49 protein-coding genes (2 of these 49 cut by a window edge) are annotated in these 57,671 nt (G+C 63.5%); 27 read left to right on the top strand and 22 right to left on the bottom strand.

All coding sequences use genetic code 11. The annotated features are described in order from the left end of the window. Window positions 1-2,010, top strand: the 3' portion of a protein-coding gene (locus tag EL337_RS07910; protein ID WP_048630447.1) for an MMPL/RND family transporter. 894 nt of this gene lie to the left of the window's left edge; the window shows 2,010 of its 2,904 coding nt (coding positions 895-2,904); the start codon falls outside the window, past its left edge; it ends in the stop codon at window positions 2,008-2,010. Window positions 2,011-2,026: 16 nt separating this feature from the next. Here the strand turns inward: EL337_RS07910 and EL337_RS07905 are convergent, their stop codons facing one another. After that, window positions 2,027-2,680 (bottom strand): DsbA family protein, encoded by a 654-nt coding sequence (locus EL337_RS07905; RefSeq protein ID WP_048630446.1) that lies wholly within the window; start codon window positions 2,678-2,680, stop codon window positions 2,027-2,029. A gap of 263 nt (window positions 2,681-2,943) precedes the next feature. On the opposite strand from EL337_RS07905, the gene EL337_RS07900 reads away from it, so the two are divergent. The 6 genes from EL337_RS07900 (at window position 2,944) to EL337_RS07875 (ending at window position 8,470) form a co-directional block, all read left to right on the top strand. Continuing rightward, window positions 2,944-3,729 (top strand): TetR/AcrR family transcriptional regulator, encoded by a 786-nt coding sequence (locus tag EL337_RS07900; protein WP_048630445.1) that lies wholly within the window; start codon window positions 2,944-2,946, stop codon window positions 3,727-3,729. A gap of 53 nt (window positions 3,730-3,782) precedes the next feature. Continuing rightward, window positions 3,783-4,652: an alpha/beta fold hydrolase gene (locus tag EL337_RS07895; RefSeq protein WP_157866282.1), complete on the top strand. Its 870-nt coding sequence runs from the start codon at window positions 3,783-3,785 to the stop codon at window positions 4,650-4,652. A 177-nt stretch (window positions 4,653-4,829) separates the two neighbouring features. Further along, window positions 4,830-5,681 carry a transketolase gene (locus EL337_RS07890; RefSeq protein ID WP_197724202.1) on the top strand — a complete coding sequence of 284 codons (852 nt, stop codon included), beginning with the start codon at window positions 4,830-4,832 and terminating at the stop codon, window positions 5,679-5,681. Next, window positions 5,678-6,673, top strand: coding sequence for a transketolase family protein (locus tag EL337_RS07885; RefSeq protein WP_048630443.1), 996 nt, complete (start codon window positions 5,678-5,680; stop codon window positions 6,671-6,673). The genes EL337_RS07890 and EL337_RS07885 overlap by 4 nt, the downstream gene beginning before the upstream one ends. Beyond that, a complete protein-coding gene (locus EL337_RS07880) occupies window positions 6,666-7,475 on the top strand; it encodes a meso-2,3-butanediol dehydrogenase (RefSeq protein ID WP_197724201.1) in 810 nt (269 codons plus the stop codon). The genes EL337_RS07885 and EL337_RS07880 overlap by 8 nt, the downstream gene beginning before the upstream one ends. After that, a complete protein-coding gene (locus EL337_RS07875) occupies window positions 7,472-8,470 on the top strand; it encodes an alpha/beta fold hydrolase (RefSeq protein WP_048630442.1) in 999 nt (332 codons plus the stop codon). The genes EL337_RS07880 and EL337_RS07875 overlap by 4 nt, the downstream gene beginning before the upstream one ends. Here the strand turns inward: EL337_RS07875 and EL337_RS07870 are convergent. Genes EL337_RS07870 through EL337_RS07850 form a run of 5 tightly spaced genes read right to left on the bottom strand, consistent with a single transcriptional unit; the run spans window position 8,433 to window position 15,683 of the window. Then, window positions 8,433-8,717, bottom strand: a complete 285-nt coding sequence (locus EL337_RS07870) for a hypothetical protein (protein ID WP_048630441.1) — start codon at window positions 8,715-8,717, stop codon at window positions 8,433-8,435. The genes EL337_RS07875 and EL337_RS07870 overlap by 38 nt on opposite strands. Window positions 8,718-8,742: 25 nt before the next feature. Beyond that, window positions 8,743-10,239 (bottom strand): NAD-dependent succinate-semialdehyde dehydrogenase, encoded by a 1,497-nt coding sequence (locus EL337_RS07865; protein WP_048630440.1) that lies wholly within the window; start codon window positions 10,237-10,239, stop codon window positions 8,743-8,745. Then, complete coding sequence (locus EL337_RS07860) at window positions 10,236-13,163, bottom strand: FAD-binding and (Fe-S)-binding domain-containing protein (RefSeq protein ID WP_232786690.1); 2,928 nt, start codon at window positions 13,161-13,163, stop codon at window positions 10,236-10,238. The genes EL337_RS07865 and EL337_RS07860 overlap by 4 nt, the downstream gene beginning before the upstream one ends. A 28-nt stretch (window positions 13,164-13,191) precedes the next feature. Further along, window positions 13,192-14,511, bottom strand: coding sequence for an aspartate aminotransferase family protein (locus tag EL337_RS07855; RefSeq protein ID WP_197724261.1), 1,320 nt, complete (start codon window positions 14,509-14,511; stop codon window positions 13,192-13,194). 38 nt (window positions 14,512-14,549) lie between these two features. Beyond that, window positions 14,550-15,683: a phosphotransferase gene (locus EL337_RS07850; RefSeq protein WP_083442935.1), complete on the bottom strand. Its 1,134-nt coding sequence runs from the start codon at window positions 15,681-15,683 to the stop codon at window positions 14,550-14,552. 226 nt (window positions 15,684-15,909) lie between these two features. Here EL337_RS07850 and EL337_RS07845 point away from each other — a divergent pair, with 226 nt between their 5' ends. From EL337_RS07845 to EL337_RS07790, 12 genes are all read left to right on the top strand, one after another. Further along, window positions 15,910-16,587, top strand: a complete 678-nt coding sequence (locus tag EL337_RS07845) for a GntR family transcriptional regulator (protein ID WP_048630438.1) — start codon at window positions 15,910-15,912, stop codon at window positions 16,585-16,587. Between the two features lie 289 nt (window positions 16,588-16,876). Beyond that, window positions 16,877-18,310, top strand: coding sequence for a gamma-aminobutyraldehyde dehydrogenase (locus EL337_RS07840; protein ID WP_083442934.1), 1,434 nt, complete (start codon window positions 16,877-16,879; stop codon window positions 18,308-18,310). A gap of 38 nt (window positions 18,311-18,348) precedes the next feature. After that, window positions 18,349-18,693, top strand: coding sequence for a RedY/HapK family protein (locus EL337_RS07835; protein WP_126316529.1), 345 nt, complete (start codon window positions 18,349-18,351; stop codon window positions 18,691-18,693). Continuing rightward, window positions 18,690-20,423: a phytoene desaturase family protein gene (locus tag EL337_RS07830; RefSeq protein WP_048630436.1), complete on the top strand. Its 1,734-nt coding sequence runs from the start codon at window positions 18,690-18,692 to the stop codon at window positions 20,421-20,423. The genes EL337_RS07835 and EL337_RS07830 overlap by 4 nt, the downstream gene beginning before the upstream one ends. A gap of 19 nt (window positions 20,424-20,442) precedes the next feature. Then, a complete protein-coding gene (locus tag EL337_RS07825; RefSeq protein WP_048630435.1) occupies window positions 20,443-21,927 on the top strand; it encodes an APC family permease in 1,485 nt (494 codons plus the stop codon). A gap of 243 nt (window positions 21,928-22,170) precedes the next feature. Beyond that, a complete protein-coding gene (locus EL337_RS07820; protein WP_220096915.1) occupies window positions 22,171-23,628 on the top strand; it encodes a sugar ABC transporter ATP-binding protein in 1,458 nt (485 codons plus the stop codon). A 59-nt stretch (window positions 23,629-23,687) separates the two neighbouring features. Then, window positions 23,688-24,590, top strand: coding sequence for an ABC transporter permease (locus EL337_RS07815; protein WP_157866280.1), 903 nt, complete (start codon window positions 23,688-23,690; stop codon window positions 24,588-24,590). Beyond that, on the top strand, window positions 24,587-25,630 hold the full coding sequence (locus EL337_RS07810; RefSeq protein WP_048630432.1) for an ABC transporter permease: 1,044 nt from the start codon (window positions 24,587-24,589) through the stop codon (window positions 25,628-25,630). Before EL337_RS07815 ends, EL337_RS07810 begins: the two co-directional genes overlap by 4 nt. Window positions 25,631-25,641: 11 nt before the next feature. Continuing rightward, window positions 25,642-26,652 carry a sugar ABC transporter substrate-binding protein gene (locus EL337_RS07805; RefSeq protein ID WP_157866278.1) on the top strand — a complete coding sequence of 337 codons (1,011 nt, stop codon included), beginning with the start codon at window positions 25,642-25,644 and terminating at the stop codon, window positions 26,650-26,652. A gap of 34 nt (window positions 26,653-26,686) precedes the next feature. Continuing rightward, a complete protein-coding gene (locus tag EL337_RS07800) occupies window positions 26,687-27,082 on the top strand; it encodes a N,N-dimethylformamidase alpha subunit family protein (protein ID WP_126316527.1) in 396 nt (131 codons plus the stop codon). After that, a complete protein-coding gene (locus EL337_RS07795; RefSeq protein WP_048630429.1) occupies window positions 27,079-29,379 on the top strand; it encodes a N,N-dimethylformamidase beta subunit family domain-containing protein in 2,301 nt (766 codons plus the stop codon). Before EL337_RS07800 ends, EL337_RS07795 begins: the two co-directional genes overlap by 4 nt. A 1,433-nt stretch (window positions 29,380-30,812) precedes the next feature. Beyond that, window positions 30,813-31,184 (top strand): hypothetical protein, encoded by a 372-nt coding sequence (locus EL337_RS07790; RefSeq protein WP_048630428.1) that lies wholly within the window; start codon window positions 30,813-30,815, stop codon window positions 31,182-31,184. Window positions 31,185-32,136: 952 nt separating this feature from the next. On the opposite strand, the gene EL337_RS07785 is transcribed toward EL337_RS07790, so the two are convergent. From EL337_RS07785 to EL337_RS07710, 16 genes are all read right to left on the bottom strand, one after another. After that, complete coding sequence (locus EL337_RS07785) at window positions 32,137-32,730, bottom strand: malonic semialdehyde reductase (protein ID WP_048630427.1); 594 nt, start codon at window positions 32,728-32,730, stop codon at window positions 32,137-32,139. A 159-nt stretch (window positions 32,731-32,889) separates the two neighbouring features. Continuing rightward, the gene (locus EL337_RS07780) at window positions 32,890-34,521 is read right to left on the bottom strand and encodes a fatty acid--CoA ligase (RefSeq protein WP_048630884.1); all 1,632 of its coding nucleotides are present in this window, start codon (window positions 34,519-34,521) and stop codon (window positions 32,890-32,892) included. Between the two features lie 118 nt (window positions 34,522-34,639). Further along, window positions 34,640-34,861, bottom strand: a complete 222-nt coding sequence (locus EL337_RS07775) for a tautomerase family protein (RefSeq protein ID WP_048630426.1) — start codon at window positions 34,859-34,861, stop codon at window positions 34,640-34,642. Further along, window positions 34,861-35,727 carry a dioxygenase family protein gene (locus EL337_RS07770; protein WP_048630425.1) on the bottom strand — a complete coding sequence of 289 codons (867 nt, stop codon included), beginning with the start codon at window positions 35,725-35,727 and terminating at the stop codon, window positions 34,861-34,863. Before EL337_RS07770 ends, EL337_RS07775 begins: the two co-directional genes overlap by 1 nt. A gap of 26 nt (window positions 35,728-35,753) precedes the next feature. Beyond that, complete coding sequence (locus EL337_RS07765) at window positions 35,754-36,452, bottom strand: 3-oxoacid CoA-transferase subunit B (protein WP_048630424.1); 699 nt, start codon at window positions 36,450-36,452, stop codon at window positions 35,754-35,756. Further along, complete coding sequence (locus EL337_RS07760; protein ID WP_048630423.1) at window positions 36,449-37,228, bottom strand: CoA transferase subunit A; 780 nt, start codon at window positions 37,226-37,228, stop codon at window positions 36,449-36,451. The genes EL337_RS07765 and EL337_RS07760 overlap by 4 nt, the downstream gene beginning before the upstream one ends. Further along, the gene (locus EL337_RS07755) at window positions 37,221-38,003 is read right to left on the bottom strand and encodes a citryl-CoA lyase (protein ID WP_048630422.1); all 783 of its coding nucleotides are present in this window, start codon (window positions 38,001-38,003) and stop codon (window positions 37,221-37,223) included. The genes EL337_RS07760 and EL337_RS07755 overlap by 8 nt, the downstream gene beginning before the upstream one ends. A 434-nt stretch (window positions 38,004-38,437) precedes the next feature. After that, window positions 38,438-39,565: a maleylacetate reductase gene (locus EL337_RS07750; protein ID WP_232786689.1), complete on the bottom strand. Its 1,128-nt coding sequence runs from the start codon at window positions 39,563-39,565 to the stop codon at window positions 38,438-38,440. A gap of 108 nt (window positions 39,566-39,673) precedes the next feature. Next, window positions 39,674-40,549, bottom strand: a complete 876-nt coding sequence (locus tag EL337_RS07745; RefSeq protein WP_126316525.1) for an alpha/beta fold hydrolase — start codon at window positions 40,547-40,549, stop codon at window positions 39,674-39,676. Then, the gene (locus tag EL337_RS07740) at window positions 40,477-41,751 is read right to left on the bottom strand and encodes an LLM class flavin-dependent oxidoreductase (protein WP_048630420.1); all 1,275 of its coding nucleotides are present in this window, start codon (window positions 41,749-41,751) and stop codon (window positions 40,477-40,479) included. The genes EL337_RS07745 and EL337_RS07740 overlap by 73 nt, the downstream gene beginning before the upstream one ends. A 40-nt stretch (window positions 41,752-41,791) precedes the next feature. After that, window positions 41,792-42,337: a flavin reductase family protein gene (locus EL337_RS07735; protein WP_083442931.1), complete on the bottom strand. Its 546-nt coding sequence runs from the start codon at window positions 42,335-42,337 to the stop codon at window positions 41,792-41,794. 157 nt (window positions 42,338-42,494) lie between these two features. Then, window positions 42,495-43,559, bottom strand: coding sequence for a PucR family transcriptional regulator (locus tag EL337_RS07730; protein ID WP_157866276.1), 1,065 nt, complete (start codon window positions 43,557-43,559; stop codon window positions 42,495-42,497). A 316-nt stretch (window positions 43,560-43,875) separates the two neighbouring features. Continuing rightward, window positions 43,876-45,039, bottom strand: a complete 1,164-nt coding sequence (locus tag EL337_RS07725; RefSeq protein ID WP_048630882.1) for an acyl-CoA dehydrogenase — start codon at window positions 45,037-45,039, stop codon at window positions 43,876-43,878. A gap of 345 nt (window positions 45,040-45,384) precedes the next feature. Continuing rightward, entirely contained in the window at window positions 45,385-45,981 is a 597-nt protein-coding gene (locus tag EL337_RS07720) for a hypothetical protein (RefSeq protein ID WP_126316523.1), read from the bottom strand. Between the two features lie 190 nt (window positions 45,982-46,171). After that, complete coding sequence (locus EL337_RS07715) at window positions 46,172-47,419, bottom strand: bifunctional 3,4-dihydroxy-2-butanone-4-phosphate synthase/GTP cyclohydrolase II (RefSeq protein WP_048630416.1); 1,248 nt, start codon at window positions 47,417-47,419, stop codon at window positions 46,172-46,174. Window positions 47,420-48,050: 631 nt separating this feature from the next. After that, window positions 48,051-48,758 (bottom strand): GntR family transcriptional regulator, encoded by a 708-nt coding sequence (locus EL337_RS07710; RefSeq protein ID WP_170216912.1) that lies wholly within the window; start codon window positions 48,756-48,758, stop codon window positions 48,051-48,053. Between the two features lie 397 nt (window positions 48,759-49,155). Here EL337_RS07710 and EL337_RS07705 point away from each other — a divergent pair, with 397 nt between their 5' ends. The 8 genes from EL337_RS07705 to EL337_RS07670 all read left to right on the top strand — a co-directional run. Beyond that, entirely contained in the window at window positions 49,156-50,226 is a 1,071-nt protein-coding gene (locus EL337_RS07705) for an LLM class flavin-dependent oxidoreductase (protein ID WP_048630415.1), read from the top strand. After that, the gene (locus tag EL337_RS07700) at window positions 50,223-51,128 is read left to right on the top strand and encodes an alpha/beta hydrolase (protein ID WP_083442928.1); all 906 of its coding nucleotides are present in this window, start codon (window positions 50,223-50,225) and stop codon (window positions 51,126-51,128) included. Before EL337_RS07705 ends, EL337_RS07700 begins: the two co-directional genes overlap by 4 nt. Before the next feature lie 721 nt (window positions 51,129-51,849). Continuing rightward, window positions 51,850-52,422, top strand: coding sequence for a VOC family protein (locus tag EL337_RS07695; RefSeq protein WP_048630413.1), 573 nt, complete (start codon window positions 51,850-51,852; stop codon window positions 52,420-52,422). 190 nt (window positions 52,423-52,612) lie between these two features. Then, on the top strand, window positions 52,613-53,137 hold the full coding sequence (locus EL337_RS07690; protein ID WP_048630412.1) for a flavin reductase family protein: 525 nt from the start codon (window positions 52,613-52,615) through the stop codon (window positions 53,135-53,137). A gap of 30 nt (window positions 53,138-53,167) precedes the next feature. Further along, window positions 53,168-54,049 carry a fumarylacetoacetate hydrolase family protein gene (locus tag EL337_RS07685; protein ID WP_048630411.1) on the top strand — a complete coding sequence of 294 codons (882 nt, stop codon included), beginning with the start codon at window positions 53,168-53,170 and terminating at the stop codon, window positions 54,047-54,049. A 210-nt stretch (window positions 54,050-54,259) separates the two neighbouring features. After that, complete coding sequence (locus EL337_RS07680; protein ID WP_232786688.1) at window positions 54,260-55,249, top strand: acyl-CoA dehydrogenase family protein; 990 nt, start codon at window positions 54,260-54,262, stop codon at window positions 55,247-55,249. Between the two features lie 131 nt (window positions 55,250-55,380). Continuing rightward, window positions 55,381-57,288, top strand: coding sequence for an acyl-CoA synthetase (locus tag EL337_RS07675; protein WP_048630409.1), 1,908 nt, complete (start codon window positions 55,381-55,383; stop codon window positions 57,286-57,288). Between the two features lie 338 nt (window positions 57,289-57,626). Further along, window positions 57,627-57,671, top strand: the start of a protein-coding gene (locus EL337_RS07670) for a TetR/AcrR family transcriptional regulator (RefSeq protein ID WP_157866274.1). 606 nt of this gene lie beyond the right edge of the window; only the first 45 of its 651 coding nucleotides appear in the window; its start codon is at window positions 57,627-57,629; the stop codon falls past the right edge of the window.

Below are 57,671 nucleotides of genomic sequence, written 5' to 3'. Positions count from 1 at the left end.
GTGATCGTCGGCTCGGGCCTGACGATTGTCGGCGCTGTCGCCTGCCTCTACTTCACCCGGCTACCGTACTTCCAAACCCTGGGCGTGCCAGCCGCACTCGGCGTGCTGGTGACGCTGGTCGCGGCCCTGACCCTGGGGCCCGCGGTGGTCGTGATCGCCAGCCGGTTCGGACTGCTGGAACCCAAACGCCGAAAGCGCGCCACGGGGTGGCGCCGCGTCGGCACATCGATCGTTCGGTGGCCCGGACCCATTCTCGTCGTGTCGCTGGCCATCGCAGCCATTGGCGTCGTCGCGCTGCCGGGAGCGAAAATCAGCTACGACGGCCGGCCCTACCTTCCGGATACCGCGCCGTCCAACGTCGGCTACACGGCCGCGGCGCGGCATTTCTCCGAGGCCCGCCTCAACCCGGAACTGCTGATGATCGAATCCGATCACGACATGCGCAATCCGTCGGACATGCTGATCCTCGAACGCGTCGCCAAGGCCGTGCTGCACACGCCCGGCATCGCGCTGGTGCAATCGATCACCCGGCCGCTGGGCACCCCGATCACCCACAGCTCCATACCGTTTCAGATCAGCGCCCAGAGTGCCGGCCAGATCATGAACCTGAGCTACCAGGAGGACAGGGCCCGCGACATCCTGAGCCAGGTCGACCAGACCAGCAGGTCCATCGACATTCTGGAGCAGCAACTCAGGCTGCAGCAGGCCAGCGCCGCGGCCACCGACGAGCAGGTCCAGGCGTTCCACGAGACCGTCGCCACCATCAACGAGGTACGCGACAACCTGGCCAACTTCGACGACTTCTTCCGGCCGCTGCGCAACTACTTCTACTGGGAACCGCACTGCTACGACATCCCGTCGTGCGCTGCGCTGCGATCGGTGTTCGACTCACTCGACGGCATCTCCCAGCTCAGTGATCAGTTCGGCAAGATCACGGCCAGCCTTGACAAGCTCAATGCCCTCCAGCCGCAACTGGTCTCACTGATACCGCCGCAGATCGACGTGCAGAAAGCCAACAGGGAACTGCTGCAATCGAACTACGCCACCACCGGCGGCACCAACGCGCAGAGCCAGGAAGCGCTGGAGAACGCCACCGCACTGGGCAAGGCGTTCGACGACGCGAAGAACGACGATTCGTTCTATCTGCCACCGGAGGCGTTCGACAACGCCGACTTCAAGCGCGGCCTCAAGCTGTTCATGTCGCCGGACGGCAAAGCCGCTCGCATGACGATCACTCACGAGGGCAATCCCGCGACGCCGGAGGGCATCTCGCATATCAACGCCCTGCGGGACTCGGCGTTCGACGCGATCAAGGCGACACCGCTGTCCGATGCGAAGATCTACGTTGCGGGCACGGCGTCGACGTACAAGGACATTCAGGAGGGTTCGACCTACGACCTGATGATCGCCGCGCTGGCGGCCATCGCCCTGATCCTGCTGATCATGATCTTCATCACCCGCAGCTTCGTCGCGGCGGTGGTGATCGTGGGGACCGTCGTGCTGTCGCTGGGAGCATCGCTGGGCCTGTCGGTCCTCGTGTGGCAGTACATCTTCGGCATCGAGCTGTACTGGATCGTGCCCGCGCTGGCGATCATCCTGCTGCTGGCGGTGGGTGCCGACTACAACCTGCTGCTGATATCCCGGTTCAAGGAGGAGATCGGTGCGGGCCTGAACACCGGCATCATCCGCGCCATGGGGGGCACCGGTGCGGTGGTCACCGCGGCCGGGTTGGTGTTCGCCGCCACCATGGCGTCGTTCGTGTTCAGCGACCTGGTGGTCCTCGGGCAGATCGGTACGACGATCGCCATGGGCCTGGTGTTCGACACGCTGATCGTGCGGTCGTTCATGACGCCGTCGATCGCGGCTCTGCTGGGACGCTGGTTCTGGTGGCCGCTACTCGTTCGCCCTCGCCCGGCCAGTGGGATGTTGCAGCCCTATGGCCAACGAGCGGCGGTGCGGCGACTGCTGGAACCCGAACCCGCGTCGACCGACGGGCCCGAACCGGCCTGACCGGGCACGTGCTCGGCTACTCGGCGAGAGCCTTGTCGATCGCGGTGCCGAGGTCGGCGTAGGTCTGGATCTGAACTTCTTCCCCATTGATGAAGAACGTCGGCGTGCCTTGGACGCCGAGTGCAGTGCCGTCTGCGACATCCTCTTGGATGCGGTCGAGTGTCGCCGGGGAGTCGTACGCCTGGTCCCAGGCAGCCATATCCAGACCAAGTTCGGTTGCGAAGGCCCGGAATACGTCGTCGGCAGGTACCTGCTTCTCTCCCCATTGATCCTGCGTTTCGAACATCATCTTGTACATCGGCTCGAACTGACCCTGTTGAGCTGCCGCCTCCACTGCGCGAGCAGCCCTTTCCCCGTTGAAGTGCCCAGGCATCGGGAAGTAACGAGCAACGAAGCTGACTCGCTGGCCGTACTGAGCGCGGAGCTGCTCGACGGCCGGGTACGCCGCGCGACAGCCCTCGCACTCGAAGTCGAGGAACTCGACGAACGTCACGTCACCATCCGGCGCGGAGTTCAGACGATGACTGTTCTCACGGACCACCTGCGGGCCACCCTCTGCCGCCGAGGTTGCCGCAGATCGACCGTCCCTGGCCGAAAAGTACACACCAGCACCAATCGCGACCGTGATGGCGAGAAAAGCGGTCAGCAGAATTCGCGTCACAGGGTTCATGGTGCGGTCCTTTCGCTCCCTTGAACTTCATCGCAGAGGAACAATCTACGTAGTATCTACGTAGATTGTTCTACCACGGCCGTAACGATCCACGCCCCAGCGTCAGCCGTTACGTGCCCGGCTGGGTGCGCCGTGCACACGACCGGGCGATCGCCAACCGAGCGCCGGGGCTTTCGATATCGTTGCCGCCCCCCGGTGACACCGAACCCGGGCCATCGGGTACTCGATGACGCACACAGACTGGCTTCGGCATACTCGTCACTGTGACGGGTGCGCGAACCGGGGTGTGCGAATGGTGCGGGGAGCGGTTCGAGGCGAGGAGCGGGCGCGGTCCGGTCGGCCGCTACTGCCGACCGTCGCACCGGCAGCGGGCCTGGGAAGCGCGCCGCGCGTCCCGTTGGCCCACCGCCACCTCGCCGTCCGACGCCGAACACGCCAGAGCGCTCGATGAGGCGAATTCCTCAGCGCCACAGGGCAAGCGCAAGGTCACCCCACGACGCCCGTCGGGTCGCGAGGCCATCGTCGGCTCGCTGGTTTCCGCGGCCACCGATGAATTCGCGGCTGTCGGGTTCCGCGGCGCGTCGATCCGTTCGATCGCGCGGCGCGCCAACGTCAACCACGGCATGATCAGCCGGTACTTCGGGTCGAAGGGTCAGCTGCTGCACGCTGCGTTGAGTGCGCTGGCCGAGGAGAACGCCACGCACCTGCGAGCCAACGATGATTTTGACGCCTACCTGTCGAGGCGGTCGTTCCAGTTGGAGACGCAGATCGTCGGGCGGCTGATCCTCGAAGGCGTCGAGCCGACGCTGCTGCCGACGTCGCTGCCGGTGTACGACTTGCTGGGCCCGGCCATCGCCGGTCGGCACGGGCTCTCGGCCGAGGAGGGCCGGATCGCCGTGGCCGCCCGCAGCGCCCTCACGCTGGGTTGGGCGCTGTTCGGCGTGTGGATCGCCTCTGCCTCGGGGCTGTCGCCTGACGGGCAGCAGCGGCTGCAGGCGAGCATCGGCGAGCACATCCGCCGCCTCGGCGTCGAGACCGGTGGGTGTTGACGCCATCTGACTACACCCGGTTGTATCCACTGGTGATGATGCGCGGAGGCCCCATGGGGACCACGGTGACGAGGACGTCGATCGATGCGGCGGGACTGACGTTCGAGGCCTTGGCCTCCGGAACGGACGGCGAGCCGGTGATCCTGCTGCACGGCATGCCAGAGACCTCGGCGATGTGGATACCGGCCATGGATCTGCTTGCCCGCCAGGGCTATCGGTGCCTCGCCTTCGATCAGCGGGGCTACAGCCCCGGCGCTCGGCCCGACGACGTCGCCGCCTACGACCACCGGCACCTGGGGCAGGACGTCCTCGACGTCGCCGACGCGGCGGGATTCGACCGCTTCCACCTGATCGGGCACGACTGGGGGGCGGCGGCGGGCTGGTGCGCGGTCGACCTCGACGATGGGGAGCGGATCGCCTCCTACGTCAGCCTGTCCATCCCGCACTATCGCGGCTTCGCCGAGGCCACGCGCGACGATCCGGCGGTGCAGGCCTACCGGGACTTCCTCGGTGCCGTGCAGGCCCCGGGTCAGATCGTCGAATCATTCTGGTCGGCAGACGCATTCGCCCGGCTGCGCGACGTGTGGACCGCGCACGACGAGGAACTCGTCGAGCAGTACCTCGCCGTCCTCGGGCAGGACGGTGCGCTGACCGCTGCGCTCAACTGGTACCGCGCGACGAACGGGCACATGACCGTGCTCGACGGTACGTCGCTGGAGTTCGCGCCGGTTTCCCTGCCGACGATGCTCATCTGGGGCAACCGCGACCCCTACGTCAGTCGAATGGCCGTCGACGTCGGTCATGGATACGTCGTAGGCCCGCACGAGTTCGTCGAGCTGGACGCCGGGCACTGGCTCCTCCAGGAGGAGCCCGAGCTGGTCGGGGTGCTGCTACAACGACACCTGAGCCGGCATCCCCTGTGATTGAGGTGGCGTAACCCGTCACAGTGACGAGTACGCTGGCCGACTCCATTGAAGTCCTCGCCAAGATATGCTGAATCATATTGTCGGGCGACTTATTACGGAGACAGCTAGCTCCAGAGCGTCACCCATCGCCACACGTTGTTGACGTCCACCGACTGCAACCGGTTGTATGCACTCATGGTGGAACAGACGATCCTCGCGGCGCATCCCATGCGCGACGCCGCCGACCTTCGGGCCGTCGCGCGCCGGCTGCGACTCCACGCGCTGTGTGCCGCCCGCGGCAAGGGCGAGGCCTACATCGGTCAGGCGCTGCAATCGGCGGAATTGTTCGCGGTGCTGTACTTCCGGGAACTGAACTGGTCTCCCGGAACGCAGAACGACGAAGCGCGGGACCGCCTACTGCTGTCGGTCGGGCACTACGGACTGGCGCACTACGCCGCGATGGCCGAACACGGGCTGCTCACGGTGGACGAACTGCGCACCTACGGCGCCGACGGCAGCGCGCTCACGCTCGGCGCCGAGCCCGGTGACGTACCCGGGATGGAGTTCGCCGGAGGATCACTGGGCCAAGGACTCGGCGTCGCAGGTGGACTCGCGTGGGGGCTCCGGTACCGCGGCAATTCGGCGAGGGTGTTCGACTACATGTCTGACGGGGAGACGCAGGAGGGGTCGACGTGGGAGGCCGCGATGTTCGCCGGCGCCCGCGGGCTGTCCAACCTCACCGCCATTGTCGACGTCAACCGCACCCAGGCCGACGGCGACCTCGTCCTCGAAGTCGAACCGCTCGCCGACAAGTTCCGAGCCTTCGGCTGGTGGGCCCACGACGTCGATGGCAACGACGTCGACGCGCTCCTCGATGCCTTCGCCGCCGCCGATCGGGATGCGGGTGCACGACCCCGCGCGCTGATCGCACACACCCGCCTCGCGCAGGGTGCACCCAGCCTGCAGAACCGGCCCAACGCCCACTTCGTCCGCATGAGCGCCGACGAATGGGTAACGGCGCAACGTGAGATCGAGGAGGGTCTGTGAACCAGCACACCGGTGCGGCCGCCGCGATGGGGCTGCGGAGCAAGGCCGGACCGTGGGGTCAGGCCCTGCTGGACGCCGCCGCCGAGCGCGACGACATCGTCGCTGTGTCCGCAGACCTGAAGAAGTACACCGACCTGACGGCCTTCGCCAAGTGTTACCCGGACCGCTACGTCGAGGTGGGGATGGCCGAACAGAATCTGGTGATGACCGCCGCCGGCTTGGCGCGCGCCGGATTGACGGTCGTCGCAACGACGTTCGCGGCCTTCCTGGCCCGCCGCGCGCTCGACTTCGCGATCATGCAGATCGCGCTACCCCGGGCCAATGTCAAGCTCATCGGCGCCACCCCGGGCATCTCGGCGACGTTCGGGCCGTCGCACACCGCCATCGACGACCTCGCGGTCTGGCGGGCCGTGCCGAACATGATCGTCATCGACCCCGCCGATCCGGCCGAAGCGGCGGAGGCACTCACGGTGGCCCTGGACTACGACGGGCCGGTCTATCTTCGGCAACCGTTCAATCGGGCGTCCGCGAAACGCATCGTGGAGATGCCGCCGTTCGAGCTGGGCAGGGCGGCCCTCCTGCGGGACGGTGCCGACGTCGGCATCATCGCCAGCGGCGACCGCGTCGGCGAAGCGCTCATCGCCGCTGATGTCCTGGCCACATCGGGCGTTCATGCGGCCGTGCTGCGGGCGAGCACCCTGAAGCCCTTCGACGGTGACGCGGTCGCCGACCTGGCCGCCCGCACCGGCCGGCTGGTCACGGCGGAGAACCACTCGGTCATCGGCGGCCTGTTCTCGGCGGTCGCCGAGGCCTTGGCGCGCCGCGGGGTTACTGTCCCGGTGAGGCCCGTTGGCGTGCCGGACGTGTTCCCGCCCTTCGGATCTCCGGACTATACCGCCGACCTTCTGGGCATGAGCAGCCGTCACATCGTCGAGGCCGCACTCGTCGTGACGGGCGTCGCGGGACAACCGAAGGAGGTAGCCCGTGGATGAGATCCGACACCGAGGCAAGGTGGCCGTCGTGACCGGTGGCGGTCACGGCATCGGCGCCGCCACCGTGCGAAGGTTCCTCGCCGAGGGGGCGGCGGTGCTCGCGTGCGACGTGAACCCCAAGGGACTGACCCGGCTCGCCGACGAGTTCGGTGACGCCCGGCTCGCCACCCGCGTCACCGACGTCTCCGACGAGCAGCAGGTCACCGCCATGATCGAGCACGCGGTGGAGCGGTTCGGCCAGCTCGACGTCCTGGTCAACAACGCCGGTGCCATCACCATGGGTACCGTCGTGGACGTCGAGCCCGTCGACTGGCGCCGCATCATGGCGGTCGACCTCGACTCCGTCTACTACGGCTCCCGCGCCGCCATCCCCCACCTGGCCGCCACCCGCGGCAACATCGTCAATACCGCGTCGATCTCTGGCCTCGCCGGGAACTACGGTCTGGTCGCCTACTGCACGGCCAAGGGAGCGGTGGTCAACCTGACCCGCAACATGGCAATCGACCACGCGCGCCAGGGTATTCGCGTCAACGCGGTATGTCCCGGACCGGTGAACAGCCACCCCGGCGGGATGATGGACCATCCGAACATGAAGCCGGTGTACGAACGGAACATCCCGATGGGCCGGGTGGGGATGCCCGACGAGATCGCCAGCGTCATTGCCTTCCTCGCATCGGACGACGCCAGCTTCATCACCGGCGCCAACCTCGTCGCCGACGGTGGGCTCACCGCGCACACCGGTGAACCCAACTTCCAGGAGCTCTACGCCGACGAGTTCCACGCCCGGAAGAAGCCGCAATGACGTTGAGCGAGAACCAGTTCGACCACGCCGACCTGACCGTCAACGGCATCCGCCTGCACACGGTCTCGGCCGGCGAAGGCCCGCTGGTCGTCTTCTGCCATGGCTTCCCCGAGTCGTGGTACTCGTGGCGCCATCAGCTGCCCGCGGTGGCAGCGGCCGGCTTCCGGGCGGTGGCCCTCGACATGCGTGGCTACGGCCGCAGCGACGCGCCCGCCGACGTCGCTGCCTACTCCCTGTCGCACCTGGTGGCCGACGTGGTGGGCGTCGTTACGGCGGTCGGCGCGACGGATGCCGTCGTCGTCGGCCACGACTGGGGAGCGCCGGTGGCATGGTACTGCGCGCTGATGCGACCCGACATCTTCCGGGCCGTCGCCGCCCTCAGCGTCCCGTACCAGGCGCCGACGGGATGTCTACCCGAGGGGCTGACGGTCAGTGACCTGATGCGCGCCAAGGCATCCGACGCCGACTACTACCGGCTGTACTTCCAGGAACCCGACGTCGCGGACGCCGAGATCAACGCCGATCTCGAGTCCTTCCTACGCGGCTTCCTCTACAGCATCAGCGGAGACGTCGTCACCGACGGCGTGCGCGAGTCCGGCTGGGACGGACACTTCCCGCGCGGCGAGACCTTCATCGAACAGCTGCCGGCCCCCGCCACCCTGCCCGGCTGGATCACCGAGGACGACATCCGGATCTGGGTCGCCGAACTCGCCCGCAACGGCATCCGCGGTGGCCTCAACTGGTACCGCAACCTCGACGCGACGCCTGCCATCCTCGCGCCGTTCCTCGGCTCGGCGATCCGACAACCCGCCCTCTACCTCGCCGGTGAACACGACCTCATCGGTGGCAACACGGCGAAGGCTCTGGACCGGATGCACGCCGAGGTGCCGGGTCTGCGGGACGTGCGGATCTACCCCGGAGCGGGACACTGGCTACCGCAGGAACGGCCGGACGAGGTCAACGCGGCACTGCTGGACTTCCTGCGCTCGCTGTAGCGCGCTCGACACCGCTGCAAACCGCGGCATCGAACCACGGATGCAGTTGTTCTCGGCACGCGCCAACACCTTCGACGATGAGAATTTCCGCGCCGCGTCGCGAGGTGGACTTCCCCGACTCGCGACGTCCGTCTACCCCGATGAACACGAAGTCCGTCCGGCGACGGTTGACGGTCAGCGCGGTCAGCACCTCTGCGTACGTCGCCTCCTTCCAGTCGGCGACCGTCGGCTCGTCTCCGGAATTCATGCACGTGAGGTCATCGCGCCGGTCGTCAGTGACCCTTGCGTCGAGGCACCGCGAGGTATTTGTACTCCAGGAACTCATCGATACCGACTTTCCCGCCTTCACGCCCGAGGCCGGACTGCTTCACCCCACCGAAAGGCGCTGCCGGGTTGGACACCACCCCGGTATTTACACCCACCATGCCGACTTCGAGACGCTCACTCAGGTCGAATGCTCGGTCGATGTCCTGGGTGAAGAGATAGCCCACCAAACCCCAGTCGGTGTCGTTGGCGAGCGTGATCACCTCATCTTCGTCGTCGAACGGGATGACCGGTGCCACCGGTCCGAAAACCTCGGTGGTCATCAGTTCGGAGTCGCCGGACACGTCTGCAAGGACGGTCGGCGGATAGAAGTATCCGGGCCCGTCCGGTAGTCGGCCGCCCGTGAGCGCGGTTGCGCCACGCTGCAACGCATCGTCAACGAGCCGTTGCACTTTCGCGCGGCCGGCGGCGTCGATCAGCGGTCCCACCTCGGTTTCGTCGTCCAGTCCGTTGCCCACCTTCAGCGCTGCCATCCGTGCCGCGAGCCGTTGGGAGAACGCAGCAGCAATGTCGCGGTGAACGTACATCCGGTTCGCTGCCGTGCATGCCTCACCCATGTTGCGCATCTTGGCTGCCATGGCACCGTCGACGGCGGTGTCGAGATCGGCGTCGGCGCACACTATGAACGGTGCGTTCCCGCCCAGTTCCATGGAGGAACGCATCACCGTCTCGGCCGCTTGTCGCAGGAGGACCTTGCCTACTCCGGTGGAGCCGGTGAAACTCACTTTGCGGGCTTTGCCGCTCGCCATCCAGCGCTCCACCACGGCTGCCGCATCAGTGGTGTTCACGACATTCAGAACACCCTCGGGGAGTCCACTTTCCTGCAGGATCACGGCCAGGGCCAACGAGGTCAGCGGGGTTTGAGGTGCAGGCTTGAGAACCATGGTGCACCCGGCGGCTACCGCTGGCGCGATCTTGCGGGTCCCCATGGCCAAGGGAAAATTCCACGGAGTGATGAGGACGCAGGGTCCGACCGGTTCGCGGGTCACGATGATTCGGTTCGCCCCATCTCCGGTGGTCGTGTGATCACCGGATATGCGGACGGCTTCCTCGGAGAACCACCGGAGGAACTCAGCAGCGTAGGCCACTTCACCTCTGGCCTCGGCGAGCGGTTTACCCATCTCCGACGTCATCACCTCTGCCAGCCAATCCTGCCGGGCCATCACCAAATCGTAGGCGCGGCGCAAGATCTCACTCCGCTGCCGCGGTGCAGTGCGCGCCCAGGATGGTTGCGCGGCCACCGCAGCCGCCAGCGCGGCGTCCCCGTCGGCAGGGCTGGCGTCGGCGACGGCGGCGAGCACTTCACCCGTAGCGGGATTCTCGACCTCGAAGACCTTGCCGCCGACGGCTTCACGCCAGCGCCCCCCGATCAACAGCCCGGTGGGAATCGACGCGATCCCGGTGCGGAGGGCGGTCGGGCAGGGACTGGTCGTCGGTGCGGTCATTCGAGTAGCTCCTGTGCGATACGGGGGTCAAGGATCTGCGCCAGATGTGAGGAAGCATTCGGCGCGGGGTTGTCAGTGAGTTGCCGGGCCTGCATGTGGCAGCTGAACCCGTCGGTGAGCACGACGGCGTCCGGGTCAGCCCGCAAGGCCGGCGCGAGGGCCTGCTCGGCGACGGCCATGCTGACGTCAAAGTGTTGGCGCTCAAAGCCGAAGTTGCCGGCCACACCGCAGCACCCGGTCGCCTCGCGGACGTTCGCGATTCCGGCCGCCTCCAGCGCACGCCGCTGCGTTGCAGCACCAAACACGGCGTACTCGTGACAGTGGGTCTGCACGGTGACAGAGGACGGCAGCGTCGCGCGTGGTGTCCAGCCGCGGTCGCATTGTGCACTGACCTGTTCGGCGAAGCTTCGGACGCGTCGTGCCACCCGCTGCGCGGCAGCCGTGTCGACGAGTTCGGGCAGGTCTTTGCGCAGAGCTGCTGCACAACTCGGCTCGGTGACGATGATGGGACGCTCCGAACCGTCATCGAGAGCAGCAGCAGTGTGGACCAGACGTTTTCGCGCCTGTCGGAGTTGACCGGTGGAGATCCAGGTCAATCCGCAACAGATATCGGTGCGGACGTCCGCACGATGTCCGGAGTCCTCGACGACCCGAAGGGCGGCCCCGGCGACCTCAGGCCGGAACCCCTTGGTGAAGGAGTCCACGACGAGCACCACATCGCGCTGCCCCGTCTGGTTGGACGTCAACTCGCGGCCGAGCTGACGCTTGGAAGCGAAGCGCGGAAGTGTCCGTTCGGTGGTCAGACCACCAAGACGCAGACCGACCGGACGCAGCGGAGTTGCCAGGACACCGTTGACGAGCGGCGCCACCCGCGACGTGACTGCCAACCAGCGAGGCAACCAGCCCAGCGAGTAATGCGCCATTGGGCGGATCCGTCCGCGGTAGTGGTGATCGAAGAATTCGGCCTTGTATGTCGCCATGTCCACACCCGTCGGGCAGTCCGAGGAGCAGGCCTTGCACGAGAGGCATAAATCCAGTGCCTCACGCACATCCTCAGAAGCCCAGCCCTGCTCCACGCTGGTTGCGCCGCGAATCATGTCCTGAAGCACACGGGCGCGTGCGCGAGTGGAGTCCTTCTCATCGCCGGTGGCGCGATAACTGGGGCACATCACCCCACTGCCATGGGATCGGCACCGCCCCACGCCGATACAGCGCTGAACGGCTTCGGCGAACGCTCCGGTCCCGCTCCCGTTCGCATCGTGCAGAACAAACGTCGTCTGCCACGGCAGCGGTGGAATGTCGGCCAGGGCCAGCTGCTCGGTGACCGGCGCCGGATCGACGATCACGCCAGGGTTCAGAATGTTCGTGGGGTCGAAGAGATGCTTGAACTTGGCAAAGGCTTCCATCATGGTCGGGGAATACATTTCGGGCAGAAGATAGGAGCGAGCCCTGCCGTCCCCGTGTTCTCCGGACAGTGTTCCGCCGTGCTTGACGACCAGGCGTGCGGCCGCGGTGAGGAAGGCCGACATCACCTTACGTCCCTCGGAGGTTTTCTGGTCGAACGTGATGCGGATGTGCATGCACCCGGCCCCGAAGTGGCCATACATGACACCGATGAGGTGAAACCGCTCAAGCAGCAGCCGAAAGTCGGCAAGGTAGTCGGCGAGATCCTCTGGAGCGACCGCTGAGTCCTCCCAGCCCGGCCACGAGGTGACGCTCGACCCGTCGGGTAACTCCAGCCGCGATGACAGCCCTGCCCCATCTTCACGAACGCGCCATAGCTTCTTGCGCTCAGCAGGATCGCGAACTTCGCGGCAGTCGAGGGCGCGCCCGTTCGCCCTCAGGTCCTCTCGAAGCTTCTTCGCCTGCGCCGCAACGACGGCTTCGTCGTCGCCGTCGAGATCGACGTAGAGCCAGGCTCGCCCGGCGGGCAGCTCAGCAACCGAGTCCTGGCCGCGCCGAGCCCTCATCGTCGCCACGATCTGCTCGTCAATGCCTTCGATCGCGGCCGGCGAGTACTGCAGGATCGTCGTGACGTCGCGTGCGGCGTCGACGATGTCGTCATAGGCCACGATCATCAGTAGCGCCGACGGCGGCACCTCGACCAGCCGTACGGTGGCACCCACCACGATCGCGCACGTCCCTTCGCTGCCGACGAGTGCGCGCGCGACATCGAAGCCGTTCTCCGGTAGGAGATTCGCCAGATGAAAGCCCGACACCTGCCGGGGAATGCGACCCAGTTCCAGACGGAACTGCGGCATGTACTCAGCGGCTAGAGCCCGGAGCCCGGCCGACAGGTCGCTGGCCCGCGCAGCGGCAACCGCATCTTTGGGATCGGTCGCCCGCAGCGCGGTGCGGGTGGCAGTGAGGCGGGTTCCGTCGGCGAGTACCACGTCGAGTGACACCACATGGTCGCCGGTGCGACCGTAGCGAACGGAGTGATTTCCGCACGCGTCGTTGCCTATTGATCCTCCGACGGTGGCGCGGTTCTTACTTGAGGGATCCGGGGCAAAGGTCAGCCGGTTGCCCGTGGCGCGCTGGACGTCTTCGGCGAGATCGGCCAGAATGGCTCCCGGCTCGACGACGGCAGTTCGGCTCGCGGCGTCGATCGACACGACAGCGCCCATGTACCGCGACAGATCGATCACTACGCCGCTACCGATCGCATTGCCTGCCATCGACGTTCCGCCGCCTCGGGCGATGATGGGCACACCCGCCCGATGGCACGTCGCCATGAGACGGCTGACTTCGCGGGAGTCGCGCGGAAACGCGACGGCTAGCGGCGCGACCCGGTAGTTCGATGCGTCGTAGCTGTACTCGGCAAGGCGCCGACCGCTGGTGTCGATCTCGACGCCGCTGGCCGCGAGCAGGTCGATGGTTTCGGCACCGTGTCGTACCGCCGTCACCGGCTGCGCCGTCCGCACGGGCCGAGCCGGGCCGAGCCTTCACCGTTCAATGAAGTTCCTCGGCGAGAACGACGGCGAGATTCTCCAGCATCCGGTCCGCATCGCTGATCGAGAACGGCAGCGGCGGGCGGACTTTGAGGACACTGCCGCGTGGACCTGAGGCGGAGATCAGAATGCGTCGCCGGCGCATGTGATTGACCACTCGCAACGTCGCCTCGCCATCGGGAGTTAGCGAGTCCCGGTCGGTCACGATGTCCACACCGACGAACAAACCCGCACCGCGCACCTCGGCGATCTGTTCGTAGCCGCCGGCCAGTTTGGCAATTTCGGTCTGGATGTAGGTGCCGACTTTGTCGGCATTGTCGATGAGGGCTTCGTCGTTGATCACATCGAGCACTGCCTGCGCGGCTGCGATAGATACCGAGTTACCGCCGAAAGTGTTGAAATACCGGATGTTGCGCCCGAACTCGACGAGCAGCTCCGGACGGAAGGCGGCTGCCGCGATGGGAATACCGTTGCCCATCGGCTTCCCGGTCGTCATGATGTCGGGAACCACACCGTGTCGCTGAAAGCCCCACCAGTGCTGGCCCGTACGCCCGAAGCCCGGTTGCACCTCGTCAGCGATGAACAACCCGCCGGCCTTGTGGACCTCGTCGATGACCGGCTGGAGGAAGCCCGCAGGATCGGCATAGATGCCGTCGGAGGAGAAGATCATGTCCGCGATGAACGCCGCCACCCCAAAACCGTGGCGTTGCAAGTCGGAGATGGCCTCTCGGATCTCTCGGCGCATGAGGTCGATCACGTTCTCATCACCGCCATGGCGGAGACGATCGGGGGCGCTGATTGTGCGCACGTGCGGCCCCAGCGGAACGCCGACACCCAGTGATGGCGAAAACGCGGACACGTCTGAGGTGAGTCCGTGATAGGCGCCGGACGTGACGATGATGCCTTCGCCTCCGGTGTAGTACCGGGCCACTCGCATGGCGAGATCGTTGGCCTCGGAGCCGGTGCAGGTGTACATGACATGACCAAGTTCGGCTGGCATGGTGCCCAGGAACTGCTCGCTGTAGCTCAGGATCGACTGCTGGATGTACCGGGTGTTGGTATTCAGTGTCGAGAGTTGACGATGTATCGCCTCGACGACGTAGGGATGGCAGTGGCCGACACTTGTCACGTTGTTGTACACGTCGAGGTAGTCGTTCCCCTCAGCGTCGTACAGCAGCGTGCCCGCGCCACGCACGATTTCGACCGGGTCCTCGTAGAAGAGCCGGTAGCCGGGTCCGAGAAGACGTTCCCGGGCGCCAACCTGTTCGCGGGTGCGCGGCGGCAACTCGTCGATGCGCGACGTGTCGAAACCGTTCACCATGGGTTCGGACGCCTTAGACGCGACAGCCTTGGTCATTGTCAGTCCTTTCCTGTCATGGACGTCGTTGTACCGGCCTTCACCAGCGACGCTTCGACGGTGGATTTGGCCACCGATAACGCGCTGCGCAGTCTGGTCCAATCGAGTGCCGAGTGCGACAATCCGTAATCACGGCTGTCTGGATGGACGTGGGCGCGCCAGCCGAAAACCAAAGCGCGCAGAAGAAGCCGTGCGGGGCCGGCGATCGCCAGCAGCTGGACGTCGTGGTCGGCCAACGGTCTCACCGCGCGATACCCGCTCACGATGTGCAGAGCGTTGTCCCACGGCCGCTGCTCGTCTACGCCGATCTGGTTCGCCACGGCGACAGCAAGTTCGAATATCACAGGGCTGCGTACCACGTCGCCGAAGTCGATGATCCCCGTCACGAACCCGTCCGACAGCGGATCGACAACGACGTTGAAGGGACTGAAATCACCGTGGATCATTTGGGTTTCGAGCGTCTCCAGACGGGGCGTGACAACAGCCTCGAACTGGTTGAATATCCATGTCGCCATGGCGATATCGTCGCGGTCGGTGACCAGCTCCAGCAGAGGTCGCAGGTGCAGGAAGTTCTTCAGGTCCCAAATGAGCAACCGTGACTCATCCTGGTGGCGAAAGTCTGTCAGCGCGGAGTCCATGCGGGCCAACATGGCTCCGACACCGGCGAATTGAGCAGGAGTCGGCTTCACCTTCGCCATGAGATCACCCTCGAGATAGCTGAGCACGCGCATGACGCGCACGTTGCCGCCGGGGTCGATGACGACAGACTCCACCTGGCCACGCATGCCGCGAATCAACCGCTGGGCCGGGATCGCCTGGGCGGAGTTCTCCAGATGCAACATGACCGCACACTGGAGGTTGACCGTCTGCGTCCTCTCCGTAGCTGGAGATATCTTGACGAGGAAGTGGCCGCCGGTGGCGGCAAGACGGAACGTGTCATCCTTCTCCGTAGGAATGCGAGTGAGCTCGCCTGTCAGGCCGTACTGACGGCTGAGTTCGGCTACAACCTGCCATTCGGGAAACTTCCCGGCATTTGACTCGAGCGCGCTCTCCCTGGCGATCTGCGCAAGCTCATCCGACAACGTGATCACGGCGTCGGCGCCTGCACAAGTACGGACCGCTTCGAGCGTTGCCACGCTCCTAGGCGGCTATCGGCGGCGTTCGGCATCCGAGATCTAAGTCCTTTGCGATCGGGGGACACGTCACCGCTGGCGATGCGTGCTGCGTGAGCGACAACTCAATCGGCTGTCCGGGTCGCGGCCCGGCGGATCAACTGTAGAACATTAGAGCAGACGAGTCTAGATACCGTCGTTCCGCAGCGTCCTACTCATACTCGCTGTTGAACAGTTGTACCCTGTCGCTATGTCTGTGGCAGATCGCATCCGCATCGTCGGACGCAGTAGTGCGCAACAAATCGCCGATGGATTGATGGACATGATTCTCGAAGGAGAACTCAAGCCGGGCGAGCGCATCAGGGAGAGCGTGATCGCCGATCAGCTCAACATCTCGCGCAATACAGTGCGTGAAGCCGTTCGCCTGCTGCAGGGGACGGGTCTGGTGCGGTATGTCTTCAACCGTGGCCTGGCGGTATGGGATCCCTCCGACGAGGAGGTCCTCGACATCTATCGCGCGCGTCTGCATCTCGAGACGGCCGCAGCGGCTTCAGTGGGGTACGACACGGATCTGACGAAGCTCAACGCGGCGATGGAAGCCCTCAAGGACGCGATGCTGACCGAGGATCCACGCACGATCGTGGAGAAAGACCTGGACATTCACCGTGCGATCGTGGGTTTGATGAATAGTCCGCGGTTGAACAAGTTCTACGACGAGCTGCTTGGCGACCTTCGCTACTTCCTTCTCATACTGTCCCTGGAACACCATGAGTACGAGAGCGGCTCCACTCTCGAAGAGGAACATCAGCGCATTGTCACCGCCTTTGCGTCCCGCGATCCCGAGTTGGCGCGAACCACGATCGCCGAGATCATCACCGAGAACCGCGACGAGGTACGCAAGATTCTGGCCATTCGTACCGCTGGTTAGAGGCGCCCATCCGGGCGGGGCAGTGCGTGAAAGCGCACGGCTGCGCCGGCAGTGCAGCGTGCCCTGGCAGCGTTGCTTCGCCCCGCAGACGCGCAGATTGCTGCCGCGGCGATGCCATCCGCAGCCACATCGCCAACCCAGCTGACGACTCGTCTGCCCACAGTTCGCTCTGTTGTCTTGCGCACATGTTGCTCCTGTGCTTAAGTCCATCATGTCAACTGTTCAACACTTGGACACGAACGCCGCGACCTTCTTTCGATCGCCGGCACCAGTCTGGAGAAACCCCACCATGGCAGACAGCCATCTCATGTACATCGCGGGCGACCATGCACCCGCCGCGAGCGGAGCGACCGAGGCGGTCATCAACCCCGCCACTGACGAACAGATCGCGACCGTTCCCCTCGGTGATGCCATCGACGTGGACCGCGCAGTATCCGCGGCCGAAAAAGCCTTCGATGACTGGGCAGCCACCACCCCGGGAAAGCGGGCGGAACTTCTGCTGAAACTGGCCGACCGACTGGAAGCCCACGCAGAAGAGTTTGCCCAGCTCGAATCCACGAACGTGGGCAAACCCATTGCCGTGGCCCGCGACGAGGTTCCCTTCGGCGTCGACAACATGCGATTCTTCGCCGGCGCCGCCCGGGTGTTGGAGGGTCGCGCCGCCGGCGAATACTCCCCCACCCACACCAGCATCATCCGACGAGATCCGCTCGGCGTGGTGGGCAGCGTCGCACCCTGGAATTTCCCACTCGTCATGGCAATCTGGAAGATCTGCCCGGCCTTGATGACCGGAAATACATTGGTACTCAAGCCCAGTGAGCAGACTCCCCTTTCCACACTGCGATTGGCCGAACTGGCGGCCGACCTCTTCCCGCCCGGTGTCTTCAACGTCGTGACCGGCCACGGCGACACCGTCGGCGCTGCGCTGACCTCGCACCCCCGGGTGCGGATGAGCTCACTCACCGGCGACACGGCAACCGGCAAGGTGGTGGCTCGCGCCGGTGCCGACAACCTCAAGCGCCTGCATCTCGAATTGGGCGGTAAGGCTCCGGTTTTGGTGTTCGATGACTGCGACGCCGAGTTGGCGATCACCAAGATCTGCGAAGGCGGCTACGGAAACTCCGGCCAGGACTGCATGGCCGCCTCGCGCGTGTACATCGCCGACGGAATCTACGATGAATTCGTCTCCGAACTCACCCGTGCCGTATCCAAGGTCGCCATGGGTCAACCCGAACTCGAGTCCACCGAGATGGGCCCGGTGATCTCCCAACGCCAGCGCGACCGCGTGGCGGGCTTCGTCGATCGTGCGGTCGCCACCGGACCAGCCACGCTCGCCGTCGGCGGACTCGGCAACGGACCCGGCTTCTGGTACAAGCCTTCGCTGGTGGTCGACGCCGCCCAAGACTCCGAGATCGTCCAAAGAGAAGTCTTCGGCCCAGTCGTCACCACCACCCGGTTCAGCGACGAGGAACAGGCGTTTGCATGGGCCAACGACGTCGAATACGGCTTAGCGGCATCGGTGTTCACCAGAGATGTCGGCCGCGCCATGCGCGCAGCCCGCAAGCTCCAGTTCGGCACGGTCTGGATCAACGACCACCTGCCGATCGTGTCCGAAATGCCGCACGGCGGCTTCAAACAGTCCGGCCACGGCAACGACATGTCGATTTACTCAGTCGAGGAATACACCGAGATCAAGCACATCATGATCAACCTTGAGTCCTGATCACAAGTCCTGCATCACAACATGTTTGGAGTTATTGGATGACTGCCCCCAGCCGCTCCGTAGTAGCGGTCAACCTGTTCTCGATGCTGCCCGGCGTGGACCCGGCGGACTTCGAGCGCTTCTCCACCGAGATCGACCGGCCAACGTGCCTGGCCCACGGCGACATTGTTCGCCGGTTCGAAGCGTTTCGAGTCAACGAGGCACCCGATGGGGCTCCTGCGGACATCCTCGAAGTCATGGAGGTCAGTGACTGGGCGGCATGGGAGCGGCTGCGAGACACCCACCCGACGATGAAGCCCGTCACCGACGGCTTCAACGAACTCGTTGACCCGACCACCGTCCGCACGTACTTCACCAACGTCATCCCTGGAGAGCTTCAATGAGCACCACCAACACCTACGACGCGATCGTCATCGGTGCCGGACACAACGGCCTGATCACCGCCGGATACCTGGCCCGAGCGGGCAAGAAGGTTCTTGTCGTCGAGGCTCGCGACGTCGTCGGCGGCGCATGTACGAGCGAAGAACTGATCCCCGGTGCCACGTGGTCGTCGTGCGCATTCATCGCCAGCCTGCTCCGCCCAGAGATCATTGCCGACCTCGAACTTGAGCGATACGGCCTGGAGATGTACCAGACCGAGGCCAACGAGATCAGCATCTTTCCCGACGGCAGCCACCTGTTCATGTGGAAAGACATGGACAAGACGCTCAAAGAAATCGAGAAGTTCTCCAAAGACGACGCCGGTGCGTTTCTGGACTTCGGGCTGCGGGTCAAGAAGTTTGCCTCCATCTTGACGCCGTTCCTGATGTCGCCTGCACCTAGTCGCTCCCAGGTCTTGGCTGCGTTCGAAGCCGCCGGCGCCGAAGATCTCTTCAACGAGATGGTGCTGCTCTCGACGAAGGACCTGCTGGACCGATACTTCGAAAACGAGCACATCAAGGGTCTTTTCACCTTCTTCGGAATGATCTCGGTATGGGGCGGGCCATCGACGCCGGGCACCGGCTACGTCTACGGCCACCACTCCGTGGGCGAGTTCAAGGGCACGCTCGGCCAGTGGGGCTTCGTGAAAGGGGGAATGGGTGGCATCACGCAGGCGATGGCCCGCAGCGCCGAAGCCCACGGCGCCGAGATCAGACTGAAGTCACCAGTCGAACAGGTCGTACTCACCAAGGGCCAGGCAACCGGCGTCAAGCTGCGCAACGGGGAGGTCATCTCGGCGCGCACCGTGATCTCCAACGCCGACCCGCAACGCTCCATGCTCCATCTGCTGCCTGCAGGCGCCATCGACGCCAAGCTCACGCAGAAACTCCAGGATTACGATGCCCGCGGATCGATGGCCCGCATCCACCTGCTGATCGACGAGCTGCCCGACTACATCGGCTTCCCTGCAGGCGAGTTCGGTCCGCAGCATCAGGCCCAAGCGATTCTCGGCGCATCCATCGAAAACTTCGAACGCGCCTGGGAGGCCGAGCGTCGTGGTGAGATCCCCGACGATTTCGTCATCGAGGCCGTCATCCAATCGACCCACGACGACACCTTGGCTCCCGCGGGCAAGCACACTATGACGCTTGGCGTGCAACAGCTTCCGTTTGAGCTGGCCGGCACCGACTGGGACGCGTTCCGCGACGAATGGGCCGACCGCGTGCTCGAGGTGTTGTTCCGCTACGCCCCGAACCTGCGGGGGCACATTCTTGAGCGGGTCATCATCACGCCGAAAGATCTCGAGCGTGATTACGGGCTGACTGGCGGCAACATCTTCCACGGCGCCATGTTCTTCGACCAGTTGTTCAACAACCGGCCGACGCCAGAGCTGGCCGACTACCGCACCACCGTGGGCAACTACTACCTGTGCGGCTCGGGGACCCACCCCGGCGGCGGTGTGATGGGTGCCAACGGGCACAACGCCGCCCAAGTCGTCATCGCAGACCTCAATGGCACGCCCGCTCCGACTGCGCAACGCGTCGGACCGGCACCGAAGGCGCGCGTCGTCGACCGCGCCATGGAGACAGTGATGGACACGAAAGCCGGCAAGAAGCTCGGCTACACCGTTGCGACCAGCCCGGCGTTGCGCAGGGTCGTCAAGTTCGCCGCCCGCAGTAAAACCACCCGCTAACGTAGGACGAAGGACCGCCATGCTTCATCAAGACGAACCCCGACCGCTGGCAACCACCAAAGAGTCGCCTGATGGCTCAGTAGGGCTGGCGCGCAACCAGATCGGCGTCCTCGGCATTGTCTTCTTCGTCGTTGCCGCCGCCGCACCCTTGACGGTCGTGGTGGCCCTCTTCCCGGTCATCATCGGCTCCGGTAACGGGATCGGCATCGCCGGCGCCTTCGTGGTGGTTGCCGTTGTACTGACCATCTTCGCGGTCGGCTACGTCGCCATGAGCAAGCACATCACCAACGCCGGCGCCTTCTACGCGTTCATCACGCGCGGCCTCGGCCGACCACTGGGGCTCGGATCTGCGTCGCTGGCGATCTTCGCCTACAACGCGATCCAACTCGGCGTCATCGGCGGGTTCGGTTACTACGCAGCAGAATTCGTCTCGAAGCACAGCGGCACCAACGTTCCGTGGTGGGTGTTCTCCTTCATCGCAATGGCGGCATCGTTATTTCTCGGGGTGCGACAGATCCATGCCGGCGCGCGGGTGCTTGCCGTACTCCTCACGCTGGAGACCGCGATCATCCTGATCCTCAACATCGGCATCCTGTTCAACTCCCCGACACCGATCAGCGACTACTCGTTCGAGCCATTCGCACCGTCCGCGGTCTTCGCCGGTGCCATCGGCGTGGCGCTGATGTTCGCCCACGCCTCCTTCATCGGATTCGAGGGCACCGCCATCTACGGCGAGGAAGCCAAGGACCCCAAACGGACCGTGCCACGCGCCACCTACGCGGCCGTCATCTTCATGGGCGTCTTCTACGCCGTCACCGCCTTCCTCATCGTCAACTCCGTCGGAATCGGCAACATCACCGCCCTAGCCGAAACCGAGGGCGGCAACCTGGTGTTCGCAGTCAGCGACAGCGTACTCGGACGCTTGGGAACCGAGGCCTTCCAATTGTTGGTGATCACCAGCCTGTTCGCGGCCATCCTCACCTTCCACAACAACGTGGCCCGCTACCTCTACTCGCTGGGACGCCAAGGCGTCATCTGGTCCCGCCTCGGAACCACCCATCCCACCCGCCAGTCACCCGCGCTTGCCTGCTACGTCCAAATCGGCATGGTCGCCATTGTGGTCGCTATCTTCGCCGTCTTCGGCTTGGATCCGTACACCACCCTATTCACCTGGTGGACCGGCGTCGGGGCTGCAGGAATCATCCTGCTGCAGACCATCGCCAGCATCGCCATCTTTGTCTTCTTCCGCCGCACCAACGTCGACAAGCGGCCGTGGAACACCTTCATCGCACCACTGCTGGGCATCGCAGGTTTGATGCCGTTCCTCTGGTATGCAGTCACCGGAATGGACGTGCTGCTCGGTGGTGGCGGCTGGCTACAGACAATCTTCACCGCAATGCTGTTCGCGTCGCTGGCTATCGGAGTCATCGGCGCGTACATCATCAAAGCCCGGTCGCCGCAACGCTACGAGCAGTTGAATTCGACACTGGGCGACCGCGTTTAGGTCGTTCCACACGATGGGCGCGGTGGGCGTCGAGGCACTCGGCGCTCCCGCCACAGATATGAACCACATGTCCTGCACTGCAGGGGAATCTGTGCCTGCAGCCGGCGACCCACCATGTGCAGTCACTGCACAAGCAATCCAGACATTGCGACAAAGAGGATTCCGCCCTCTCCGAAGGAGCCAGCATTCGTGTCGCCATTACAGCACTTGCCGATCGAGTCCCCGACCACAGAGTCGGTGCTGTTGGCCGCGCAGTCCGTGACGAAGAAGTATGGCGATGTATCGGTTCTTCACAGCATCGACGTCGAATTCCGATCAGGCGAGATACACGCTCTGCTCGGCGAGAACGGAGCGGGAAAAAGCACTCTGGTCAAGATATTGGCCGGAATCATCCCTGCCACAACCGGACAGGTGACGGGTGACGCGCACGACAACCGCGACGTGGCGATGGTCTTCCAAGAGCTGTCCGTCGTGCCGCAACTGTCGGTGCTCGATAATCTGGCACTCGCCGGTCGCTCGAATCGCATGTGGATTCCCTACCGCCGTCTGCGCGAGCGCGCTCGGTCTGCACTCGATTCAGCCGGCCTGGCCGACATCCACCTTGACAGGCCTGTCGAAACCCTCTCGCTAGCACAACAGCAACTCCTGGAACTAGCCCGCGGACTCATCCGCAAAGCACAGGTCCTCATTCTCGATGAACCTACAGCGACGCTGTCCGACATCGAGATTCGCAGAGTGCACACGGTGACCAAGAAGCTCGCGGCCGCCGGACACGCAGTCCTCTACATTACCCACCGGCTGGCCGAAGTCATGGAACTAGCCGACCATGTGACCATCCTGCGGTCAGGCCGGATCGCGGCCAGCGGCCCTCGCACCGAGTTCACCCTCAATACAATCGTCGACCACATGCTTGGTGATGCTCACCAGGCCGCGGTCAGAGATTCGGTGGCGAAGGACGAGCGGGATCCTGAGAACGCGCTCGTACTGACGGCCCTGACCGTTCAAGGCCGTTACGAGGACGTGAGTCTCACTGCGCACGACGGCGAAATACTCGCACTCTTCGGTCAAGTCGGATCCGGCGCCGACGACGTGGTGCGCAGCCTCGCCGGATTCCTGCCTCCGCAACGCGGTGCGATCACCCTACGCAGCAAACCCCTGACAGTGTCCTCGCGCGTCGCCACCCAGCGAAGCGGCATCGGCTACGTGCCCGCCGATCGTGCCAACGAGGGTGTGTTCCTCGATGCCGCAGTGACAACCAATATCTCGTCGAGTGCGCTCAACCGCGTCAGTTCGAGGAAACTGATTCGTCACAAACGTGAACGTGAACTCGCCCGCGTCGGAGCCGACGGCGTCCGATTCAACCCCGAGCGGTTGAAAGAGAATGTGTCTGCCTTCAGTGGTGGCAACCAACAGAAAGTCGCTATCGCCCGCGCACTCGCCATGCAACCATGTCTGCTGCTGATGAGCGAGCCCACTCGCGGTGTCGACGTCGGTGCCAGGGCTGAGATCTACCAAACAGTCCGTCATTTGGCCGGCGAGCACGTGCTCGTCGTGGTCTACAGCACCGACATCCTCGAGATCCGCGAACTCGCTGACCGCGCCGTCACCATGTACCGCGGAAAGACAGTCGGCAGCCACCGAATCGACGAAACCAGCGACGCCACCCTGATCACCGAGATCCTGCACGGAGAACCCGCATGACGTTCACAGAACTCAGATCGTCGCTACGCGGGCAGCGGCGCAACGCCACCGCGACCCGCATGGTCACGATCGCCACCATCAGCCTCGCGCTGGTCGCCACCTTCACCATTGACGCCTTCCCCACCGCATCCAACATCCGCGGCCTGTGCCTGTCGGTGTCGCTGATCGGCATCATCGCAGTGGGTTTGAGCTTCATCACCATAGCCGGACAGGTATTCTCGCTGTCGATTCCAGCTCTGGTAGCGCTGTGCACCATTGCTTTCGCCTCCACCAACTACCTCGGCGCCACGGCTTCGGCACTGCTCACTGTCGCTCTAGGCGCCGCTGTCGGTGCCATCCAGGGCGTCGTGATCGGCCGATTCGAGGCTGACCCGATCATCGTCACGATCGCCTCTGCGGCCATCCTCGTCGGGTTGGGACAGCTGTGGACCAACGGGCAGTCTGTGCTGGGCACCGGCGACAACAGCGTGTTGAACATGAATGTCTTCGGCGTGCTTCCGTTTCAGACGGCCGTGTTCGTTGCGCTCACTCTCGCGCTGCTGTGGTTAATGCGCCGGACTGTGTTCGGCAGGCAGCTGACGCTGTTTGGTCTCAGCGAACGTGCGAGCCTGCTGTCGGGCTATCGACGCACCATGATCATCACGGCAGCGTTTGTGATATCCGGAGCGACCACCGGGCTGGCGGGCGCCTTGCTGGCGGCGCAGTCCAACCAGGGACAGCTGATGTCGGGAGCCAGCTTCGGTTTCGACGCCATCGTCGCCGTCGTCGTGGGTGGTGTCGCAATCACTGGCGGAATCGGCACCCCCCTCGGCGCAGCCATCGGCGCGGTGTTCGCCGGGCTGCTGAACAATGTTGCCGCCCTCGCCGGCCTCAGCTATGAGATGCAGCTGGTCACCGAGGGCGCTCTGATCTTGGTCGTCGTGTTGATGTCCGGACTGCTCAAAGCAAAGAGCGCACGATGATCAACTCCCTCACCCGCTCCACATATTGGGGTGCACGGACACTGCTCACCTGGCTGATCGCCGCCGTCGCCTACCTCGCCTGCACGTGTGCGGTCCCGGGCTTCTCCAGCCTCGGAAACCTCTATGCACTGATACAGATTTTCGCAACTCTGGCTCTGATATCGGCCGGTCTGGCCATCGTCATGATCGCCGGCGAATTCGACCTCTCGATCGCTGCAACCTTCCCCCTGGCCGGGCTCGTCACCGTCCAATACGCCGACGAGCTCGGCCTGCCCATCAGCATCGCACTCGGCGTGGGCCTGGCTCTCATGATCGGATTGATCAACGGTCTCGCCACCGGGGTGGCGCGTATCGCATCACTGGCCGTCACGGTCGCCACCATGATGCTGGGCATCGGCCTCGGCTACCTGGTCACCGGCAACAACATCGTAACCATGACCGACTACGTCCCTGGACTCCGACTGACCGAGCCCATCCTGGGCGCGTTATCCCTGCAATCCCTAATGCAACTCGGACTGGTGGCGATTCTGGTCCTGGCCGTCAAGCGGGCGTGGTGGGGTCGATTTCTGTACGCCATCGGCAGCGATGGGAACCGCGCACGCTCCTCAGGGCTACCCGTGTCCTGGAGTGTGGTGGGCGCGTTCCTCGTCTGTGCCGGCTTCTCCGGGATCGGCGGCGCGCTCGAAGGTGTCGCCCTGGCCACCGGACAGCCCGGTCCCAACAATGCCTATCTCCTGCAAGCAGCCACTGCGGTCCTCGTGGGAGGCGTCGCCCTCACCGGTGGGCGCGGGTCACTGGTCGGCGCAGTGGGCGGGGCGCTGCTTCTGGCCATCCTCAACAACGGTCTCAGCCTCGCCGGCGTCGCGTCCGCGACGATTCAGCTGGTCAACGGTGTCGTGCTGATCGCCGTGGTCATCTGCGACCGCCCGCTACGCCGTCTGGTGCAACGCGGCTCTGACCGACTCGTGATCCGCGACTACGAAACCATGTCCGCAGCAACGGCAGCGGAGCCAATCCATTCCGACGGAGGAGACAAATGAAACGACTGCGGATGACCACTGCTGCGACGTTGGCGCTGGTACTTACGGTCAGCGGATGCTCATCAGCCGGCGAAACCAATCCGGCTGGTGGCGGCTCGTCCGGAGAGGTGGCCGGACAAGCTGCGTACGTACTCACGCTCACGCGGTCCAATCCGACACAGTCCAATTTCGCTGACACAATCACTGAAGACCTTCAGGCCGCAGGCCTGAAGGTTACGACCGAGTACAGCGATTACGGTGCCGGTGCCGATCAGATGCAGAAGTTCAATCAGGCGCTGAGCACCAAACCCGCAGCGATCGTGCTCTGGCCGACCGACACGACCTCCTTGATTCCCGCGTATGCACGTGCCCGCCAACAGTCTCCGGACACCAAAATCGTCGTTGGTATCTACCAGCCCGCCACCGATGATGACGCTCTGTACGACGCATTCTGGGGATACAACGAAGAACGGATCGGGGCGAGCAGCGCGCAAGCAATAGTCGACGGCCTCACCGCGCAAGGAATGCCAATTCAAGGCGCCGTCTTGCAGATCGAAGGCTCTCCCGGCGGCGCGACAACGATCTCACGCAAAAAAGGCTTCGAAGAGACACTCGCACAGATCGCGCCAGGTCTGACAATCGTTTCGTCCATGACTGCCAACTGGGACGGCACCGAGGCCACCACCGTGGCGGCGCAGATGTTCTCGCGGTACGCCGCCGACAACATCGTCGGAGTGTTCGCACATTCCGACGTCATGCTCGACGGCGCCATGCTCGCGGGCGAGCGGTCGGGCACCATCGCCGGACGCGACTACATTGCCGTCGGCGCCGACTGTGACCCTCTGGGATACCGCAACATCGAGTCCGGCAAGCAGTACGCCACCACGCTCTGGGACCCATTCGCATTGGGCCGGACGGGGGCAGAGGTGACTGTCAACCTACTCAAGGGCGGCGACGTGGAGAAGGCGACAACGTTGGACGCCACCACCGTGACCAAGGGAAACCTCGCAACATGTGACGAAGCCATCGGAAAGTACAAGTGACGTCCAGGAACTCAGAAGAAGGGACGACGATCCGATGCCGATAACGGGACAAACAGACATCGAAGACCGCAGCCTAGAGATCCGGCACCGGTTCGACGAACGCCGGCGCGCTGCTCTGCGCGCTGCAGTCGGACCCGAGACAGTCGAGGAGTTCCGCGGCGATGTCATCGGCAGGCACCCACGATCTCTTGAGCTCCGACATCTGCTGAACTTCATGCGGATGGCGCCCATCGAAGGACGGACTTTCGCCTACGCTGCGCCGTCCTACGAGACGTATTACTTGGCCCGGTTGCACGCAGAACGCGGTCGACCCCCCACGGTCGATACGTCGCAGACCTTCACCACCAAAGAAGACGCCATCGTGGCGGCCTTTCTCGAGCGGATGAACGAGATCACCGGCACCCACACCCTGGAAGCGGACAAGGAATGAAAACATCACTGCGGTTGCGCGGATACAACTCTCAGCCCAACGTCGCACCGGGTGAGTCACTGACATTCCACTTGGCACACGGCGGCGACAGCCCCGTCGACACACGCCTTCTGCGGATGTACAACGGCAATCTCAACCCGGACGGGCCCGGGCATCGCACCGTGCACATCCCCTCGGACCTCGATCGACGCATACAGGTCGATGAGCAGTTCACCCAGAGCGGCGGATACGTACGCGTGCCTGACCCGGAACGCATGCTGCTGGGGTCCGATTCGTTCAGCGTTCACCTCTACGTGTGGGCGACGCTGCCAGCTCTGGGCCGGCAGGGCGTGATCTCCCGTTGGGATGACACGACATCGACGGGGTGGGCGGTGGCGCTCGAACCCGACGGTCTCGTGGTCACACTGGGGGATGGCGACGGCAACGTTGTCCGAGTGCGCACCGGTATGCCGTTGTACAAACAAGTCTGGTATTCGGTCGTCATCACTGTCGACGCGACCGCAGTGACGGTGTCCCAGCGGGCCGTCATTACTAGTACGAACAGCATATTCGGCCTCGTCGTTCCCTTCGACGGAGACACGGAGGTCAGCGGCCCGTCACTGTCGCCAGGCGACTCGGGCACTGCGTTGCTGTTGAGTGGTCTCGGCCTCCGCAGTGAGGCGCCGCCCCACCACCGCATGGTCGCCGGCTTCAACGGCAAAATCGAATCGCCCCGGTACTGGTCGCGCACACTGAGCCAGAGCGAGATATCCGCCTGCCATGACGGACAAGAGCTTTCGGATACAGGACTGGTGGCCGCCTGGCAGCTCAATCGAGATTCTTCGGTTCCCGGTCCCGGCCTTGGCGACCAGGTCGACGAGCCTGTCAACGGTCTGGTCGGCGAGTGTGTCAACCAACCTGACCGTGGCATGACCGGGTGGAGATGGACCGCCCGCGAGTTCAGCTTCGCCCACGCGATCGACGAGTACGGCGCCATCTGGTTTCACAACGACTCGCTCGATGACTGCCGGTGGCCCGCGACGCTGTCATACACAGTGCCCCAGGACCTGCCGAGCGGTTGCTATGCACTCGCGTGCACCGAGGCCGAGGGGCACGACCCCGAGACCTTCTACGTACCGTTCTTCGTGACTGCGCCACGCGGGACTGCAACAGGCTCGATCCTGCTGCTGATACCGACGTTCAGCTACCAGGCATACGCCAACAGCCAGGTCTACCAGAACGCATCTGCCGGACAGCTCGCCAACGGCCACATCACCGTGCTCGAAGACCTCGACTTCGCCATGAGCACCGGAGTCGAGCAGTACGGTTTGTCCTTGTATGACCGCCACCTCGACGGGGGTGGCGTGCAGTACTCCACCTGGCGCAGACCACAACTGAACATGCAGCCCTCCTATCAACACGAGCAGAGTTCTCAGGTCTGGCAATACCCCGCCGACCTGCATTTGGTCTGCTGGATGACCGACCAAGGTTTCGACTACGACGTGGCCACCGATCATGACCTGCACCAGGAGGGCGTCGAACTCCTCCAGCGCTACAACGTCGTCCTTACCGCCACTCATCCGGAGTACTACTCCGAAGAAATGATCGATGCGTGGGAAAGATACCTGGTCGGCGGCGGCCGCGGAATGTATATGGGCGGCAACGGTATGTACTGGGTCACCAGTGTCGCACCAGACAAGAGTCACGTTGTCGAGGTCCGCCGCGGCGAAGTCGGCGATCAGCCTTGGCGCGGCAGGCCCGGCGAGCTACAGCACTCCACCACCGGCGAGAAGGGGTCCCTGTGGCGAATGAGAGGGCGCGCACCACAGAGGGTTTGGGGTACGGGGTACACCGCCCATACGATGGCCGTGTCGACGTACTACGAATTCCTGCCCGATGCAGCCGATCCCGGGGTCGGGTGGATCACCGACGGGGTCGACACCTCCTGCCGCCTGGGTGACTTCGGTCTGGTGAACGGCGGCGCGGCCGGTCTGGAGGTGGACCGTTACGATCTCGATCAGGGTAGTCCGCCTCATACTCGAGTGCTGGCGACATCTGTCGATCATGATGCGAACTCGATGTTGGTGACCGAAGAAATCTACGGCGCACACCCGGCCACCAATGGCGAAGAGAGCCCCTTGGTGCGGGCGGACATCACGTACTTCACCACCCCCAATGGGGGTGCGATGTTCGCAACATCGTCAATGAGTTGGTGCGCGAGCCTGTTTCAAGCCGATGGCAACAATGCGATCGGCAAGATCACGGCCAACGTCATCCAGCGCTTCAGCGATCCGACGCCCATCGACGAACTGGTGTGACGCCCACGGCAGACTCAAGCTCGGGTGGACACCCCGCTCGGCACCTGAGTTCGAGATGTCCGCACCAATCGAAGCGCACGGGGGCGGGGGACGGGGGACTCATAGTGTGGCTGCCAGATGACACAACCCGCGCGTCGCTACCGACTTCGATGTTGGCACCGCGTGATTGATGCGTGACGCCGCGCCGGCACCGGAGCCAGCGGCCGACCAGATCAATCCACGCGAGCTCCCGAGGGGACAAGTTGGCCTTTCAGAACGGCGTCTCGTGACCCTCCCGGTCCGAGCTCTGGACAGTCGCTCATAGAGGGGTTGCCGATCCGAAGTCGGTGCGCCGACGTCTTGCCGCACAGCGTCTCAAGTAGTCCGCAGCTGACCTTCGATGCCCCAACACGCCCTCACAGATTTGTCCAGCAGTCGCTACCATGCTCGTTCGGGCCCACTTCGGAGTCCTTCTCGACGTCGAACACAGCATGATCCCTCAACCACGTTCTCACGCCGCCACGACCTTGCGTCGGTGCTGGAACGCGACAACACCACCGGCACCACGTCGCGCTGAAGTGCACTAAACCGCTCAGGTGTGCGTTTACTCCTCCGCCCAGCGGCGATGGGCGATGGTAGTCACACGATCCGGTCATCGCCGTGGACGGTGCTTTCACGGCTGCGGGCCCGCCCAACGTTCACATGAAAACAGCCCCCGGAGTATTCTCCGAGGGCTGTTTCCTACTAGTAGCGGGGACAGGATTCGAACCTGCGACCTCTGGGTTATGAGACAGCCGGTCGCGGTCTCGGCCCTCTGGATACGTCGCTGAAGTGCAGGTATGCCGCTGGTTCCGTCTCGCATGTCACGCCGTGTCGATACCGTCGGGCCCATTGCGCACCGTTTCGTTCACAAATCCGTTCACACGCCGGTGCGACGGTCCCGCGCTCTCGACATCGACTACGCCTTCGTCGTGGCGTGGGGTGATGGGGGTTGGGGTACCCGGTGGCGGAGTCGCAGGGGGCGGCGGGGATCATGTTCCGGCAGCACGGCCGAGATGTCAGCTTGTTCGAGAAAGTTGGCGGCCCCGTCTCTGCGCGTGGCGACACGCAGTGGTGGCTTAATAGCGATGACCTGAAGGATGTTCGACGGGTGCGACAGCTAGGTTCTGTGACGTCGGGGCTCATGGATGATCAGTCACCTCTTAGGTGTCGCGGGTACCCTTTTTCAATGCGCGCAGAGTGCACATTTCTCCTGGCTGACTCATTTCACTGGACTCAAGCTTGGGGTAGCACCCGCGCCATTGCAGGGTGTAATAGCGATAATCGCTGCAAGTTATTGGAATTGGCGAACACTCAAGCGCTCCGAGGAACGTTACGTAGCGGACCGCGCCGAGGCCCACGACGACAAAGTGAGGGCGGCCGTCGTCCACGTGTCGCACTGTGTTGCAATCTGGATGCGCGCAAACAAGGCACAGGTCGAGCGACTACTTCGTTGGTACGCCGTACGCGATGATGCGGCGGAAGCCACCGAACTCGCGTCCTATATCGCCGCGGACGGCAGGACACAGCATCGCACGGCGCTGGCCGATGTGCGCCGAGCAGTCCTCGGCGCAGGACTGCCCACGCGTGACGCGGACATGGCTTCCGGACTTAGCGCGATGCTCGCAGAAACCGCAGACGCGACCGACGCGATCAACTCGGTCGAGCTCAAAAACCCCCAATCAATTGAAAGTGGGGCGGCGGTCCTCGACGCCATTCGCGCGGCGATGCGGCAGAACGTGAACGTGCTGCTTGATCAAGCACAATCGAAGTATGCGCAGCAGTAGCACCTAGAGCGCCGCATCAAAGAACGGGCTGTGATTGCGCGGTCAATCCGCGCCACACCATGTCAATCGAGCCGTCGGCGATTCGGGTACCGCCTCCCCCGCAGCGGCGAGAGATAAGCTCGGCCACGCGTGACGGCGGCCGTACGGGCTAGCGTCATCTCGCAATCGACGGTGGCACCTCGCGGGGCTCGCCCCCGTGATCGCCGGGGCCTCAAATCTGGCCGCCTGCCCGGCGCTCCCCGCACCAACGCAACCCACAACCACTTCCCCTCTGGGAGCAGTCTCGCTGACGCCAGACTGTCGACCGACCCCGTCATCGACGACCTGCGAACGGTGTGGAAAGTACTGCCGCAACCCCCCACCTCTTCTGTCCTAGATCAAACTCGGGAATGTTCTGGGGGCCGGTCATCGCGGCAGGACGTGCCACTACTCGGGTCCTTCTATACCTCGGCCGGATTTTGTGGCCAGACGCCATCTTCCGCCTATTGAATGGTGAAAGAGATATCGTCACTGTGCTGATACCCGGAAGTCGTCTGGTATGTAGTCACCCGGGCCGTGTAGGTACCGGGCATGGGGACATCAAAATGCGACCCCATTGAATCGCTGCAGTTGGAGGATGACTCGGCATGGTCATAGCCCCCGCCCTCTACCCGCACAGTTGATGTGCACCCGCCCTTCACGTCGAAGCCCCCGGCGGATGACTCCCAACTGACCTTGTCGTTCTTGCCCCCATCGTTGTCGGCGAAGTAGGTGTTGGGTGGCCCGGCAGGGTTGTACGCCCAGGTGCTTATCCGAAGGTGGTCAACGGCCGAAGTGGCCGGCGGCGCTTCGGAAGTCAGTGCCGGCTGAATCACCGGGGGCTCGGGCAAGATGCGGACAACTGTCGGTGTTGGAAAGTCCGCTACGCCGCGTAGGGCGGATAACCGCTGGGCATCCACCACTGCGCCCGCAGTTAGGCGAAGCGGCTCGCTTCATCGAAGGTCAGCCTCTGATTGCGGGGAAAAAGTGATGCCGGATCCCCGTACCCGATGCTGCAGATGAAATTCGATTCGATCCTTGTGCCGGCGAAGAATTCGCGATCAACGGCGGCATTGTCAAACCCTGACATCGGTCCGCAATCGAGCCCCAGTGCCCGGGCGGCGATGATCAGATAGCCACCTTGCAGGGTGCCGTTGCGCCGCGCGGTCGCTTCAGTCATTCCGGGTCGCGCGAATGCTTGCTGCATTGCTGCGGCGTTGTGAGGCATGAGCTTTGGCAGCGCGCTCGCGAAGTCGAGATCGTTTCCGATTATGACCGTCAGCGGTGCCTGGAGGATCCTTTCTCGGTTCTTGTCCAGCGCTAGGTCGGCGAGCTTGGCTTTCGCTTCCTGGCTGCGGATCCAGACGAAGCGAGCAGGACTGCTATTGGCCGAAGTCGGACCCCATTTCAGCAGTTCGTAGAGTTCACGTAAGACAATCTCGCCTACTGGTGTGTCTTTCCACCCGCTGTAGGTGCGAGCTTCCCGGAAGATCTGATCCAGGGATCCTTGGGACAACGCTGGTTTCATAGAATTTCCTTTTTAGTCGGAGCTTCCACGTTCCGGCGACCCGATACCCTCGGCGCCCGCGCGTGGGCACAACACCATAGGAGTTGGAAACCAGGTCAAGCCGCGCCACGCAGGCGTCGTCGGGCGATCGACTGCAGGTGGCGCAATCCCTGACTGTTGTCACCCGCGGACCTCGAGTACCTGGAAGGCTCCTTCGGCGTGTTGCGACCGAAGCGCACGCTTGTCGAATTTGCCCACAGACGTCCTGGGCACCGCCTCCACAAACGTCCACCTTTCAGGCAGCCACCACTTGGCAACCTTGTCGCTCAAAAATTCTCGAAGCTGTTCCGGCGTGACCGTGTGGTTCTCCTTAATGACAACGACCGCCAGAGGTCGCTCTTGCCACCGGTCATCAGGCACGCCAATAACACTGGCTTCCGCGACGTCAGGATGGCTGGCGATCAGAAGTTCAAGTTCGACTGAGGAGATCCATTCGCCGCCCGACTTGATGACATCCTTAATGCGGTCGGTTAGCGTCAGGTACTGGTTCTCATCGATGGTGCCTGCATCCCCTGTGCGGAGCCATCCGTCGTGGAATCGGCCCGAGTCGTCATCGCCGAAGTACGAACCGGTGATCCAGGGACCCCTCACCTCAACTTCCCCGACTGCGACCCCATCGTGAGGCAACGAGTCCCCTGCGTCATCGACGATGCGGGTTTCGACTCCAGGCACGGGTCTGCCTTGCGTGATACGAATCCTCCAGCGATCCTCCCCTTTCAGGGTGGACGAGGGACGCGCAATCGCCGCCAATGGCGACGTTTCGGTCATTCCCCAAGCCTGAGTCAGGGTGACACCGTGCTTCTCCAGTTCCTCCATCAGGTGTCGCGAGGCAGCAGATCCGCCGACAGCGACGAATTCGAGCGATGAGATGTCGAACTCCGGATGCTTCTCAAGGTAATTCGCGATATCGGCCCAGATGGTCGGCACACCGATTGCGATGGTCGGGCGGTGATTGTGGATTGCTCTGACCAGTGATTCGGAGTGCAGGTTGCGGTCAGGCAGCAGCAGCTCTGAACCGGCCATAAATGCCGCGTAGATGGATCCCCACGCGTTGGCGTGGAACTGCGGGACGAGCGCGAGCACGGTGTCGTTGGCACCAAACTGAAACCCGTCCTTGGCCATCACTGCCATGGAGTGCAGGAACGTGGACCGGTGACTGAATGCAACACCCTTGGGGTTGCCGGTCGTGCCTGAGGTGTAGCACAGACCTGCGGCGCTTGATTCGTCGACCTTGGGCCACTCGAAGTCTGCGGGCCTGTTCTCCAGAAGCGCGCGGTACCGATACACCGTCTTCCCTGAGCCCTCTAGCGCGCCAGTGTCCGCGTCGCCCGTGACGATGACGGACTTGACGCTTTGCAACTTCGGGAGGATCGGGGCGAACTGTTCGATGAGGGAGCCGTCCACGAGGATGACCTGGTCCTGAGCATGGTTTGCGATGTAGGAGACCTGATCAACGCTGAGACGGAGGTTGAGTGTATGAAGCACCGCACCGATCGACGGGATGGCGAGGTAGGCCTCCACGTGTTCTTGGTTATTCCACATGAAGGTGCCGACGCGGCCGTCACCGCTCACTCCAAGCTCACGGAGAGCATGCGCCAACTGCGCTGCATGGCGCCCAACTTCGGTGAACGTTGCTCCGCGAGCTGTACCGTCGGCATCCAGGGTCAAGACCCGGCGACCGCCGTGGACCTGCAGGCCATGACGAAGGATCGCTGGGATCGTGAGCGGGAAGTCCTGCATCGTGCTTTTCACCATGAACTCTTTCCTTGCTGCCGCGCGTTTGCTGGTGCGAGTTACCGGGAATGAGGGTGGCCTCGATCAAGTCGACCGGTTCTCTCGCATACACCTCGGAGTACGTCAGACGAGGCCGCTACTCGCCGGTCACGGGCGGGCCGAATGCTGCACCGGGGCGATCGCTGGCGAGTACGCCACCTTGCGCGGAGTGGTGCGGCGCAATTTCGTACAGCTTGACTTTCACCACGTCAGGTTGGACACCAAGAGCGTCGACGACAGCGTCCGTCACCTTCGCTACGAGATCTGCCTTTTGGCTGCGGGTACGTCCAGGAAACATTTCGATCGACACAGTGGGCATCAGGACATCCGTGCGAGGTGAATGTCGAAGCGGGCCTCTCGGTGCGGATTCGGGAGCCCTTTCTCCGCTGCAGAAGTTCGGTCATCGACCCACGAGAATGGCACGACGAGGCTGCGCTTCGTGGCGAACACGGCATCGGCCTCGATCCAGTCGCTGCCTTCTACGAACATGTGGGTCGTCAGTGAGTGGTAACCCTGGGCCTCGGCGATGAAGTGGACATGCGCGGGCCGGTTAGGGTGTCGGTTCGTGGCCATGAGTAGCTCGCCGACCGGGCCGTCGGTCGGAATTGGATAAGGGGCGGGCACGACAGTGCGGAAATAGAAGCTTCCTTGTTCGTCAGCGGTGAACAATCCCCTGCCCACTCCGACGTCGACCTCGTCAAGTATTTGTACGTCATAGAAACCTTGGTCATCGGCCTGCCAAACATCGATGGTGGCACCGGGAATCGGTGTTCCGTCGATGTTGAGCACGCGGCCTGCAACCCAGCACGGGTCACCCACCTTCGGGGACATGATCGCTGCGCCGAGGTCGCGTCGGGGGCTTTGCACCATGTGGAAGGGTCCCAGCACAGTCGTCTCTGTAGCACCGTCATTGGCTTTCCGAGATTCCAGTTGATCGACGAGATTGGTCACTCCGAATACGTCAGACAGAAGCATGAACTCTTGGCGTTTGTCGTCGCACATGTGCCCGGTGCGGGTGAGGTAGTCGATGGCGACCTTCCATTCGTCCATAGTGGGGTCAATCTCTCGGACCCAATCATGCAGATGGCGGGTCAATGAGATCAATGTTTCGCGGAGGCGGAGATTCGGCGTATTGGCGAATGCCTCGACGACAATGTCGGTGGCTTGGTCTAACGAGTTGTCCATAGTCGCTCTCTTTTCGTCAAGCAGTTCTATATCTGCTTTTGCGGTATCCGAATATCGGACTGCCGCACCGAGCTAGCCTTCTCGGCGAGCTCCGGTGCGAACGCCACCGGAGCACCGGTCGCGTCGATGACGGTTTGCGGGTCCACACCATCGGCCAGATCGATGACGAGGAATCCGTTGTCAGTGACGTCGATGACGGCGAGGTCGGTGATGATGCGGTCCACGACGCGTGGACCGGTAAGCGGAAGGGAGCACTCGGTTTTGAGTTTCGGCGTGCCGTCTTTCGACACGTGTGACATCAACACGAGCACGCGCTGGGCGCCAACGGCGAGATCCATCGCGCCGCCCATACCCTTCACCAGCTTCCCCGGCACCACCCAATTCGCGAGATCGCCGTGTGCCGAAACTTCCATGGCGCCGAGGATGGCGAAGTCGAGATGGCCGCCACGGATCATCGCGAAACTGGCACTGGAGTCGAAGAAGGCGGCGCCGTCTCGCGCAGCTACCGTGTGCTTGGCTGCGTTGATGATGTCGGGGTCGTACTCTTCGAGGGTCGGATGCGTTCCTACGCCGAGGATTCCATTCTCGCAGTGGATGATCACATCGATATCGGACGGCAGGTATTCGGGTACCAGGGTCGGTATGCCGATTCCGAGGTTCACGTAATCACCGTCGCGAAGTTCGGCGGCGGCTCGGCGGGCGATGTCCTCACGGTTCCAGGTCATGCGATCATCTCCTCGCGGATCATGCGAAACTCAACGGGCTTCTCGGCAGCCTGTTCTGGGGTGAGTTCGACAACATGGTCGACATAGACCCCGGGGAGGTGGATTTCGTCGGGCGCCAACTCACCCGGTTCGCAAAGATCTTCGACCTCTGCGATCGTGATGCGCCCCGCCATTGCGCATAGCGGATTGAAGTTCATCGCGGTTCCGTGGAAGATCAGATTTCCGTGGCGGTCACCGCGCATGGCGCGCACGAGGGCGAAATCTGTCCGAATCGCGCGTTCCAGTACAAAACTCGCGACTCCACCGTCGATGTCGAAACTACGCACTTCCTTGGCCGGGGAGGCAACGGCGACGCTGCCGTCGCGACGATAGCGCCACGGCATTCCGCCCTCGGCGACGACGGTCCCAACGCCGGTAGGGGTGAAGAATGCCGGGATGCCAGCTCCACCGGCGCGTAGGCGCTCGGCCAGGGTGCCCTGCGGGGTGATCTCTACTTCGAGGTGGCCATCCAGATACTGGCGGGCGAAGTCCTCGTTGGTGCCGAAGAAGGAGGCAATTACTCGCCGAATGCGTCTGTCAGCCAGCAGCTTTGCCAGTCCCCATCCCTGTGCGCCGCAATTGTTCGACACGATCTCGAGTTTGTCGACGCCTGCGGCGCGTAGCGCGTTGATTAGGACCAGGGGTACGCCACACATTCCGAACCCACCGACGGCGATGCTGCTGCCCGAGTGAATCGCGCAAATTGCCAATGCAGCGTCTGAAATAGTCTTATCCAAGATTCGCTTCCTCGTCTTCAAAGTTGTCGGCTTCGTTCAGAACGTGTTCCCATACCTGCTTGGCTATTGGTTCGGTTTGCTCTTCGAGCAGGTGAGCGATCAGCCCTCCTGCGCGGGCGGCCAAGGCGATGCCTCTGCCCATCTCCGCTGGAAAACCCAGCGCGGCGATGGACGCCCCGATCGCGCCGGCGTTGTTGAGCGGAAGTGTTCGACGCTTTTGGCGCGCGAAGGCGTCTGGCAGGGCGTCGAGTAGACGCCAATGCCTCTCGTACTGTCCTTCGGCTTTTACGATGGCCCGCATGCGGTCCACTCGCGGGTCCGAACCTGTGTGGACATTGTGTCCAAGACCGGGAATCTTGCGCCCGTCCATGAGACGGCTGGTGACGAGATCATCAGCGGCTTGGGCAACCTCGGAGTTGGAGGCCGCTTCGTCAAGACCCGCTGCGCTTGCCCGCAAGAGGGTGGTCACCTCGGTCATACCGCCCAGAAAGGTGTTGCCCGCCCCGAGGAGTCCGGCCGCGACCGCGGCTTGAAACGACTCGGGAGCGCCGAGAAAGGTCAGTCGCGCGGCTAGCGAGCTCGGGGTCAGGCCGTGATCCATCACCGACACCGCGATGGCCTCGACGATGCGTTTCTCCGCTGTCGACGGCAGCCGACCCAGCGCAGTGAGCACGAGCATGTCGGTGTAGCCCACCTCGCCCATGAGATCCTTGGCCAAATTGCGACCTCGAATGAGGATCTCGTCGGCCCTGGTCGTGGCAATTCGGGTCCTCATAGGGTGCTCACTCGCTGCTTCGACGAACCTGTCCTAATTACTTGCGCCGTGCCGTTGGCGCGATGGGCCGCCCCAGCGAGTGCGCCACGCTCAAGGGCCAGTGAATCCTCTGCAAGCCGGCCGCGCTCATCCGCGGCGAGGGTGCCCGGGTGTCGCAGAATGATCGTGTCTACTCCGAGGTTCAGCAGCCGCTGATGGCTATGGCGCGGACCGGTGACCATCTCGCAGGCCCGCATGGCGATGGTGCTTATGCGAAATGAGTTGTGCCGAAACCTGTTACCTCGCTTCGACACGCTCAGGCTCCCGACTTCTCGTTGGGTGTTGACACGTCGGCTGGGTGACTCGATCGTGTGGGTGTGTCCGGCCCTTCTCATCGTGGAGCAATTTGTTCGTCGGTGTCCGTGGGTGGGGGCTATGGGGTTTGGTCGGTTGGCTCACTCGACTGCATCCCCCTCGTATGCGGCTTGCAGAAGTGACGAGACGGCCTCAAGATCTACTGGTCGCGGGTTGGATGGCGGGATCACCTCAAGGCAGCGTCCCGACGCCTCTACGATTTTGTCCTTCGGGAAGCCGATCTCGGCCAGTGTCAGTGGCGCGCCGGTAGTGGCGGCCAGCGACTTGAGTCCTGCTGCAGCACTTGTGGTGTGGAGTGTCTCGGAGATGAGCTGGGCGGCCGACGGTGCCGCGTGTGCGTTGAACGCGGTGACGTAGGGCAACATCACCGTGTGCAGTTCGGCGTGCGGGAGCAAGAACGCCCCACCCAAGACATGGCAGATCTTGTGGTGCATGCCCGAACCCGAGGAAGCAAACGCCACCGCAGCCAGGTAGGCCCCATACAGCGCGGATTCGCGCGGTTCCCTGGAGTTGGGCTGCTCCGCCATCTCCGTGATCGCGGGTATGAGAACCCGCAAACTTTCCGCTGCCAAGGCCCGATTGATCGGATCGGCACGCGGGGCCCAGAGCCCGTCGACAGCGTGGGCAATGGCGTTGAATACCGACGAAATCGCTACTGACACAGGTAATCCAGCGAGCAGTGCAGCGTCATAGATCACCGTGCGCGGCAGCACCGCGAGGTCGGCGCCAGTGTGTTTGCGGCCTTCTACAGTCATTCCCCACATATCGGTGGCTTCCGAGCCAGAGAAGGTAGTGGGGATCGCCACGATCGGTAGACCGGTCACTAACGCAACCGCCTTGGCTAGCCCCGTGGCGGAGCCACCCCCCACACAGATGATCGAGTCGGCACTGCTGGCGACAGCTTCCCGCCGTGCGGCATCTGCCCGCTGCGTCGGCACGTGTTGCACGACACCGTCGATCCGTCTCGCGACGGGAGTTTCCATGGCAATGGCATCGGCCACTTCCGAAGCCGAATCGCTGGCAATCAGCAGGCTCGCACGAACGTCGAGTTGCTCGATTGCCTTGGCGGTATTGTCCACGACGCAGCCCGTGCCGAATATCACCCGCTGCCGATGTGTTTGATGATCGAACCGAATTTCCACGGCTTGTCTGTCCTTTTTGAACTGGGGATCCTGTTCCCTCGTCGAGATCGCTGTTTGGTCGCGCACGTGGCGCGACCTCGACGTCGCGAAGGGGTGCACCTTAATCCTCTGCCAGGCTTGGGATTCGATGAGCTTGGACGCTACGACTGCGCCGCTGGCTTATGAGACGGTTCATCAGGCCAGAAACCCAGCGACGAGACCGGACGTCACATCTTCGCGCTCCACCTGGGGCATGTGCCCGCAGTTGCCGATGGTTTCGCTGCGGCAGTTAGGGATGCGGCGCGCGAATTCCTTTGCGTACCCGTGCGGAATGAGCGAATCCTGGTGGCCCCAGATGACCAATGTGGACGCTGCGACACGGTGCAGGCGCCGCGAGAGGCCGCGGTCGGGTACCGGCCACGAGAACTTCGCTACGCATCCCAGTGCCCAGATCGACTGCACAACCGCCTCAAGCGCCCGCTCCGGAGTATCGAGGACCGGAAGCAGAGATCGCGCTGCCTCACCCTCGGGGTCGTTGAACAGATATCCCAGCATCTGGTCGGGGCGGGCGGTCATGAAGTTCAGACTCCACGGCATGGCCTCGGTCCATAGGCCGCTTGGCGCCAAAAGGACCAGTTGCGAACAGATCTGTGGGAAATGCGCCGCCAGTTCTGCTGCCAACATGCCGCCGAATGAGTGGCCGATTATCGGGGCGCCAGTGATCTTCAGAGACCGCAGGGCCTGCTCGTAGGCCAAGACGACGTCGCTGACGTCGTCGAGTTCGTGTATCGCCATCGTGTCGGAGGGATCGAAGCCTGGAAAGACAGGCGCATACACCGTATAACGCTGAGCCAGGTCGCGGAGGAAGCCGTCCCAGACGAGTCCGCCGGCCGCGTGCAGGAAGACGAGTGGCGGTCCGGCACCTTCGATTTCGAATCGGAGGGTCACCCGGTCGCCCCATGTCTTGACTGTTGTCGATCGACTTTGCGTGGTGCTCGTCATACGAGATGTGCTCCAGCCATTTCTGAGTTCGTTTGCGATGTCGAGCGTCCGCCCAGACGCGCCGGCCACCAGCGATTACCGGACTCGTATTCCGACCACAGACTGCGTAGTGGCGGTATCACCTCGGTGGTAAACAGATCGATGTTCGCCTTCGTCAGTTCTGTTGGCATAGAACCGATCATCAAGAACACAGTCATGTTTCCGACGCGGAATCTCGTTGCCATGTCTTCAAGTCTGTCGCGAACTGTGGCAGCACTGCCCGCCACGATCGCTCCCGATTCGACGAGTTCGCCGTAGGTTGGCGGTTCCGACTGTCCGGCGGCGGCACCGCCGTTTACTCCGCCCAGCAATGCGCGCAAACCCGGCGGGCTGATTCCTCCCGGTAGGAGAAGCCGCTCCATTCCTACGGTTCCGATGCCGCGCCGCATACTGTATGCGGCGTGTTGGGAGTACAGCCGTTCAGCCTCGGCGTCGGTATCGGCCACCAGTACTTGCTGCACGAAGTTGGCCCTGAACGGGTTGTCGTCGGCCTCCACTTCATCGGCGATCCGCCAGAAGTCACCGAAAATGCGTGGCGCCGCAGTCGGATCGCCACCGGTGGTGGTCAGGTTGAAACCGAAGTCGCGCTGCAGCGCGAACCGGCTGGTGTTCGGATTGCCGGTGCCGGTGATGCTGACTGGCGGATGTGGTGCCTGATAGGGGCGCGGCCAGACGTTGACGTTTCCGTACTGCGCGAACTTGCCGTTCCAGGCGAAGGGTTCGTGCGCTGTCCACGCCTTCAGGATGAAGGATAAGTTCTCGTCGAAGCGGGGTCTTGTCTCGATCGGCGGAATGCCGGCGTTGATGTTCGCGTCGTAGGGCAACCCAACCGGAAACCCGGTCATCAACCGGCCTTCGCTGAGAGTGTCTAGCCAAGCTAGCTCTTCGGCCACCCGAAACGGCTCGCGTGTTTTCCCCAAGCTGCGTCCCACGACCCAAATTCCGCACTCAAGCCCCTCCGACACGAAGGTGTGCGCCATGATGGCGGCGCCCAAGTCGGGATTGGGGCTCATGTCGTAGGCGCTTTGGCCGTGTTCTGTGAGGGCAACTGCGTCAAACCCTGCCCGGGCGGCGTGAATCAACTCCTCAAACCCGGCCGCCAAGTCGGCGTGGGCGGACTGCGGGTCGACTAAGTCGAAGTACGGTGTTGAAACCACCGCCTCGGCCGCGTGCTCCTCGAAATCGTCACCGAAGTGGCGGTAGGGGAAGTGCTGCGCGTAGGTGAATCTCATTCGTTTACCCCAGTTTTCATTGACTGCGTGGTGACGATGGTCAGCGTGCTGCGGAGCCATCGAATGCGTCTACGGCGCCGCCGAGCAGCTTGAAGCTGCCGGATGCGAAGAGGAGGGGTTCATTCGGCGTGCTGAAGTGATCCACCACGCGCCCCACTACCAGGACGTGATCGCCCACCTCGACCTGCGAGTGTGGATCACAGGCGACCCACGCGACACTGCCCTGTAACCGAGGCACGGTGGGACTTGACGACCAGGCAACGTCGATGTCGTCTTGTTGTTGTCCGGCGAACTGCAGCGCCAGCGGGAGCTGCTCAGAAGCCAATACGTTAACGACGAACGGAGCGTCGATAAGGCCGTCCATCGCCCTGGCTTTGCGTGAGATGGACACGAGAATTAGCGGGGGACTCATAGAAACCGGTGTGAACGAGTTGACGGTGAGTCCGCGCGGCTGACCGTCAAGCAGATAGGTGACAACGGTTACCCCAGTAACGAATCGTCCGAGCGTATTCCTGAGATGGCGCGGATCGGGTGCAGGGTGCGGTGAGTCGTCACTATTGACGAGCGCCTCGGCTTCCGTGCTCATGGCAACCTTTCGGTGTGTCTGTGGCCGATCGAGTAGGTGTGTTTTGAACCATCCACTCACCGAAAGTGTGACTTGGAGCTAGCGATAGAGCTTGCGCCGAATCGACAGCATTCCCGCGCTTAATTGGGCGGGGTGCGCAGAGCGCACGAGGATGTTGTCAGTCAGCCGACGTGGAGCGCAGAGCGCGGGCAAGAAGCAGCGCGACACGCAGCTCGGGCTGTCGGACGTCGATGGGGCGCCCTAGGTGCTCCGTGGCTCTGCGCAATCGGTAGGCGACGGTGTTGCGCGCGATGAACAACTGCTGGGCAACCATCAGCGGACTGTGACAGTCCAGATACGCCGCGAGGGTTTCCCGCAACCGGTCGGTGGCATCATCCTGCTGGGCCAGCGATCCGAGTTCACGCTCCACGAATTGCTTAGCGGCCTCGCTATCGGTGCTGAGCAGGCTAATCAAACTGACGTCTGAAAAGTGCACTGCTGTATCGCGTTGCAACGCTGGAAACTCTCTGGCAAGGAATGCGGCTTGCCGCGCATCGCGGGCGGTTGTGCGGAAGCCGGCGACGTCGGCGCCCGGCGATCCGACAGCCAGGTAGACGCCCTCGCGACAATCCAAGTCGGTGAGTGGCTCGGAGAGAGCTCCACGCGCGTTACCCCAGACGGTCAGGGTCGAATTGGGATCGTGCAACACCAACGTTTGTGCGGCGCCGTTGTGACGCAAGTAGTCCAGGGCGGCGACCTCCAGGTCACTGGGGGCAATCGATGATGCTCGGTCGCTCCAGGCGCACACGGCGAGGTGGTGGCGGTATCTGACCTCAAATCGCAGTGTGGTTGAGCAGCCTGCCAGTGCAGCGTCGTCCCCGGCCAGGATTCGGTTGACGAGGGCGACGCGCCCCGCCAACGGGTCGTTCAGCCACCGTTGACGCTCATCTTCGTAGAGTTGGGCGAATTGGGTGGCTAGTGCATCGACATGGGCGAAGCTCAGCTCTGATATGAGTTGGTACTGCGGGTATTGCTCGCCGATGTCGACCAAGGCACGGCACTGCTGCATCAGGCGTTCGACCATGACGCCCTGACCGCGCCGTATGGCAGTGAACACCGACGTGAGTTCGATACCGGTCCGGGCGCAGACACCCATGATCTCAACGTCAGCGTCGCCCATTGATGCATCGACTGCACTGCCGCGCCTGATCCCGATGAGCACCGATAGCACGGACTTCTGCATGCTGGCAGGGAGAACGTTGGGAAGAGTGCCCTGCCCGAGCTGTGGAACATGTCGACTTACGATGTCCGCCACCTCGCAGCCGGTCACCAGAGCCCAATCGACTGCCGACACACCAATTTCGGAAGCGGCCTCTCGAAGTTCGCGGTCGGAAAGGGACCTCTGCACCCGACTGAGCGGAGCGGGACAGAGCCGCTCAACCCACTGTCCTGGCACCGGCCCTATCGCCATGCGGGTCCACGGTAGCTATCGCTAGCTCGACCCGCGGCGCAATTTGGCGTTCCGGCCGCCATCGGGCGATTGGACCCTCCCCAGCAGTTCATCGCAGCAGTGCGCGGGACATCACCACCCGCTGGATCTGGTTGGTGCCCTCGTAGATCTGGGTGATCTTGGCGTCGCGCATGAACCTTTCGACCGGGAAGTCGACGGTGTAGCCGTACCCGCCGAACAACTGCACCGCATTGTTGGTGACCTCCATGGCCACATCGGAGGCGAAGCACTTCGAGGCCGCCGAAATGAAGCCCAGGTTCGGCTCGGTGCGCTCGGCGCGTGCCGCCGCTGAGTACACCATGAGACGCGCCGCCTCGATCTTCATCGCCATGTCGGCGAGCATGAATTGGGTGTTCTGGAAGTCGCTGATCGACTTGCCGAATTGTCTGCGCTCCTTGGTGTAGGCGATCGACGCCTCGAGCGCGCCTTGGGCGATGCCCACCGCTTGCGCGCCGATCGTCGGACGCGTGTGATCGAGCGTCGCCAGCGCGGTCTTGAACCCGGTGCCGGGCTCGCCGATTATGCGGTCGCCGGGGATGCGGCAGTCCTCAAAGTACAACTCGGTGGTGGGTGAGCCTTTGATGCCGAGCTTGCGCTCCTTGGGGCCGACGACGAAGCCGGGGTCGTCGTCCCGGACGACGAACGCCGAAATACCGTTGGCGCCCTTGTCTGGGTCAGTCACCGCCATCACCGTGTACCACTGCGAGTGGCCGCCGTTGGAGATCCAACATTTGGAGCCGTTGAGCACCCAGTCGTCGCCGTCGGCCTTGGCGCGCGTGCGCATCGACCCGGCGTCGCTACCGGCCTCCCGCTCCGAGAGCGCGTACGACGCGGTGGCCTCCCCCGCCCCGATTGACGGTAGTACCTGCTTCTTCAACTGCTCCGAGCCGTTCATCAGCAGGCCCATGGTTCCGAGCTTGTTGCAGATGGGAATCAGCGAGGACGACGCACAGACCCGCGCGACCTCCTCGATGACGATGCACGCGGTGATCGAGTCGCCGCCTTGCCCGCCATACTCCTCGGGAATGTGGATCGCCGAAAACCCCGACGAGTTCAGCGCCGCCAGCGCCTCGTCGGTGTAGCGCGCCTTCTCATCGACGTCCACCGCGTACGGCGCGATCTCCTTCTCGCACAGGCTGCGCAACACAGCGCGCAACTCCTCGTGCTCCTCGGACAATTTGAAGACGTCGAAAGATGGGTTGTTATCCAAGATTAGCCCCTTCCGTAGGCATCTATCGGTGTGCAGCGAGCTGCCCAAGCAGTAGCTCGGTGGTAGACGCGAGCGTTCTCATCGACGCATTCGTGGGCCTTCAGAACCAGCATGTCGACATTTCCTGGCTGCCATGGGTACCCCGCCAAGTCGCACTCTCGCCGATCGGGGTAGGACGGGATCGATGAAGTGAGCTCGCAGTCCGAGTCAGTGGGTGCCGTGTAGGAGGCTAAACCGCGCGCTTTGGGGACTGCTTGCGCTGAAACGACAGCAGCAGCGACGCCTATTGCGCGCATCGCACACCTACGCGAGTCTCCCGGGAAGAATTCGCGCTGACGCTGACCACCGTTATGTTGCGGACACATCAACGTGCCAGCGTTTGCGCGGACCCTGCGTGAGTGTCTGCGTACGGTGCCCGGCCGCGGCATCTCGGCTCAAGAGCAAGCGGGGGCCGTCGTTAAGTTGCCTGCGGCACATGGAAGATCGTCTCAGCAAGGATGCGTCGCAGCCATGTTCGGTAGGCGGCCGGACGCCAACCCGACTGTCGCGGCGGGCGATCTGCAGGTCAGTCTCCGCGCTGCAGAGAACAGCAGCGGTCTCGACAAGTTCGTCGAACGCAACATCCTGACGCAGCCACCCGTGGTCGCGAAAGATATCGAGGATTCGTCGAAGTTGGAAATGCACGCTCGCACGTGTGGTGGTCAAATACCGATCCAATTCCGCATCAGAACTGCCCGTCCCGATCAGCGCCGACGCCAGGGGCGCGATCCGTTCGAACATCTCCACGTGCATCACGGTGCGGGCATCTACTGCTTTCGTATGATCGTCGACGGTCAGCAGTGCTACGACGTTCTCCTGCCCGCAGACGCCGAATCCGGCGCGTTCGAGGGCGGCAATCATCAAAGCGGCTTTGGGCGTGTGGCCGCAGACGGTTTCGACGGACACCCCGGCACGGTCGCGATCTTTGCGACGGTGGTGCGTAAGTAACCGTCGGCGGCGAACTGCTGCGTCGCAGCGGTAACGACCTGCGCCCGCGTCTGGGCGGCCTGCCGCTCACGCAGCGTTGATCGATATTGCGGCGTTGACTTGCCCGATGTTGACTGCATCGCCGTGGTGATCAATGTTCCCCCCGCGCTCAATCCGCTGCCGCCGACAGTTCTCCCGGGGTGAAGTGATGCCCGAGCCGGTCACGTTTGGTGTTGAGGTATCGCAGATTGTGCGGGTTCGACGCGGTCGGGGCGGCGACTCTGCCGACGAGTTCCAAGCCGTACCCGTCCAGCCCCCGATACTTCGCAGGATTGTTGGTGATGATGCGAATACGACGAACTCCTAACGCAGCAAGGATCTGGGCGCCGATACCGTAGCTGCGGGCGTCTACGGGCAGTCCCTGCGCGGTGTTCGCGTCGATGGTGTCGAGACCGTCTTCCTGCAACGCATAGGCACGAATTTTATGAGTCAGCCCGACCCCACGACCCTCGTGACCGCGGAGGTACACGACCGCCCCGCACCCCTCGGCTCTAATCATTGACATCGCACTTTTTAGCTGCTCGCCGCAGTCGCACCGCAGCGATCCCAGGGCATCACCGGTGAGACACTCGCTGTGCACACGGACAAGTACACCCTCGTCTGTGCCGCCCTGGGAGACGACATCGCCCATGACGAGTGCCAAGTGCTCGGTGTTGTCGAGGGTGTTGCGGAACGCAACCGCCCGAAAATCGCCAGCGGTTGTGGGCAATGCGGCAGCAGCAACCTGCACCACGAGTTGCTCGGTCGCTCGTCGGTAGCGCACAAGATCGGCGATCGCCAACATCGGTAAGTCATGATTCTGTGCGAACCTTGTCAGCTCCGCGCCGCGCTTCATAGGTCCGTGGTCGGTGACCAGTTCACTGATCACTCCGACACCCGACAGGCCGGCCAGAGTAAGTAGGTCTACTGCGGCCTCAGTGTGCCCTGCCCGCGCGAGAACGCCGCCGGGGCGGGCGCGCAGCGGGAAAATGTGGCCGGGTCGTCTCAGCTGAGCCGGGCGCAGTGTCGGGTCGGCCAGCGCACGCGCAGTAGCGGCCCGCGCGGCAGCCGAGACGCCTGTGCCAGTGCCCTCCAAGTCGACACTGACCGTGAATGCTGTCTCGTGCGGGTCGGTGCTCTGGACCACCATGGGCGCCAGCTGGAGCTCATCGGCTCGCGCAGCCAGCATGGGGGTACACACGATTCCGGTCGTGTGGCGCACCAAAAAGGCCACCTGCGCGTCACTGATGAGTTCGGCAGCCACCACAAGGTCACCTTCGTCCTCCCGATCTGAGGCGTCGGTGACAACGATCATCCGACCCGAGGCCAGCGCGGCGACGGCGCGTTGCACTGCCGCGGCCGGGCCTCCCTCAGCCATCACCGCCGCCCCGCCGGGGTAGCGTGCGCGCCGACAACGCGTCGCTGATCCGTCGGCGGTCGGCTTTCGCCTTCCTCAACAGCGAGGACTTCGCCTAGCCGAATCGGGTTGTCTGCACCATCGACGACTCGAACCGTGCGACGCGACAGCACCGTCGCCATCTCGTCTGCAAGAGCGCAGTTGGCCACAGCTTCGTTAGGTGTCGTCATGCGCGAGCCTCTCCCAATACGGACAACCGTGAAATCACATCCGTTTAGTGAAATGTTACTGGAATCTAGTAACATTTCAACCTTAGACTAGGTGACGGTGAGTTCCAGCCAGAGGGACGAGGTCTCGCCGGGAACCGCCGTCAGGCGACTCGCTGGCCTTGCCCGGAGTCGGTTCGCCGGGTCTCTCATCGCTGCGTCCAATGATGGAGCCGCGTCGTCTCATTCGCTGCATCGGCAATCATGCGCCGACGGTCGATCACCCGTGACTTTTATTCAATGACTACTAATCACTGCGTGCTAGACGACGACCGTTCGTTCGGCCGTGTCGCTGGCTTCGGCGGTGCGATGGCGTGTTGCCGCGGCCCGCGGCTCGCTCGGGCGTTCTCGGGGTAGACCCCGCCATGTCGTCTGCCGGCTGGTGTCTAGAGCGCTCGCTGCGGAACCACTTCGCTCATCATCACCGAGGGCCACCTCATCAAGGTCTGGGCGACGTGATCGTGGCACGCGTTGATGTAATCGCGCGCTTTCTCAGCAAGGCCGTCGCCATCGCGTTGGCGAAGAACTTCAGACCAGTCGCTCACTTTCCACAACTTCTTTGGTGTCGTGAGATCGGCGTCGGTGATGAGGGTGAATACCCGCAACATCTCGCCGGAAAGCTTCGCGTAGGCGGCGCTCAGGTATGCGTTGCCCGCGGCGTCGGCCAATCTGTTGAACAGATCCGCGCCGGCCTCGACGAATCGCTGCATCTCCACTGCCTTGACCTTGGCGGGTCCGGCCCGCTCCATTTCCTCGAAGTCGGCGATGATTTGCCCGAGCTGCTCATCGCTGGCCGCCACGATGCCTCGTTTGACGATTTCAGGGCCGAGGATGCTCCAGAACGCGAACAGATCGTCAACCGCTTTGAGGGTCAACGGAGCTACCTGGTAGCCCTTGCGAGGAATCGTCCGTACCAGGCCGTCATGGTCCAGACGCGTCAACGCATCCCGAATCGGAGCCACCCCGAACCCGAAGTCTCCCGCCAGTGCCCGCTCGGTGATCCGTTGGCCCGGCTGAAGCCGGCACGCGATGATCTCGTCCCGTAAACGCCGGTACGCCGCCTCTGCCAGTGGCACGGTAGTTTCAGCCACCACAGTGACACTGTACTGCCGACCCGGTGCGATATCACAGAATGCCGATGAGACTGGCGGCGGAGCTGCTCGGCAGTAATGACGGCGGTCCATGATTGGTGTTGACCGGATCAATCGATGTCCGTCATCGGTGCAGGTGAAACACCGTGCTGCGTCTGACGACTGGGATCGGCTCTCCCGTGCGGACACGCTCGGCGGCCGCCGATTCTGCACCGCCGGCTGGTCTGCCGTGGGTGCGTACGCGGATCCCACGGGGCTGCCAACGACGCCCGCGACAGGGAGCCGGACTCATCTCCAACGGCCGCCTTGAAATGTCAACTTGTGCTTGTGATATTTCACTGCTATTACTGGGAATGCACGCTGGAGATGCAGATCACAACGCTCAAATTAAGGAAGTCTCATGGTCCACAACTGGATGTTCTATTACTTCTCCCAGCCAGCCCTGCAAGCCGATCACACGAGCTCGGAGAGCACCCAGGCGGTGTACGACCGCTGCCTCGACCTGTGCGTTCGTGACGAGCAACTGGGCTTCGACGGCGTTTTCTTCAGTGAACATCACTTCAGCCCCCTCAATCTCTCACCGTCACCCAATCTCATGGTGGCCGCCGCCGCGCAACTGACGAGAACACTGCGGCTTGGGGTCATGGGCAACGTGCTTCCCTTGCATGATCCGCGCAGACTCGCCGAGGAGTGCGGCATGCTGGACTACCTCACCCGAGGTCGCCTGGAAATCGGTCTGGGTCCCGGCGTCGGCGGCGAGCCCGTGAAAGCCGGCCTGGATCCCGACGAGATTCGGCCCCGGTATGCCAGCGGCGCCGCGGTGATCGGAAAGTATGTCAAGAATCATCGCGTCACCCACAACGATGCCTTCACCAAGCTCGACGACGTTCCCATCATTCCCGCGATGCGCCAGAGCGCACCCTCAGTGTGGGTGACTGCGATGTCCGAGTCGTCAGCAGCCTGGGCGGCCAGGCAGGGATTCAAAGTATGCACCGCATGGTTGTCCACCGACCAGGTGGCCGAACTGTTCCGGACATACCATGTGGCGGCCGCGGAGGCGGAAATAGCAACGGATGCAACCGGTTTCGGCATACGTCGGCGCGTGTTCGTCGCACCCACCGACACCGAAGCGCTCGACCTCGCCGAAGCAGCGTTCGACCCGGTGTCGCTTGCGGTTCAAGGCGGCGCGTCCGGCCCCGCGCAGGCCACCGCGTTGGAAGCCTCTGATTCTCATGTCATGGCAATGTTCATGAATCCCGACGACATCATCATCGGGTCGCCCAAGACCGTGACGGAGCGACTGGTCGAGCAGGTACGCACGATCGGTGCCGACCATGTTATGTACTTCTCGGACTTCAAGATGTTCAACCCGGCTGATCTTGTGCGATGCCATGACCTCATTGGCGAGCAGGTGGCACCGGTGTTGCGGTCGATCACGGTCGACGCCTCCACGCCCACCCCCGTCGGATGAGCGCCGTCGAGCAGTACACCTACGCTCACCGGGACACCGGAGCTTTGAAATTACGCATCTTGAGACCCCTCGGCGAAACGCACCGTCGGACCGCCGTTCTACACCTGCATGGAGGGGGGTGGCGCTCCGGCGCTCCGGCCATGCTCGACCCCCGCTCCCGTGCGCTATCCGCCCTCGGATACACCGTGATCCAGGTGCAATACCGGCTACTTGACGACGTAGTCACATGGCCGGCACCAGTCACCGACCTTCGATCAGCGCTGCGCTGGGTCGTCGAGCACGCCGTCGAACTCGGCGTGCGCCCCAGTGCCATTGCGCTATGGGGGCATAGCGCAGGTGCGCACATCTGCTTGATGACGGCGTGCACTGTGGACAGCGGCGATCTGGATCACCCCGACGACGACCAGTCCACTCCGGTATCGATTGCGGCGGTCATCGACTGCTACGGGCCGACCAGCTTCCACTCCGGCGCCACCCCGCTGATCGCCGCAGGACCTGACGGACCAGACTTCGCCGCGATCGCAGCCAACCAGCGCGAGGACGGCGCCCTGCCGGGCATCGACCTGCTCGCAGAGCCATGCAACGAGGATCAGGCCCACGCCCTCAGCCCGTTGACGCAACTTACCGCTGATTTCCCACCCACCATGATTGTGCACGGCACCCACGACACCTTGATCCGGCCAGAAAACTCACGGCGCCTATCCGATTCCCTGGGCAGGCTGGGTGTAGTCAGTGAGCTCGTCACCTTCGCCGAGTGCGGTCACGAGTTCGACGCCGCGCCAAGCTATGCTGCCGTCCTCGCCGCCCACATTGATGTCTTTCTTCGGCGGGTACTTCGAGATCCCGATCTCACCAACGAAATCTATGAACACTCCATGTTCCGAACCCTCACCCCGCAGTAGCCGATAGCTGGTCGGCCGAGACCGCTACTGGGGAGGCTGGCGCCTCACAGCGGGTTGCCGCATGAATCGAGTCATCGCCGGTAACGCCACCCGCTGATATAGCAGTGGCACTCAAGTCTGCGAGCCGCTGTGGCGTTGTCGCAGCGTGGGCACCCGTCAGCCCGCATACTCCTGGACCGGTGCGCGGTGCCGATGCCGCGTTTAGACTCCCGGGCGGCCGCGAAGCCGCGAAAAGCAATGTCCGCGATACTGTTTCGCACAGATCTGCGATATCTCGGCGGAGGCGCCCCCTCCAATGGCGGCCCCGCCGCGGGCGCCTGCACTGCGGCAGGTCGATTGTCCTGGCGCACAATCCCATCGGTGCGGACGCGCACGGTCTTCGAATCAGGGCTCCTCACAGTAGTCGCGAAGGTCGGTGTCCCGGCGAAACGTTGGGGCACCGCGCAAACACTCGTCGCGGACATACGCGCCGGCGGCGGTGCCATCTTTGGTGCTCGCGGCAGGGTGCGCCGGATTACTCAAATACACTGCGCCAGAGGGGGGATCGATTCCCGTTGCACTTCGTTAAGACATGAGAATAGCCCCAGCCAAGCCACTGACCCATTTTCATTGACACAGAGTCAACGAAACTCTAGGCTGTGAGGTAGAACACCCCAGCGGCACTCTGGCCCTTCGCCAGCGATCCCACGTTCACCGCTTCATTACCGGTAAGGAGGCCCACATGACTGTCATTGCTGGACACAAGAAGCTGGCACATCTCGTGCTGCAGACGACTCAGCTCCCTGTGCTGCGTGACTGGTATTTGGAGGTGCTGGATGCGCGCATCGTCTATGAGAACCAAGCGTTAGCTTTTCTGACCTTCGACGACGAGCATCATCGGTTGGCGATTGCTCAGATTCCGGGCCTATCCCCCCGCACGCCGACAACAGTCGGATTGTCCCACTCGGCTTATACCTTCGACGACCTCGGGCAACTGCTCGAGACGTTCGAGCGGCTCAGCCTCGCCGGCATCGAACCCCACGTACCGGTACAGCACGGCGTGACGACCTCCATCTACTACCGCGACCCCGACGGCAATCTCGTCGAGCTGCAGATCGACAATTTCGCTACCCCCGACGAGGCCACCGCGTATATGCACGGCCCCGAATACTGCGGAGATCCCATCGGTCCGTCCTTCGAACCCGACATCATGCTCACCGCATACCGCTCGGGCACACCAGAATCCGTTCTTCGGACCCGCGCCTGGGCACACGAATGCGATCAGCGCAACGTCATGGAGTTAATGGTGACCTGAGATCTGACGGCAGACACCGTCGGACGGGCCACGAACGAGGAGGAACAATGTCGGCTCACCCTAGGACTGCGCAGGCGACGTGCAGCCAACCCAACCGCATCGCGCTCACCCGGGCCACCGATGGACAGCCCCGCACGGGCGCAGATGTGCCCGACAGAGGACACACCGCTGCAGATCCGGAGTCAGTCATATGACCCGCGAGGTGACCGAAACAGCGATCAGCGCAGACGATTTGGTGCCGTCAACTGACGACCAGAAGTTGCTGCGACGCACGTTCGGTTGCTTTCCCAAAGGAGTGGCCGCAGTCTGCGCACACATCGACAACCGGCCGGTCGGACTGACGATCAGTTCCTTTACCTCGGTGTCCCTGCAGCCACCGCTGGTTTCGATCTGTGTGATGCGCAGTTCGCGCCGCTGGACACTTCTGCGCCAAGCCGAGCGGCTGGGATTGAGCTTCCTGGCCCGCGAACATGAAGAACTGTGCCGGTGCCTGGCTTCCTCCGACTTTGATGTGCTTGAGGGGCAGCACGTTACGCCCGAAGGCGCAGTGTTACTCCCTGGTGCCACCGCATGGCTGGATTGCAGCCTGTACACCGAACTGGAGGCCGGTGATCACACCATCGCGCTGCTACGTGTGCATCGGCTCGGAGCGCGGCCAGCACAGGCACCCCTGGTTTTTCACGCCTCGAAGTTTCACCAACTTGTGGCGACATAAGAACTTGCCGCCTCACGACAAGGAGAACCCGTGCGCATCGCCAATCTGAATGGCCGGCTGGTAATCGTGACTGACGCCGGCGTCGTCGACGTCGAGGACGCCAGCTCGCATCGCTTCCAAGCTGACCCCCAAAGCATCTATCCCCAGTGGGACGATTTCCGCGAATGGGCGGCTAGCACCGACCTGTCCGACGCGCAGACCGTGTTCGACACCGCTCTTCTGCGACCGCCCGCGCCTCGACCGGCCCAACTCTTTGCCGTCGGGCTGAACTACCGCGAACACGCCGCCGAAACCGGGCTGCAGTTGCCCCAACATCCCATGGTGTTCACGAAGTTCGTCAGCTGCCTCACCGGAGCCTATAGCTCTATCGCGATCCCCGAGGCGGGTAACACCGACTGGGAAATCGAACTCGTCGTGGTGATCGGCCGGCGCGCACATCGGGTCAGCGCCGAGCGTGGATGGGAGCACGTCGCTGGCCTCAGCGTCGGGCAAGATCTTTCCGAACGCATCACCCAGATCCGCGATCCCGCTCCCCAGCAAATGAGCCTGGGTAAATCCTTACCCGGTTACGGCCCCGTCGGCCCGTGGCTGGTCACGCCCGACGAACTTCCCGATCCCGATAACCTGCAGATGAGTTGTGCCGTCGACGGCGTGCAAATGCAGAAGGCCAGCACCGCGGACATGATCTTCCCGGTCGCAGAGTTGATCGCTCAGCTCTCGGAGGTCCTTCCGCTACTGCCCGGTGACGTCCTGTTTACTGGCACGCCCTCGGGCGTCGGCTACGGGATGAAACCACCCCGCTACCTGCGCCCCGGCCAAACGCTGGTCAGCCGCATCGACGGTATCGGAGAGCTGCGCAATGTGATTGTTGCGGAACAGAACTCAGTAAGCACGCGATCCGAGAGGAACTGATACATGAGCAATGTCGCAGCAGGCACGCTAAGCGCACAGCAGATACTGCACAACATCTCGCAGCTGGCGCCCACCATCGCCAGCCGAGCCGCTGAATCGGAGTCCAATCGTCGAGTCGCCGATGACACCATCGAGGACCTCCAGTCCGCTGGTGCGTTCCGGGTGGCGTCCCCACGACGCCACGGAGGGCTTGAGTCAAGTTTGCGCTCCATGTTGGACACCTCGGCCGCCATCGCCGAAGCTGACGGCGGCGCCTCGTGGGTTGTCACGCTGTCCAACGTCACGTGCTGGGCGGCCTGCAGCATGTACACCCAGGAGGCGATCGACGAGGTGTTCGCCAACGGCCCCGACGTCATCTTGTGCGGCGTCGTTGTCCCCACAGGTCACGCACGTCGAGTTCCCGGTGGGTATCGCGTCTCGGGCAGCTGGGCGTATGCCTCCGCCAGCCTGCACGCTCAATGGGCGAGCTGCGGTGCGGTGGTCGTCGACGAGGACGGTCAACCCGTCGATCAACTGATGATGCTGATTCCGCGTCCAGATTTCCGCGTCGAGGACACCTGGTACGTCGCGGGCATGCGTGCCTCGGGCAGCAACACCATCGTTGTTGACGATGTCTTCGTCCCGGCTCATCGCGCGACGCCGATGGAGCCGACCCTCGCGGGCGCCAACGTCGCCGCGCACCCCGAATCGGCGCTCTACCGCAGCGCTGCCGGGCCGATGCTGGTCTTGGTCGTGATGGGTCCCCAACTGGGGCTAGGTCGCGCCGCACTGCGCATCGCCACCACGAAGGCGGCGTCGAAGTCGTTGGCCTACACCACCATCGCTCGCCAAGCCGATTCGGTGTCTTTCCAGCTGCTGATCGCCGAGGCCGCGGCCCGAATCGATACGGCTCATCTGCACGCCTACCGCGCCGCCGACGACGTTGACCGCTACGCACGCGACGCCGTCATGCCCGACCTGCTGACCCGCGCCCGCATCCGCGCCGACTCGGCAGTTGCGCTACAAAGCATCAACGGTGCCCTCAACACGCTACTGAACGCGGCCGGCGCGTCCAGCTTCGCCGAGGTCAACCCAATGCAGCGAATCTGGCGCGACTCCAATGTCGCCGCGCGCCATGCCGTCACATTGCCCCAGGTGTCGATGGAGACCTACGGCAAAGCGCTGCTGGGCGCAGCCGACCAGATTACCGACATCATATGACGCAGACACCCACGGACGAATGGTGCGCGACCCCCACGTTTCTGGTTCCGGGTCCGCTACCCGCAGGCGACCTGGCGCGGCGTCGAATTTCCCTTTGCGCCCTCACGAATCCGATCCCACCCGGAGGTTCCATGACATCTACCGATCAGACGCTTACCGCCTTGTGGCCGAATTACCGAGGCCCGCAGGATATCCGCACCATCGAGAAGACTCCGCTGCATGAGCGGGGGTTGCCGGCGACGACCTACTCTGCACTAGTCCGCGCTGCTGCGCTGTGGCCCGACCGCACCGCGATCACCGTGGCACCCGGAGGAGCCGACTGGGACCACGCCGTCGCACGCACCTACGCCGACTTACTGGCCACCGTGCATCGCTACGCCAACGTGCTGCACAGGTTCGGAGTACGGCGCAACGACGCCGTAGCCCTGATGTCCCCCAACACCATCGAACTCATCTCTGCCACGCTCGCCGCGCAGCTGGCCGGCATCGCGGCACCGATCAACGGGTCGCTCAGCGAGACGCAGGTCGCCCAACTACTGGGGCGCTCCGGCGCGCGCGTTCTGATCGCCGCCGACCCAGGTGTGGCACCCGAAACGTGGCATACCGCCGCCCAACTCGCCGCCGACGGCCGCCTCGACACCATCCTGCTGTTGCGCCCGACCGGCGTATCCGCCACCGAACACACTGCGCCGCCGAACATCCCAGGGGTGGTCGTGGACTACCTTGACGACCTGGCCTTCGGCGAAAGCGGCGACTCCTTTGCCGGTGAACCGCCCGAAGGCACCGACCTGGCTGCCCTGTTTCACACTGGAGGAACCACCGGGCTGCCCAAATTGGCGGCGCACACCCACGCCAACGAGGTGGCCGACGCCTGGATGCTCGCACTACCGCTCGGCGAACTCGGGGAACATGACTCGATCTTCGCCGCTCTGCCGCTGTTTCACGTCAACGCGATGATCGTGACAGTGCTCTCACCTCTGCTTCGAGGCCGCCACGTCGTGTGGGCGGGACCGCTGGGTTACCGCGATCCCGTTTTGCTGCAACGGTTCTGGGATACCGTCGAGCGCCACCGGATCGGGGCCATGAGTGCGGTGCCGACGGTGTATGCGCAATTGGCACGCATCCCGGTCAATGCCGACATCTCGAGCCTGCGCTATCCCATCGTGGGTGCGTCACCCCTGCCCGAGGCTGTGCGCGAGTCGTTCCGCGCCCGCACCGGGGTCGCTCTCCTGGAGGGCTACGGAATGACCGAAGCGACCTGTGCCAGCGCGCTCAACTTCCCTGCCGCACCAAGGCCGGGATCGGTGGGACATCGAATGCCCTATCAGGGCATTCAGGTGATCGCCGACGCCGCCGAACAACCCTGGCGCCCTGTCCCTGCCGGCGATACCGGTGTGCTGACCATCAGTGGCCCGACGGTGTTCGCCGGCTACGTCGTCGGCCGCGACGAACACGGCCCCGTGCTCGACACGTTGGGCAGCGTCGTCGACGGTTGGCTCAACACCGGCGATTTGGCCAGCATCGACGACGATGGATTCATCCGATTACGTGGCCGCGTCAAGGATCTGATCATCCGCGGCGGACACAACATCGAACCGGGCATCATCGAAGATGCGCTCCTGTCGCATCCCAGCGTGGTCGCCGCGGCCGCCGTCGGCCGCCCCGACGCGCACTCCGGTGAGGTCCCGGTGGCTTACGTTGCGCTAGGTGAAGGCGAGGACGTCAATGCTGACCAACTGCGACAGTGGGCCGCCGCCCACGTATCCGAACGCGCCGCAGCCCCTAAAGAGGTGACGATCCTCGAGGCCATACCGGTCACCGCGGTCGGGAAGCCGAACAAACTGAGTCTGCGCTGCGACGCCACCCGCGTAGAACTTCTCGAAGCGCTACGCGACATCGCCGACATTGAGACCATCACAACGACAGTCGACGATGGCACGATCGTTGCGACCATAACGACGGACACCCCCGCGGCCAAAGCCGCGGCCAAAGCCGTCGTGGGGCGGTATTCCATCGAGGCGCGGGTCATCGCCAAGTGAAAGTCGCACCCGATCAGCGTCGGCGTCGGACCGCTGTCTGGGGGCTGGGTTAGACAACACCGCCGACGACGCGCGACGGGTACTTGTGGCCGCAGCCATCTGATCGGCCTGGTCCGATCTGCCGCCCGATCTCGGGCAGAAGGCGTTGTCCAACTTGATCGACCCCGACGCCTCGCATAACAGACCGCGTCGCCGCGGGTCGGCGAGCAGTCACCCCGGCCACCGGACCGCGCCGCACGATATGGTGAGAATTCATTGAATTGCGATCAACTATTCGTCGTCCGCGTGGAATGGGTCCTTTAGACTCGTCACACCACACCTGTGGGAGGGGCCTCACCGTGACTGTCGCACCGAGCCGCACGACCTCACGAGCAGCACAGGCT

It is taken from the genome of Mycolicibacterium aurum (genome assembly GCF_900637195.1).
Lineage (GTDB): Bacteria > Actinomycetota > Actinomycetes > Mycobacteriales > Mycobacteriaceae > Mycobacterium > Mycobacterium aurum.
The sequence above is the reverse complement of the archived record's forward strand: the minus strand, read 5'-3'. Positions and strand labels throughout refer to the sequence as shown.

Bases quoted from the DNA above. Each gene is read 5' to 3' on its own strand.
- EL337_RS07695 (WP_048630413.1), top strand. From the start codon at position 51,850: ATGACTGTCATTGCTGGACACAAGAAGCTGGCACATCTCGTGCTGCAG.
- EL337_RS07845 (WP_048630438.1), top strand. From the start codon at position 15,910: ATGTCTGTGGCAGATCGCATCCGCATCGTCGGACGCAGTAGTGCGCAA.
- EL337_RS07875 (WP_048630442.1), top strand. From the start codon at position 7,472: ATGACGTTGAGCGAGAACCAGTTCGACCACGCCGACCTGACCGTCAAC.
- EL337_RS07730 (WP_157866276.1), bottom strand. From the start codon at position 43,559: ATGCAGAAGTCCGTGCTATCGGTGCTCATCGGGATCAGGCGCGGCAGT.
- EL337_RS07855 (WP_197724261.1), bottom strand. From the start codon at position 14,511: ATGGTGAACGGTTTCGACACGTCGCGCATCGACGAGTTGCCGCCGCGC.
- EL337_RS07890 (WP_197724202.1), top strand. From the start codon at position 4,830: ATGGTGGAACAGACGATCCTCGCGGCGCATCCCATGCGCGACGCCGCC.
- EL337_RS07895 (WP_157866282.1), top strand. From the start codon at position 3,783: ATGGGGACCACGGTGACGAGGACGTCGATCGATGCGGCGGGACTGACG.
- EL337_RS07835 (WP_126316529.1), top strand. From the start codon at position 18,349: ATGACTGCCCCCAGCCGCTCCGTAGTAGCGGTCAACCTGTTCTCGATG.
- EL337_RS07905 (WP_048630446.1), bottom strand. From the start codon at position 2,680: ATGAACCCTGTGACGCGAATTCTGCTGACCGCTTTTCTCGCCATCACG.
- EL337_RS07870 (WP_048630441.1), bottom strand. From the start codon at position 8,717: ATGAATTCCGGAGACGAGCCGACGGTCGCCGACTGGAAGGAGGCGACG.
- EL337_RS07765 (WP_048630424.1), bottom strand. From the start codon at position 36,452: ATGACCTGGAACCGTGAGGACATCGCCCGCCGAGCCGCCGCCGAACTT.
- EL337_RS07800 (WP_126316527.1), top strand. From the start codon at position 26,687: ATGCCGATAACGGGACAAACAGACATCGAAGACCGCAGCCTAGAGATC.
- EL337_RS07830 (WP_048630436.1), top strand. From the start codon at position 18,690: ATGAGCACCACCAACACCTACGACGCGATCGTCATCGGTGCCGGACAC.
- EL337_RS07810 (WP_048630432.1), top strand. From the start codon at position 24,587: ATGATCAACTCCCTCACCCGCTCCACATATTGGGGTGCACGGACACTG.
- EL337_RS07700 (WP_083442928.1), top strand. From the start codon at position 50,223: ATGAGCGCCGTCGAGCAGTACACCTACGCTCACCGGGACACCGGAGCT.
- EL337_RS07825 (WP_048630435.1), top strand. From the start codon at position 20,443: ATGCTTCATCAAGACGAACCCCGACCGCTGGCAACCACCAAAGAGTCG.
- EL337_RS07785 (WP_048630427.1), bottom strand. From the start codon at position 32,730: ATGAAACCAGCGTTGTCCCAAGGATCCCTGGATCAGATCTTCCGGGAA.
- EL337_RS07840 (WP_083442934.1), top strand. From the start codon at position 16,877: ATGGCAGACAGCCATCTCATGTACATCGCGGGCGACCATGCACCCGCC.
- EL337_RS07755 (WP_048630422.1), bottom strand. From the start codon at position 38,003: ATGAGGACCCGAATTGCCACGACCAGGGCCGACGAGATCCTCATTCGA.
- EL337_RS07690 (WP_048630412.1), top strand. From the start codon at position 52,613: ATGACCCGCGAGGTGACCGAAACAGCGATCAGCGCAGACGATTTGGTG.
- EL337_RS07770 (WP_048630425.1), bottom strand. From the start codon at position 35,727: ATGGACAACTCGTTAGACCAAGCCACCGACATTGTCGTCGAGGCATTC.
- EL337_RS07740 (WP_048630420.1), bottom strand. From the start codon at position 41,751: ATGAGATTCACCTACGCGCAGCACTTCCCCTACCGCCACTTCGGTGAC.
- EL337_RS07805 (WP_157866278.1), top strand. From the start codon at position 25,642: ATGACCACTGCTGCGACGTTGGCGCTGGTACTTACGGTCAGCGGATGC.
- EL337_RS07775 (WP_048630426.1), bottom strand. From the start codon at position 34,861: ATGCCCACTGTGTCGATCGAAATGTTTCCTGGACGTACCCGCAGCCAA.
- EL337_RS07790 (WP_048630428.1), top strand. From the start codon at position 30,813: ATGCGCGCAAACAAGGCACAGGTCGAGCGACTACTTCGTTGGTACGCC.
- EL337_RS07680 (WP_232786688.1), top strand. From the start codon at position 54,260: ATGTTGGACACCTCGGCCGCCATCGCCGAAGCTGACGGCGGCGCCTCG.
- EL337_RS07735 (WP_083442931.1), bottom strand. From the start codon at position 42,337: ATGAGCACGGAAGCCGAGGCGCTCGTCAATAGTGACGACTCACCGCAC.
- EL337_RS07815 (WP_157866280.1), top strand. From the start codon at position 23,688: ATGGTCACGATCGCCACCATCAGCCTCGCGCTGGTCGCCACCTTCACC.
- EL337_RS07715 (WP_048630416.1), bottom strand. From the start codon at position 47,419: ATGGCTGAGGGAGGCCCGGCCGCGGCAGTGCAACGCGCCGTCGCCGCG.
- EL337_RS07675 (WP_048630409.1), top strand. From the start codon at position 55,381: ATGACATCTACCGATCAGACGCTTACCGCCTTGTGGCCGAATTACCGA.
- EL337_RS07705 (WP_048630415.1), top strand. From the start codon at position 49,156: ATGGTCCACAACTGGATGTTCTATTACTTCTCCCAGCCAGCCCTGCAA.
- EL337_RS07795 (WP_048630429.1), top strand. From the start codon at position 27,079: ATGAAAACATCACTGCGGTTGCGCGGATACAACTCTCAGCCCAACGTC.
- EL337_RS07865 (WP_048630440.1), bottom strand. From the start codon at position 10,239: ATGACCGCACCGACGACCAGTCCCTGCCCGACCGCCCTCCGCACCGGG.